Source organism: Ligilactobacillus sp. MP3 (assembly GCF_024436335.1).
Classification (GTDB): domain Bacteria; phylum Bacillota; class Bacilli; order Lactobacillales; family Lactobacillaceae; genus Ligilactobacillus; species Ligilactobacillus salivarius.
Genome location: NZ_JANFQI010000009.1, coordinates 1 through 57,671 on the forward strand (window position 1 = coordinate 1; position 57,671 = coordinate 57,671).

At 32.8% G+C, this 57,671-nt stretch carries 51 protein-coding genes, 4 pseudogenes and 1 CRISPR repeat array (1 of these 56 running past the window's edge); of the genes and pseudogenes, 43 read left to right on the plus strand and 12 right to left on the minus strand.

Translation table 11 applies throughout. The features are described 5' to 3' along the window. Positions 1 to 106: 106 nt before the first annotated feature. Together NOU10_RS07250 and NOU10_RS07255 are read right to left on the minus strand one after the other, a co-directional pair. Positions 107 to 1,099 (minus strand): LacI family DNA-binding transcriptional regulator, encoded by a 993-nt coding sequence (locus tag NOU10_RS07250; protein ID WP_003700709.1) that lies wholly within the window; start codon positions 1,097 to 1,099, stop codon positions 107 to 109. A gap of 18 nt (positions 1,100 to 1,117) precedes the next feature. After that, entirely contained in the window at positions 1,118 to 2,608 is a 1,491-nt protein-coding gene (locus NOU10_RS07255; protein ID WP_255906445.1) for a sucrose-6-phosphate hydrolase, read from the minus strand. 402 nt (positions 2,609 to 3,010) lie between these two features. Here NOU10_RS07255 and NOU10_RS07260 point away from each other — a divergent pair, with 402 nt between their 5' ends. From NOU10_RS07260 to NOU10_RS07285, 6 genes are all read left to right on the plus strand, one after another. Next, positions 3,011 to 4,945 carry a sucrose-specific PTS transporter subunit IIBC gene (locus tag NOU10_RS07260; protein ID WP_069468787.1) on the plus strand — a complete coding sequence of 645 codons (1,935 nt, stop codon included), beginning with the start codon at positions 3,011 to 3,013 and terminating at the stop codon, positions 4,943 to 4,945. 116 nt (positions 4,946 to 5,061) lie between these two features. After that, positions 5,062 to 6,807 carry an alpha amylase N-terminal ig-like domain-containing protein gene (locus tag NOU10_RS07265; RefSeq protein WP_255906446.1) on the plus strand — a complete coding sequence of 582 codons (1,746 nt, stop codon included), beginning with the start codon at positions 5,062 to 5,064 and terminating at the stop codon, positions 6,805 to 6,807. A gap of 151 nt (positions 6,808 to 6,958) precedes the next feature. Then, on the plus strand, positions 6,959 to 8,311 hold the full coding sequence (locus NOU10_RS07270; RefSeq protein ID WP_255906447.1) for a TrkH family potassium uptake protein: 1,353 nt from the start codon (positions 6,959 to 6,961) through the stop codon (positions 8,309 to 8,311). A gap of 15 nt (positions 8,312 to 8,326) precedes the next feature. Continuing rightward, on the plus strand, positions 8,327 to 8,965 hold the full coding sequence (locus NOU10_RS07275; RefSeq protein ID WP_255906448.1) for a TrkA family potassium uptake protein: 639 nt from the start codon (positions 8,327 to 8,329) through the stop codon (positions 8,963 to 8,965). Positions 8,966 to 9,041: 76 nt separating this feature from the next. Then, complete coding sequence (locus NOU10_RS07280) at positions 9,042 to 9,695, plus strand: matrixin family metalloprotease (protein ID WP_003709069.1); 654 nt, start codon at positions 9,042 to 9,044, stop codon at positions 9,693 to 9,695. 25 nt (positions 9,696 to 9,720) lie between these two features. Beyond that, the gene (locus NOU10_RS07285) at positions 9,721 to 10,737 is read left to right on the plus strand and encodes a glycosyltransferase (protein ID WP_255906450.1); all 1,017 of its coding nucleotides are present in this window, start codon (positions 9,721 to 9,723) and stop codon (positions 10,735 to 10,737) included. A gap of 77 nt (positions 10,738 to 10,814) precedes the next feature. Here the strand turns inward: NOU10_RS07285 and NOU10_RS07290 are convergent, their stop codons facing one another. After that, on the minus strand, positions 10,815 to 11,087 hold the full coding sequence (locus NOU10_RS07290) for a hypothetical protein (RefSeq protein WP_255906451.1): 273 nt from the start codon (positions 11,085 to 11,087) through the stop codon (positions 10,815 to 10,817). Positions 11,088 to 11,271: 184 nt separating this feature from the next. On the opposite strand from NOU10_RS07290, the gene NOU10_RS07295 reads away from it, so the two are divergent. The 5 genes from NOU10_RS07295 to NOU10_RS07315 all read left to right on the plus strand — a co-directional run bounded on the left by NOU10_RS07295 (position 11,272) and on the right by NOU10_RS07315 (position 17,043). Next, on the plus strand, positions 11,272 to 13,065 hold the full coding sequence (locus NOU10_RS07295; RefSeq protein WP_081533449.1) for a DUF2207 domain-containing protein: 1,794 nt from the start codon (positions 11,272 to 11,274) through the stop codon (positions 13,063 to 13,065). Between the two features lie 136 nt (positions 13,066 to 13,201). Beyond that, the gene (locus tag NOU10_RS07300; protein ID WP_003705057.1) at positions 13,202 to 13,738 is read left to right on the plus strand and encodes a biotin transporter BioY; all 537 of its coding nucleotides are present in this window, start codon (positions 13,202 to 13,204) and stop codon (positions 13,736 to 13,738) included. 253 nt (positions 13,739 to 13,991) lie between these two features. Next, a complete protein-coding gene (locus NOU10_RS07305; protein WP_255906452.1) occupies positions 13,992 to 15,248 on the plus strand; it encodes a D-alanyl-D-alanine carboxypeptidase family protein in 1,257 nt (418 codons plus the stop codon). A gap of 215 nt (positions 15,249 to 15,463) precedes the next feature. Beyond that, complete coding sequence (locus tag NOU10_RS07310) at positions 15,464 to 16,240, plus strand: DeoR/GlpR family DNA-binding transcription regulator (protein WP_255906453.1); 777 nt, start codon at positions 15,464 to 15,466, stop codon at positions 16,238 to 16,240. Beyond that, positions 16,237 to 17,043, plus strand: coding sequence for an HAD family hydrolase (locus tag NOU10_RS07315; RefSeq protein ID WP_255906454.1), 807 nt, complete (start codon positions 16,237 to 16,239; stop codon positions 17,041 to 17,043). The genes NOU10_RS07310 and NOU10_RS07315 overlap by 4 nt, the downstream gene beginning before the upstream one ends. Before the next feature lie 63 nt (positions 17,044 to 17,106). Here NOU10_RS07315 and NOU10_RS07320 read toward each other — a convergent pair whose 3' ends face one another. Further along, the gene (locus tag NOU10_RS07320; RefSeq protein WP_255906455.1) at positions 17,107 to 17,808 is read right to left on the minus strand and encodes a DUF4811 domain-containing protein; all 702 of its coding nucleotides are present in this window, start codon (positions 17,806 to 17,808) and stop codon (positions 17,107 to 17,109) included. Further along, positions 17,808 to 19,286, minus strand: coding sequence for an MDR family MFS transporter (locus NOU10_RS07325; protein ID WP_003700735.1), 1,479 nt, complete (start codon positions 19,284 to 19,286; stop codon positions 17,808 to 17,810). The genes NOU10_RS07320 and NOU10_RS07325 overlap by 1 nt, the downstream gene beginning before the upstream one ends. A gap of 155 nt (positions 19,287 to 19,441) precedes the next feature. Between NOU10_RS07325 and NOU10_RS07330 the strand changes: the two genes are divergently transcribed. Next, positions 19,442 to 19,882: a MerR family transcriptional regulator gene (locus tag NOU10_RS07330; RefSeq protein WP_255906456.1), complete on the plus strand. Its 441-nt coding sequence runs from the start codon at positions 19,442 to 19,444 to the stop codon at positions 19,880 to 19,882. After that, positions 19,882 to 20,262, plus strand: coding sequence for a VOC family protein (locus NOU10_RS07335; RefSeq protein ID WP_255906457.1), 381 nt, complete (start codon positions 19,882 to 19,884; stop codon positions 20,260 to 20,262). The genes NOU10_RS07330 and NOU10_RS07335 overlap by 1 nt, the downstream gene beginning before the upstream one ends. Before the next feature lie 141 nt (positions 20,263 to 20,403). Here the strand turns inward: NOU10_RS07335 and NOU10_RS07340 are convergent, their stop codons facing one another. Next, a complete protein-coding gene (locus NOU10_RS07340) occupies positions 20,404 to 20,709 on the minus strand; it encodes a hypothetical protein (protein ID WP_255906458.1) in 306 nt (101 codons plus the stop codon). A 37-nt stretch (positions 20,710 to 20,746) separates the two neighbouring features. On the opposite strand from NOU10_RS07340, the pseudogene NOU10_RS07345 reads away from it, so the two are divergent. The 3 pseudogenes from NOU10_RS07345 to NOU10_RS07355 form a co-directional block, all read left to right on the plus strand. Continuing rightward, positions 20,747 to 21,024: pseudogene (locus NOU10_RS07345) on the plus strand (PTS system mannose/fructose/sorbose family transporter subunit IID); the annotation flags it as partial. A gap of 20 nt (positions 21,025 to 21,044) precedes the next feature. Beyond that, positions 21,045 to 21,434 (plus strand): annotated as a pseudogene (locus NOU10_RS07350) (DUF956 family protein). Positions 21,435 to 21,475: 41 nt separating this feature from the next. After that, positions 21,476 to 21,583: pseudogene (locus tag NOU10_RS07355) on the plus strand (6-phospho-beta-glucosidase); the annotation flags it as partial. 101 nt (positions 21,584 to 21,684) lie between these two features. On the opposite strand, the gene NOU10_RS07360 reads toward NOU10_RS07355, so the two are convergent. After that, positions 21,685 to 23,241: a LysM peptidoglycan-binding domain-containing protein gene (locus tag NOU10_RS07360; RefSeq protein ID WP_305119820.1), complete on the minus strand. Its 1,557-nt coding sequence runs from the start codon at positions 23,239 to 23,241 to the stop codon at positions 21,685 to 21,687. 419 nt (positions 23,242 to 23,660) lie between these two features. Here NOU10_RS07360 and serC point away from each other — a divergent pair, with 419 nt between their 5' ends. The 4 genes from serC to NOU10_RS07380 all read left to right on the plus strand — a co-directional run bounded on the left by serC (position 23,661) and on the right by NOU10_RS07380 (position 27,135). Beyond that, positions 23,661 to 24,752 (plus strand): 3-phosphoserine/phosphohydroxythreonine transaminase, encoded by a 1,092-nt coding sequence (gene serC / locus NOU10_RS07365; RefSeq protein WP_003705035.1) that lies wholly within the window; start codon positions 23,661 to 23,663, stop codon positions 24,750 to 24,752. 7 nt (positions 24,753 to 24,759) lie between these two features. Next, a complete protein-coding gene (locus tag NOU10_RS07370; protein ID WP_255906460.1) occupies positions 24,760 to 25,944 on the plus strand; it encodes a phosphoglycerate dehydrogenase in 1,185 nt (394 codons plus the stop codon). Between the two features lies 1 nt (position 25,945). Next, entirely contained in the window at positions 25,946 to 26,542 is a 597-nt protein-coding gene (locus NOU10_RS07375) for a uracil-DNA glycosylase family protein (protein WP_255906461.1), read from the plus strand. 95 nt (positions 26,543 to 26,637) lie between these two features. Next, on the plus strand, positions 26,638 to 27,135 hold the full coding sequence (locus NOU10_RS07380; RefSeq protein ID WP_034997486.1) for a hypothetical protein: 498 nt from the start codon (positions 26,638 to 26,640) through the stop codon (positions 27,133 to 27,135). 1 nt (position 27,136) lies between these two features. Here the strand turns inward: NOU10_RS07380 and NOU10_RS09505 are convergent, their stop codons facing one another. Beyond that, positions 27,137 to 27,301, minus strand: coding sequence for a prepilin-type N-terminal cleavage/methylation domain-containing protein (locus tag NOU10_RS09505; protein WP_370687299.1), 165 nt, complete (start codon positions 27,299 to 27,301; stop codon positions 27,137 to 27,139). A gap of 7 nt (positions 27,302 to 27,308) precedes the next feature. On the opposite strand from NOU10_RS09505, the gene cas9 reads away from it, so the two are divergent. From cas9 to NOU10_RS07475, 19 genes are all read left to right on the plus strand, one after another. Then, the gene (cas9, locus tag NOU10_RS07385; RefSeq protein ID WP_255906462.1) at positions 27,309 to 31,346 is read left to right on the plus strand and encodes a type II CRISPR RNA-guided endonuclease Cas9; all 4,038 of its coding nucleotides are present in this window, start codon (positions 27,309 to 27,311) and stop codon (positions 31,344 to 31,346) included. Between the two features lie 194 nt (positions 31,347 to 31,540). Continuing rightward, positions 31,541 to 32,446 carry a type II CRISPR-associated endonuclease Cas1 gene (gene cas1 / locus NOU10_RS07390; protein WP_255906463.1) on the plus strand — a complete coding sequence of 302 codons (906 nt, stop codon included), beginning with the start codon at positions 31,541 to 31,543 and terminating at the stop codon, positions 32,444 to 32,446. Beyond that, positions 32,424 to 32,729: a CRISPR-associated endonuclease Cas2 gene (cas2, locus tag NOU10_RS07395; RefSeq protein ID WP_003709117.1), complete on the plus strand. Its 306-nt coding sequence runs from the start codon at positions 32,424 to 32,426 to the stop codon at positions 32,727 to 32,729. The genes cas1 and cas2 overlap by 23 nt, the downstream gene beginning before the upstream one ends. Then, positions 32,726 to 33,397, plus strand: a complete 672-nt coding sequence (csn2, locus tag NOU10_RS07400; RefSeq protein WP_255906464.1) for a type II-A CRISPR-associated protein Csn2 — start codon at positions 32,726 to 32,728, stop codon at positions 33,395 to 33,397. Before cas2 ends, csn2 begins: the two co-directional genes overlap by 4 nt. A gap of 31 nt (positions 33,398 to 33,428) precedes the next feature. Beyond that, positions 33,429 to 34,586: direct repeats of the CRISPR family, unit length 35 nt; unit sequence GTTTCAGAAGGATGTTAAATCAATTAGGTTAAGAC. Between the two features lie 170 nt (positions 34,587 to 34,756). Then, positions 34,757 to 35,077 carry a PadR family transcriptional regulator gene (locus tag NOU10_RS07405; RefSeq protein WP_034982287.1) on the plus strand — a complete coding sequence of 107 codons (321 nt, stop codon included), beginning with the start codon at positions 34,757 to 34,759 and terminating at the stop codon, positions 35,075 to 35,077. Between the two features lie 2 nt (positions 35,078 to 35,079). After that, on the plus strand, positions 35,080 to 35,685 hold the full coding sequence (locus tag NOU10_RS07410) for a DUF1700 domain-containing protein (protein ID WP_255906465.1): 606 nt from the start codon (positions 35,080 to 35,082) through the stop codon (positions 35,683 to 35,685). Positions 35,686 to 35,687: 2 nt separating this feature from the next. Next, complete coding sequence (locus NOU10_RS07415) at positions 35,688 to 36,653, plus strand: DUF4097 domain-containing protein (protein WP_095842427.1); 966 nt, start codon at positions 35,688 to 35,690, stop codon at positions 36,651 to 36,653. Between the two features lie 17 nt (positions 36,654 to 36,670). After that, on the plus strand, positions 36,671 to 36,901 hold the full coding sequence (locus tag NOU10_RS07420) for a PspC domain-containing protein (RefSeq protein ID WP_003704561.1): 231 nt from the start codon (positions 36,671 to 36,673) through the stop codon (positions 36,899 to 36,901). 339 nt (positions 36,902 to 37,240) lie between these two features. Next, positions 37,241 to 37,552 (plus strand): bacteriocin immunity protein, encoded by a 312-nt coding sequence (locus NOU10_RS07425; protein ID WP_003700769.1) that lies wholly within the window; start codon positions 37,241 to 37,243, stop codon positions 37,550 to 37,552. 401 nt (positions 37,553 to 37,953) lie between these two features. Beyond that, positions 37,954 to 39,468 carry a glycerol kinase GlpK gene (gene glpK, locus NOU10_RS07430; RefSeq protein WP_003700771.1) on the plus strand — a complete coding sequence of 505 codons (1,515 nt, stop codon included), beginning with the start codon at positions 37,954 to 37,956 and terminating at the stop codon, positions 39,466 to 39,468. 12 nt (positions 39,469 to 39,480) lie between these two features. Further along, positions 39,481 to 41,310, plus strand: a complete 1,830-nt coding sequence (glpO, locus tag NOU10_RS07435) for a type 1 glycerol-3-phosphate oxidase (RefSeq protein WP_255906466.1) — start codon at positions 39,481 to 39,483, stop codon at positions 41,308 to 41,310. 35 nt (positions 41,311 to 41,345) lie between these two features. After that, complete coding sequence (locus tag NOU10_RS07440) at positions 41,346 to 42,053, plus strand: MIP/aquaporin family protein (protein WP_255906467.1); 708 nt, start codon at positions 41,346 to 41,348, stop codon at positions 42,051 to 42,053. A gap of 120 nt (positions 42,054 to 42,173) precedes the next feature. Beyond that, positions 42,174 to 43,262: an ABC transporter ATP-binding protein gene (locus NOU10_RS07445; protein WP_003705023.1), complete on the plus strand. Its 1,089-nt coding sequence runs from the start codon at positions 42,174 to 42,176 to the stop codon at positions 43,260 to 43,262. Positions 43,263 to 43,277: 15 nt separating this feature from the next. Then, a complete protein-coding gene (locus NOU10_RS07450; protein ID WP_003700777.1) occupies positions 43,278 to 44,078 on the plus strand; it encodes an ABC transporter permease in 801 nt (266 codons plus the stop codon). After that, positions 44,079 to 44,915 carry an ABC transporter permease gene (locus tag NOU10_RS07455; RefSeq protein ID WP_003709132.1) on the plus strand — a complete coding sequence of 279 codons (837 nt, stop codon included), beginning with the start codon at positions 44,079 to 44,081 and terminating at the stop codon, positions 44,913 to 44,915. Further along, complete coding sequence (locus NOU10_RS07460; protein WP_255906468.1) at positions 44,915 to 46,000, plus strand: PotD/PotF family extracellular solute-binding protein; 1,086 nt, start codon at positions 44,915 to 44,917, stop codon at positions 45,998 to 46,000. The genes NOU10_RS07455 and NOU10_RS07460 overlap by 1 nt, the downstream gene beginning before the upstream one ends. 797 nt (positions 46,001 to 46,797) lie before the next feature. Then, positions 46,798 to 47,790 (plus strand): tryptophan ABC transporter substrate-binding protein, encoded by a 993-nt coding sequence (gene trpX, locus NOU10_RS07465; protein WP_255906470.1) that lies wholly within the window; start codon positions 46,798 to 46,800, stop codon positions 47,788 to 47,790. Beyond that, positions 47,787 to 48,683, plus strand: a complete 897-nt coding sequence (locus NOU10_RS07470) for an ABC transporter permease (protein WP_003700784.1) — start codon at positions 47,787 to 47,789, stop codon at positions 48,681 to 48,683. The genes trpX and NOU10_RS07470 overlap by 4 nt, the downstream gene beginning before the upstream one ends. Further along, the gene (locus NOU10_RS07475; protein ID WP_003700786.1) at positions 48,680 to 49,444 is read left to right on the plus strand and encodes an ABC transporter ATP-binding protein; all 765 of its coding nucleotides are present in this window, start codon (positions 48,680 to 48,682) and stop codon (positions 49,442 to 49,444) included. The genes NOU10_RS07470 and NOU10_RS07475 overlap by 4 nt, the downstream gene beginning before the upstream one ends. A 37-nt stretch (positions 49,445 to 49,481) precedes the next feature. Here the strand turns inward: NOU10_RS07475 and NOU10_RS07480 are convergent, their stop codons facing one another. Further along, complete coding sequence (locus NOU10_RS07480; RefSeq protein ID WP_255906471.1) at positions 49,482 to 50,111, minus strand: L,D-transpeptidase; 630 nt, start codon at positions 50,109 to 50,111, stop codon at positions 49,482 to 49,484. A gap of 178 nt (positions 50,112 to 50,289) precedes the next feature. Beyond that, on the minus strand, positions 50,290 to 50,763 hold the full coding sequence (greA, locus tag NOU10_RS07485; RefSeq protein WP_003705013.1) for a transcription elongation factor GreA: 474 nt from the start codon (positions 50,761 to 50,763) through the stop codon (positions 50,290 to 50,292). A gap of 439 nt (positions 50,764 to 51,202) precedes the next feature. Between greA and mnmE the strand changes: the two genes are divergently transcribed. After that, positions 51,203 to 52,597, plus strand: coding sequence for a tRNA uridine-5-carboxymethylaminomethyl(34) synthesis GTPase MnmE (mnmE, locus tag NOU10_RS07490; protein ID WP_003700790.1), 1,395 nt, complete (start codon positions 51,203 to 51,205; stop codon positions 52,595 to 52,597). Positions 52,598 to 52,621: 24 nt separating this feature from the next. Further along, a complete protein-coding gene (gene mnmG, locus NOU10_RS07495; protein WP_255906472.1) occupies positions 52,622 to 54,535 on the plus strand; it encodes a tRNA uridine-5-carboxymethylaminomethyl(34) synthesis enzyme MnmG in 1,914 nt (637 codons plus the stop codon). A 351-nt stretch (positions 54,536 to 54,886) separates the two neighbouring features. Here the strand turns inward: mnmG and NOU10_RS07500 are convergent, their stop codons facing one another. Then, on the minus strand, positions 54,887 to 55,558 hold the full coding sequence (locus tag NOU10_RS07500; RefSeq protein ID WP_044004400.1) for a histidine phosphatase family protein: 672 nt from the start codon (positions 55,556 to 55,558) through the stop codon (positions 54,887 to 54,889). Positions 55,559 to 55,613: 55 nt separating this feature from the next. Continuing rightward, positions 55,614 to 56,246, minus strand: coding sequence for a CPBP family intramembrane glutamic endopeptidase (locus tag NOU10_RS07505; RefSeq protein ID WP_255906473.1), 633 nt, complete (start codon positions 56,244 to 56,246; stop codon positions 55,614 to 55,616). Between the two features lie 501 nt (positions 56,247 to 56,747). Here NOU10_RS07505 and NOU10_RS07510 point away from each other — a divergent pair. Continuing rightward, a pseudogene (locus NOU10_RS07510) lies at positions 56,748 to 57,200 on the plus strand (CopY/TcrY family copper transport repressor); the annotation flags it as partial. A 306-nt stretch (positions 57,201 to 57,506) separates the two neighbouring features. Continuing rightward, positions 57,507 to 57,671, plus strand: the beginning of a protein-coding gene (locus NOU10_RS07520) for a heavy metal translocating P-type ATPase (protein WP_255906474.1). The gene runs 1,923 nt beyond the window's last position; the window shows 165 of its 2,088 coding nt (coding positions 1-165); its start codon is at positions 57,507 to 57,509; its stop codon lies beyond the right edge, outside the window.

Genomic DNA, 57,671 nt, shown 5'->3' on the forward strand with positions numbered 1-57,671 from the left:
AATGAGAGCTAGGAAGTAATTCCTAGCTTTTTTATTTATCTCATAGAATAATAGAATAGATATATGCATAGTAAAAAGTTCCTACCGGTTTTCGATAGGAACTTTTTTAATTGTCTGAAATTGTTTTAGACTTAATGAATCTAATAGGTAAAATATAACTTTTTTGTTTTAGATCTTCATCAGGATGAGCAATTCTACGTTCTAGAAGTTTAACCAATAAAGCAGCAATATCTTTAGTAGGTTGAACAACAGTTGATAATTCAGGATGATATTGTTGGATAAATTTAGTACCATCAAAACCAGTTATCTTTAATTGTTCAGGAATATTAATACCAAGTTCTTGTGCTGCTTGAATGACTAGCAATGCAGTAAGATCATCGGTACATACGATTCCATCTGCTTTGTGTTCAGAAAGTAGTTGCTTAATTGCCATAATTTTGAGCATAGGTGTTTCTGAAAAAGATACTGGATGAATATGTAAAGTTAATCCTAACTTTTTAATTGTGTCACGATAACCTGAAAGTCGATGGTCAGTTGGATTACCTTTTTGAACTGGATTACCTACAAAATATATATGTCGACAACCAGCATCGTACAACTCTTGAGTAGCAATAACTCCACCTTTATAGTTATCCGAACTAACAATAGGAACATTTTCAGATAAACTTCTATCAAAAGAAACGATTGGCAAACCAAATTCTTGATACTCATCGATACCTAAATTATGAGCACCGGCAATAATTCCATCAACTTGATTGGCTAAGAGCATTCTTAAATAAGAACGTTCTTTTTCTTTATTATAAGCAGCATTACATAAGATAACTTTATAACCATCTTCAAAAAGTTTATTTTCTATTTCTTCGACCAATTCACCAAAAAATGGATTGGAAACACCAGGAAATATTAAGCCAACTAGATTAGTCTTTTTACCGTGTAGCGAGCGGGCTAATGAGTTAGGTTGGTAATTTAACTCCTTCATTGCTTCATGTACTTTATTACGAGTTTTATCACTAATATAACCGTAATTATTAATAACACGTGAAACAGTTGTAGGAGAAACGCCAGCCTTTTTAGCAACATCGCTTAATTTAGCTCGCATATAACTTTCACTCCTTAACTAAATATTTTTCATATTCCAATAGGTACCAGTATATTGTAGCTTTTTATCACTAATAAACGCAATCTTATTATTACCATCAGGAGCAAAAAATCTTAAAGTTAAGGTATGTCTACCATTATTAACAAAGATTTCGCAAATAGAACCGTCAACGAATATATCTAAGCTAAGTTGTTTGTTAGCTGGCAAAGCAATAGTTCTAGTTGTACCGTAATCTTCTGCGAAAGGAATACCAGCCTTACTACGATCTACTGTAAGGAAAGCATCATCAGCAGTAGAGAATTTAATTTCAATTCCTTGGGATAGATCTTTATTAGCTGCTAGGAATAATTTACCATTTTGACCAGCTGTAAGATCAAGTTTTAATTCATAATGTTTTGAAGCTGTAGAGTGGACAATTTGTTGGCCATCAAATACTTCTTCACTTCTAACAAGAGTTCCTTCTTCTCTAAGTGATGCCATAGCTGGAACAGGACGTTGGTATAATTCACCATCAACTACAGATAATTCTTTAACCTGACTTAAGCAGTTAGCCCAGTTTTCACTATCAGTTGGATAAGAGATGTCAGGAAGTCCAATCCAAGAAATAGCATAAGCTTTACCATTAGGTGCATTGAATGCTTGTGTAGCATAAACATCAAAACCATCGTCAAGATTTAGAGGTGCTTTTTGATCAGTATTGAATTTAGCTTTGTCTAAACGAATATCTGAACCAACAATATACATATTAGGATAGATATTTTCATAATCAGCAACTTTCTTATCTAAACCTTGTGGGCAGAAAATAAGTACAGGTTGATCATCAACAAAGACTAAATTAGGGCATTCTACCATGTATCCCATTTCTTCTTCAGTAAAATCAAGATAACCTAGGTCTTGCCAGTTCTTTAAATCTTTTGAACGGAAGAGTGAGATTTTACCAGTCTTTGTTTCAGCATCTTGAGCACCTAAGATAACAAAGTATTCATCGCGATGTTTTAGTAATTGTGGATCACGAAAATGTTCTGTTATATGATCTACAGGTTCAATCATAGGTTTATCAAGTTTAGTAATATTGTTGTCCTTGTCCATGATCGCACCAATTTGATAAGGGTAACGAACCCATTCTTTACTACGATGATTACCAGTATACATTAAGAATAATTTATCATCGATAACACGTGCTGAACCAGAGTAAGCACCATGACTATCGTATTTAGTATCAGCATTGATTGCTAATCCGAGGTTCTTCCAGTGAACTAAGTCTGGAGAAGTTAAATGAACCCAAGATTTCAAACCATGAACTGCACCAAATGGATAAGATTGATAGAAAACATGGTACTCATCATTAAAGTAAGAAAAACCGTTAGGATCATTTAATAAGCCTGATTGAGGGCGAATATGATAAGACATTTGGTATTTTGAAGCTGTTGCTTGTGCCTGTAACTTCAGTAAAGTTTCCGCATCCCATTCAGAATATTTTTTATAACGTGATTCACGTGTCCATTCCATAATAATTCCTCCTATTATTGTAAACGTATTCTCATCTGTTATTATATTTAATATCGAAAAAACTGTCAATCGTATAACATAACTACAAGCATTATTATAGCATGTAAAAAAGTGATTAAATGAGGAATAAATCACTGAAATTGTCATGAAATATTGGATTTTTATCTGAAATAGAGATTTTTGAGCATTTTTAAGCCAAAATTGCTAAACGATATTCATAAAATTTAATTAAGTAGAGAAAATATAGATTTCATCAGCGTTTTAAAGGTATTTTTAAAAGAAATAAAATATTTTTTGTGATAAACGATTGACATATAATAAAAATGCGTTATCATAAATAGTGTAATAATTATTAAGCGTTTTCAAGAAAGCGTAAATTTAGATGAGAAGGAAGTGTAGATCATGGATCACAAAAAAGTTGCTAAAAATGTAGTTGACGCTGTTGGTAGAGATAATTTAATCGCTGCCGCTCACTGTGCTACGAGATTACGTTTGGTACTTAAAGACGATAAGAAAGTAAATCAAGCTGCTCTCGATGCTGATCCAGATGTAAAAGGAACATTTAAAACAAATGGACAATATCAAGTTATCATTGGACCGGGCGATGTAAATAACGTCTATGATGAATTGATTAAAGATACAGGTTTAAAGGAATTATCTACAGATGATTTAAAGAAGGTTGCTGAACAAGGTCAAAAATTTAACCCAGTAATGGCATTTATCAAGCTATTATCAGATATTTTTGTACCAATTATCCCTGCCTTAGTTGCTGGTGGTTTGTTGATGGCTTTGAACAACTTCTTGACTCAACCTGGATTATTCGGACCTAAGTCAATTGTTTCAACATCTCCAGTTATTAAGGGCTTATCAGACATGATTCAATTAATGTCTGCTGCTCCATTTATCTTCATGCCAATTCTAGTTGCAATCTCAGCTTCTAAGCGTTTTGGTGCTAACCGTTTCTTAGGTGCTGCTATTGGTATGATTATGACTTCTCCAGATTTAGGTAAGACTGCTAAATACTGGGACATCTTCGGAATGCATGTTGCTCAAACAAACTATGCTTATCAGGTTATTCCTGTAATCGCTGCCGTATGGGTACTTGCCTTTTTGGAAAAGAGATTCCACAAGTTGTTACCAGCAGCTGTTGACTTCACATTCACACCATTACTTTCAGTTATGATTACTGGTTTCTTAACATTTACAGTAATTGGACCAGTTCTAAAGACTGTATCTGATATGTTAACAAACGGTATTGTATGGTTATACGACACAACAAGCTTTGTTGGTATGGGTATTTTTGGTTTAACATACTCTGCAATTGTTATGACAGGTTTGCATCAAAGTTTCCCTGCAATCGAAACACAATTGGTTACAGCATTTGCTAACGGACATGGTGCCGGTGACTTTATCTTCGTTGTTGCATCAATGGCTAACGTTGCTCAAGGTGCTGCAACATTCGCAATTTACTTCTTAACAAAAGATAAGAAGATGAAGGGTCTATCCTCATCTGCTGGTGTATCTGCTTTACTAGGAATTACTGAACCAGCTTTATTCGGGGTAAACTTGAAGTATAAATTCCCATTCTTCTGTGCTTTAATTGGTTCTGGTGTGGCAGCTGCATTTGCAGGCTTAATGCACATTATCGCAGCTTCAATGGGTGCTGCTGGATTTATCGGATTCCTATCTATTTATCCAAAATCAATTCCAATGTACGTTGTTGCTGAATTAATCAGTTTCGCTGTAGCATTTATCTTGACATTTATCTACGGTAAAGGTCACATGAAAGAAGAACAAGTAGCTCCTGTTGTATCTGCATCTGAAGCTGCTGAAACAGAAGCAAAAGTTGAAGAACAAGTAGCTGCTGAAAGCAAATTAAACGATGAAGTTGTTGCAGCTCCAATTAGTGGTGAATCAAAGAAATTAACTGACGTAAATGATCCTGTTTTCTCTACTCTAGCAATGGGTAATGGTGCTGCAGTTGTTCCAACTGATGGTACAATCTATGCTCCAGTTGATGGTGAATTAACAGTTGCTTATGAAACTAAGCATGCTTATGGCTTGAAATCAGATAACGGCGCTGAAGTATTAATCCATGTCGGCATTGATACAGTTAACTTGAAAGGTCAACATTTCGAATCATTCGTAAAACAAGGCCAAAAAGTTAAGAAGGGCGACAAGTTAGGAACTGTTGATTTAGATGCAGTCAAAGCAGCTGGCTACGACACTACAGTAATGGTTGTTGTTACAAACACTATGAACTATGCTTCTGTTGATAGAATTGACAATACAAAAGTAAATCATGGTGACGATTTAGTAGCAGTAACTGCAAGATAAGAATAGATTGGAAAAGTATCTGACTTAATTAGGAGTCAGATACTTTTTTATTTTTTTGAAAATGTAAGCGATGTTGTATAATAGTGCTAAGAGAAATTGTAAAGGTGGGATGTTAGTTGAATAAAGCAGCGATATTACATATACCAGCAAGTGAGATGGCTTATTATGAAAATAAGGATGAATTACACCTTCAATTACAATCAGCCCACAATGATTTAGCGGATGTAACGGTTTTGGTAGGTGAAGTTAGCGGGAATAATAATGATAGCTGGAGATATGAAAGCTTTTTTATGCAGAAAACTTTCGCAACTAGATATCATGATTATTGGGAAGTCACATTAAAATTAAACAAAAATGAAGCACAATATGTATTTAAAGTTACAGACACTTACGGTAATGTGGGACTTTATGACGCCCAACGTTTATGTGAAGCTACGGAAGAAAATGCCAATTCACCACATGGATTTATTATTGAAAATAGAGATATGCGACAAGTAACGCAAATTCCAGATTGGGTTACAAAGACAGTCTGGTATCAAATCCAAATTGATAGATTTGCTAATGGCAACGATAATCTAGCTAAGTTATCCGAGAATGAAGACAATACAACTCAAATTTTAGGCGGAGATCTAACTGGTATTTTGAGTAAACTAGATTATTTACAAAATTTAGGCATTAATGGCATTGTGCTATCTTCTATTTTTGAAGGTGATGGACCATTTAAATTAACGACTAATGATTTTTATAGCATTGATAGCCAATTTGGCAATAAAGATCTCTTCAAGATGTTAGTCAGCAACTTACATCGCCGCAATATGAAAGTAGTACTAAAAATGAATTTAGCTTATTTAAGTGATAATTCTAGACAATGGCGTGAAATTCTAGAAGAGGGACAACATGCGAAATATGTAGATTGGTTTAATATTAAGGGATTTCCACCTAAATATAGCCAAGATCCACATAATAAAAATATTGTCAGAGCTAATTATAAACTCAGTGAGTTAAATCCACATTATCCAACATTGAATTTAAAAAATCCAGAAGTTCAAACATATCTAATTCAAGCAATAAAATATTGGGTAGAACATTTTGAGATTGATGGATTAATATTGGATCATGCTGATAAATTGAGTCGAGAATTTGTACATTTATTAAACCGAAATCTTAAGAAGATGAAACCTGATTTTTACCTAGTTGGGAAATCAGAATTGAGTACTATTAGTGTAGTTCAATTAGGTGATTTTGATGCGATGACAGATGATGCTTTGGGTAATTTATTATTGAATTTTGCTAGAGATAAGAAAATCGCCGCTAGTGAATTTAAGTATCAATTAAGTCGCCAAATGTTAGCTCAAAATACCAAGCTAAGTCGAGTGACTTTAAGAACATTGGATGATTTAACATCTTCGAGAATTTTAACGCGCTGTCGCGAAAATAAAGCTTTGATGCGCTCCTTGTTAACCTTTATGTATTTATTAAAAGGTAGTCCAGCAATTACTTATGGAACAGAACTAGGTCTTTCAGGGCATGATTTTCCAAGTAATCTAGCAGGAATGGATTGGAACCAAGAAGATCAAGACGATAAGATGATGCGTTTTATCAAAGTGTTGAATAATTTTAGGTTGCAAAACTATAAAATTCTAAGTGAAGGCAGTTTTGAGTGGGGCCAGATTAGTGATAGTTATGATTATGTAAGTTTTATCAGAAGAAAAGATAAAAGAAGATTATTTGCTTTATTTAATTTTGGCTACAATGGAATAAAATTTGTCTTACCTAAACATGCTAAATTAATTTTAGGTCAAAATATTGTAGATGAAAAATCCGAAATAGGTCAGTACGGATTTGTAATATTAGAAGCATAAAGTAAAAGCATATTTGGAAATCATTTCTAAGTATGCTTTTTTAGTAATTCGAGAAATTATGATATATTAATTGTAATGTTATGATTTTTATTTTATAGAGAATAAGGGAATTAATATGTACGGAAGAAGAAAAATGCGGACGAGGCGAGGGTTGTCTCGAATTCAAATTATTACTTTGAGTTTTCTACTAGCGATAATGATTGGTAGCTTGATTTTAATGTTGCCTATTATGAGTGCGAATGGAGAAAGTACAGATTTTGTTGATGCACTATTTACTGCAACAACAAGTGTCTGTATTACTGGATTAGTAACAGTTACGACAGCAACTCATTGGTCGAGCCTAGGACATATCGTAATTTTATTGCTAATCCAGCTTGGAGGTTTAGGAACGATAACGCTGATGTCGTTAGCCTTTTTTGCAACTGGTAAGCGAATATCACTACAAAATAGACTATTAATGGCTGATGCTTTTAATCTAGATAATAATAAAGGAATTGTAAACTTTGTAATTCGAGTCATTAAAGAGTCATTGATGATAGAAGGATTAGGAGCAATAGCTTATTCTATATATTTCATACCACACTTTGGTTTTCTTACAGGAAGTTGGTATTCAATTTTTCATTCAGTATCTGCTTTTTGTAATGCCGGAATTGACTTATTGGCAGATAATAGTTTAATTGCTTATGCAGGTAATTGGTGGCTGAATATCGTAACAATGCTACTTATTGTTTGTGGGGGTCTAGGTTTTACAGTATGGAATGAATTAATAAAAGGTTTTGTTAATCAGTACCGTTACTACAAAAATGGTAGGGGAAAAAGATTAAAAAATACACTGTCACAACATACTAAGATGGTTTTGACAACAACATTTGCCTTGATATTTGGTGGAGCAATTCTATATTATCTTTTTGAAAGAAGTAATCCTAACACATTAGGTAGTGTTAAAAATAGTCAGGCGATGTTAGAGGCACTATTCCAATCTGTGACTACTAGAACAGCTGGTTTTGTAACTATTCCTCAAGCAAACTTAACCATTCCATCAGTAATGTTGACAGTTTTCTTAATGTTTATTGGTGGATCACCAACTGGTACAGCTGGTGGAATTAAGACAACCACATTAGCAGTGATACTAGCTGAAGTTAGAGCAACGATAAAAGGTGAGCCAGAAGCAATTTGTTTCAAACGGCAAGTTCCACGTCAAACAACCAGAAAGGCGATTGCGATTACACTGATTAGTGTTGCAGCAAGTGTTTTAGCGGTGTTACTGATGTACTTTATCCAAGCTGGAGATATGACAGATAATGTCTTTGAAGTTTATAGTGCTTTGGGAACAGTGGGTATAAGTCGTGATTTGACTCCACATTTAACGACAGCAGCAAAATATTTGATTATTGCTTGCATGTATTTAGGTAGAGTAGGTCCAATTTCTATTTTATTAGCATTAATGAGAAGAAAACATCATGCAAATCTAAAATATGCCCCGGGAAATATTAGAGTAGGTTAGAAGGAAGGTAGAAAGATGGATAAGTCATATGCAGTTTTTGGTTTAGGAGAGTTTGGGCGAAGTGTTTCCTATGAATTAATGGAAATAGGAGCCGATGTGTTAGCTATAGATAAGAATGAAAATAAGATTACAGCGATTGCTGATGACGTAACAATGGCCATTTCCATTGACGCATTAAATGAAATGGCATACGAGAAACTGGGATTGAATAATATGGATGGTGTGGTTGTTTCAATGTCAGGTAATCTCAGTGCTTCGATCATGGCAATTATAGCGGCTAAAGATGCAGGAGTGCCTTTAGTAATAGCTAAAGCATCGGATGATACACAGAGAACGATTTTTAAAAAAGTTGGAGCTGATCGAGTGGTCATTCCTGAACGCGATGGTGCGATGCGAACAGCTCATAATTTAGTTGCAAAAAATTTCTTAGATTACATAGAACTTTCAGATAAAATTTCAATAATAGAAATAAATGTTAAAGATGAATGGTTACATAAACCATTGGCAGAATTAGATTTACGTTCAAAATATGGTCTCAATGTAATTGCGATTAGACGAAATAATGATTTGCAGACAGATATTGGCCCTAATTTGACTTTTGACAAGGGAGATACAATTCTGGTTGTAACAGATAAACACGATTTAGGATTATAAAAAAGTCTTAAGATGCACAATTTATAACTAAGTGTATGTTAAAATAGCAGGTAAATTAAGCTAAGGATGGGATAGTGTGAAGACTATTTTTCGACTAATAGTAAGGCTGGGAATTATAGCAGTAATTCTAGTAGGAATACAAAAAGTCTTAACAACACCACGATATTTACAGGCGATAATGCCATATGTAAATCAAGTAGAAGAATTATTAGGGAAAAAGACCAATTATACACTTGAAAGTGGAGAACAGAAGAATAAAGTACAAACGGATAATGTTAAATATGACAATAACCGTTGGCCTAACAATACAGCCACAGTCTATATAGACATTGATGATAGTACTTTATACAATGCCTTTGTGTCAGCAATAAAACAGTGGAATAATACTGGTGCGTTTACGTTTAAGATTGTGAATGATAAGAAAGACGCAGACATAGTAGGCAAGTTAATGGAAAATGATGATGGAACTGCAGGAACGACAGATACTACAACTGACGAGCAAACTAAGCGTATTATTAAGGCTACAGTTTATTTAAATCGATATTATCTAGAAAGTGCCACATATGGTTACAGTGAACAACGAATTATTAATACTGCTGAACATGAGTTGGGACATGCGATAGGACTAGATCATACCAATGAAGTATCAGTTATGCAGCCAGCAGGATCTTATTATACGATTCAGCCTCGCGATGTAGATGTCGTTAAGAAACTGTATCAGGAAAATTAGAATTAAATTTAGGGGAGAAGATTGGGTGGAAGATTATCTAATTACAATTGTAATACCAATGTATAATGTCGAGAATAGTATTGAAAGGCTTATTATTAGTATTTCGAAGGCATTCAAAAATCAAGAAAGTTTAGTAGAAGTGTTAGCTATAGATGATGGATCTACGGATAAAACTGTGAAAATTTTTGAAGAGCTCCAAAAAAAGAATCAGGCATTAGCATTAAAATTAATAAGAAACTCACATGGTGGAGTAAGTAAAGCTAGAAATACAGGGATTAAATATAGTACAGGACAGTATGTAACCTTTGTTGATAGTGATGATGAGCTTGCCTTAGTAGATATAGTTGATTTGAAAGAAAAACTAGCCCAAAAAGCTGAGATAATAATTTTTGATACGGATAGAAATGAGGCTATAGATCTAAATAAGGATGGTAACAGAGCAGAAGTTTTGGCAGAAATTTCGATGTTAGGTAGACATGTGATTAGCACAGGAATACAGGACAAAATATATTTACGATCGTTTCTGATTGAAAATAAGATATCTTTTAATGATAGATTACGAGTAGGAGAAGATACACTATTTGTTTTTGATGCAGTATCATTGGCAAATAAAGTAGTAGAAACAAAGGGTAAATTTTATGTAGTTCATGATTCTAGCTCAGTACATTTATTCAATGAATATAATGTAACTAATGAATTACTTTTCCGTAAGTATTTGTTAGAAATATTATCTAGACTTAAATCTAATTCAATAGTCGAAAAAATTAAAATACGTTTTGGTATAACTGGAATAATCTTTCTGATTGAATGTTATTTTGCACCTTTAGTGAGAACTGGACGCTTGACCTATACAGAAGCTAAGGCAAGGTTAGAAGATATTGTATGTGAAGGACAGTATGAAGGTTTTAACAGAGATGTCTTTGACAAAGCATTATCTAAGCGTGGAAAAATCTTTAGAAAATTAATTAATAAGGGAATGTTTAAAACGGCAATTTTCTTGTTAAATACTGAAGATAGGATAAAAGGAATTAATCGAATATAAAAGTAAAAATTGCTAGAGATCATTATTAAAACGATCTTTAGCAATCTTTTTATTATTGAGAAATTATTTAATTTTCTTTACAAAAATTGATATTCTTCTAGAGAATCAAACCAGTCATAACGTAGTAATTGTTTTAACTTCTTATTTACTGGAATCCAAATACCACTACGTAAAATATCAATCATAGTTTTTAAGAAAAGTTTATCTTTGATAGTACTTTTTGGTCTATCAACCGTAATAATCTCATTGTCTTCGGTTTTTAGAGTAATTGTTTTATTATTAACTTTTACAACTTGTGCAGGAACAATATCATTTTCATTAATTTTAACTTCTATATTTTTTTCATTCATTTTAATCAGCTCATTTCTAAAAGAAACACTTATCTGTATCAACGATTCCTATATTAACAGAGTGTTATAAAGTAAATGTAAACGATAACTAAAGATTTGTTAAAATAATTGACGATATTTTGAAATTTTAGTAGATAAATCTTATTTGGTATAATTAAGGTGTGAAATAGAAAGAGGTGGGATGATGAAAAGGAACATAGTACTTATTCTTTGTTGCATATTCCTCTCGCTAATAGGAATAAAGAATATTCAAGCTGATGTAAATTATGATGTAAAAGACTATACAGTTAATGTTAATGTTCAAAAAAATGGATCATTAATAATTAAAAGACATATTCGCTATGATTTTCCGGATGAAGCACATGGCGTATACTATCGTCAAAATTTGGAAAGTAATCAGCAAATAAGTCAAACTCAAGTATGGATTAATGGACAAGAAGCCCAACAAAATGATAGTGCGGAGAATAATACATATAAACTAACGCATGATGATAAAGGATATTTATTTAAGGTCTATCATAACGCTGATAATCAAGAAGTGAATTTCACATATCAATATGTATTAAATAATGCTGTTATTAACTGGAAAGACACAGCTGAATTGAATTTTAAAGTAATTGGTGATGGTTGGGAAACTGAGTTAAATAATATAAAGGTAACAATTAAATTACCAGGACAAAACGTTTCTGTTTTGCAAGCTTGGAGTCATGGACCATTAACAGGAACAACGAAAGTAAATAAAAAATTAGGAGAAGTAACACTTAGCTTGGATGAATTACAGGCCAAAACTTTTGTAGAAAGTCATATTTTGTTTCCAGTAGCTCTCACTCCGGAGAATACTAATGTACGAAATGAAAAGCATAAGGCTGAGGTTCAGAAACAAGAAAAACAACTAGCCTTAGAAGCTAATCGAAAACGTAAAGTGCAGGAAAGAAAAGATAGACTTTGGGCTGGAGCGATGTTTGTAGTAATCTGTGTGGGATCATTTGGAAGTATCTTATATAATTTGATGCCACTAAAAGAGGAGACTTACCGTCCATTATCAATCAAGAATGCCCCTCATGTGTTCGAGCTACCAAATTATGAAGCTGCGGTAGCGCAAAGTTTATTTAGAGATACAGATCCTGATAACAAGGCGTTAAGTGCTTATTTGCTAGAGCTATCAGTAAAAAGAGTAATAAAAATTGAACCAATCCCAAATAAAAAGAAAGACTATCTTTTAACCCTACTGGATGAAACAGCATTATCCAATAATGAAATATTAAAATTGTTGTTTAACAAAATAGGTGATACCAAGCAGGTAAGTATGAAACAAATAAAGAAATACGGTAAGAAAAAGCATGAACATATGAATGTTGTAAATGCGTATAAGGCTTGGCAGAAATCAGTTAGAACTAAGGCTAGCAAACTAGGATGGGTTTCGGATAATGCAAAATCGGCTATGATTAGAAGAGCAATCATTTCTGGTATTTTGCTGTTAATATTAATCGTGGGACTCATTGTCACTGATAATTCAGCCGCTCTATGGGTCATGGGGGTAAGCTTAGTGTTACTAGTGGCCTCAATTCTATACTTTATAATGAAAGGTTCAATTTATACCAAAACAGGTGCAGCTGGAATGACAGAGCTGCGAGGTTTTTATCGTATGATGGACGATATTGGTAGATTTAATCTTAAAGAAGTTGGTGACATTGTTTTATGGGAAGGACTGTTACCATATGCAGTTGCTTTAGGATTATCTAAAAAAGTATCTAAAGCCTTAATTGACAACTTTACAAGTGAAGAACTGCAAAATAGTAATTTTATTTACTACTATCCATTCATCTATCATAATGGAATTGCTAATTTTAGTAATGATTTTAATAGTAGCTTTACCAGAGGAATGGGAAATTATTCCTCACCATCAGGCGGATCCGGTGGCTTTTCTGGCGGTAGTTCTGGTGGATTTGGTGGTGGCTCTGGTGGTGGAGCATTTTAGAATGAATCTCAGTAGGAAACTACTGGGATTTTTATTTTTGCGTTTATTGTTAACTTTATTATAAAAATAGGTTAACAATTATTGGGGTATGGGGTATAATATCTATATGTTTTGAATTAGAAAGTGAGGAAGAAAATTGAAAACAAAAAATGTAGCATTAATTGCGATGATGACAGCAATTATTATTGTATTAGGATTTGTACCACCAATTCCTTTGGGATTTATTCCTGTTCCAATAGTTTTACAAAATATGGGAATAATGTTAGCTGGAGCTATTTTAGGCTCTAAGCGTGGATTTTTATCAGTTATTATTTTCTTACTATTAGTAGCAGCTGGATTTCCACTAATGACAGGTGGTGGAGGAGGAGTTGCAGTCTTTGTTGGAGCAACCGCTGGCTATATTTATGCTTACCCATTTGCAGCAGCATTAATAGGCTATGGGTTAAAGAAATTTTCGTATTCAAATTTCTGGCTAGAACTTTTAGTGGTTTGGGTAGCAGGTGTTCTCTTTATAGACGTTTTAGGAGCAGTAGGGTTAACAGTTATAGCTCACATGCCATTTATGAAAGCATTGATAGCTAACTTAGTATTTATTCCTGGTGATACAATTAAAGCTTTGGTTGTAGTGCTAATTTATAGAAGATTGAAAAAAATGAATGTTATTGAAAGCTAGAAAAAAACTAGATTTTCAGATTAAAAATATCAATATCCAAAAAGACGCTAGAAATTAATTTCTAACGTTTTTTAAGTTTGAGACTTTTTCAAAGAATTCTTTTGTAAGTTAGACTTTGAATTAAAAATGTGGGACTATTATGCATAAACAGGATGAAAATTCAATCTGAAATAAACTTATTGTATTCTGAAATAAACTTATTGTATAATGATACTATTATTTCGATGAATGTAAGTATAGAAAGGAAAAAATAGTGTTTAAGAAATTAAAAAAATTAGGAATAAGTATCTTAACTTCTTTGATAATAGTAACAGGTGTAGGACAATTAAGTTTAATCAAGGCTGATCAAACTTTGCCACAACTAGATTTAGAGGCTAAATCTGCAATTGCGATAGATGCAAAAACGGGACAAATTATCTATGCCAAAGATGATAAACAAACATATCCAGTTGCTTCAATGTCCAAACTTTTGACAGCTTATATATTATTACAAGCAATTCATGAAGGAAAAATTACTTGGGAAACTAAAGTAACTCCTACTGTAACTGAAGTAGATATCAGTAATAATACAGAGTTAACAAATGTTCCTTTAAAAGAAGGGCATAGCTATACTATAAAACAGTTATATCAAGCTATGTTGGTGGGCTCAGCGAATGCAGCAACTATGTTGATTGGCAATGCTATTTCAGGAACGCAGACTAAGTTTATAGATAAGATGAGAGAAACTGCCAAAAGTTTGGGAATTACAGATGCTAAAATATATAGTGCTAATGGATTGACAGCTAAATATTTAGGCGATGAAAGATATCCTAATACAGATGAAAATGCAGAAAACGAATTTTCAGTACGAGACATGGCGATTATTTCGCAAAAGTTGATTAAAGAGTATCCAGAGATTTTAGAAACGACAAAATTAACCAAGATCGACTTTAACGATAATGGAGAAATTACAACTGTTAATAATAAGAATGAATTGCTACAAGATGATTCAAATTTAGAAGTTGATGGTCTTAAAACGGGAACATCAGATGCAGCAGGTTATTGTTTTGCATCAACAACTAACAAAGATGGTCACCGCATTATAACAGTAATTGCTGGAGCAAAAGACAATGATGCTAGATTTGATCAAACCAAGAATTTGTTAAATTATATTTACAATAATTATGATTACTTGGCTATAAGTACAAATCAAGCGTTAAGACAGAATGTTAAAGTCAAGTATGGAAAACAAAGCAGTATATCAACAATAATCGGAAATGATTTAAGTTTATGGGTGCCTAAGAACACTAGAGCAAAGGCGCTACAAATTAAATTAACACCAAAATCTTCTACAATAGAAGCACCAATCAAGCAAGGTGAAGTAGTTGGAGAGTATCAAATATCTGTTGCTGGTAATTTAGGATTTATAGATGGTTCAAATAATTTAAAAACTAAAGCATTATCTGATAATAATGTAGAAGGAATTAATATTTTCATAAAATGGTGGCAGATGCTAACCGAGGTAATATAAGGAAGAAGGCGAAGTTCAATAAATGAGCTTCGTCTTTTTTCAGCATTTAGTATGAAATGCTGAATTGATAAGATGACTTTATCAGTATTTATAAATAAACTATTCAGCATTTAAGATTTAATATGCTGATATATGCTGAATTTAAAATATAATTTGCTGATTAAATGCGTTTAAAATCAGTAAAGCATGTTAGAATTATCTAAGAGGTGATGAAAATGCTTTCTCAAGAACAAAGGTTAGAAGAAATTAAAGAGATGTTAGCAAAAAAACATAAATTAACAACGCACGAATTAGCGGATCATTTTGGGATTGCATTTGATACGGCTAGAAGAGATGTATTGAGATTAACATCTACAGGTCAAGCAGCTAGAATTCATGGTGGATTAATGGAAATAAAATTTAATAACGTACCAGGATTTGTAACGCGTTCCCATATCCAGTCCCCAATTAAAGCTAAAATGGCACGACTAGCTAGAGAAGAATTTAATCCAAGTGGCTTGTATTTTGTAGGTGCCTCCACAACATTAATGCAGATGTGTGAATTGTTAGGACAAGTTAATACTACAATTATGACTAATTCGATTGATAACGCTGTGAGGTTAATGCTGAATAAGTTGCCAGAAGTAGAATTATTAGGTGGAAAAATCGATAAGGGAAATCGTTATACATATTCAATGGAAACATTGTCTCAATTAGATAATATTACTTTTGATGCTGCATTTATAGGAACTTCTAAGATTCAATCAGATGGAGTCATGGTAGTAGATTCGTATGATGCGGCAATTGCTAAAAAAGTTGTTGAAAGATCGAGGAAGGTTATTTTAGTTGCTCAAAAGTATAAATTTGTAACTAATAATTCTTCACCATATAAGTCCGCTAATTTAAAGGATATTGATGTATTAATTACAGATGTGCCATTAGAAGAAAAATATCGTAAGTATTTTAAACCAGATATAAAGATAAAGTACGTGAAAGAAGATGAGATCAAATGATAAAACATATATTTACAGACATGGATAAAACATTATTGAATGATAAAGGGCAAATTAATCCAAAAACAGTAGACTATCTACGAAAAATTGACTTGCCACTAACTTTAGTAACTGCACGTGCACCTAAAGAAATGCAATTTGCAATTGATGATTTAAGGCTAAAAGGAGAACAAATAGCATTTAATGGTGGATTGATATTTTTACCACGTAAAGATGGAAATGAAGTAATTTCTTCTAATCCATTGCAAGCAGAATCTGCTAGACGAGTAATTGAAAAAATTCAAGATAAATACGAAGGCGTGTCAGTAAGTTGGTATACAAAAGATGAATGGTATGCTCAACAAGAAGATGATGGTACAAGATATGAGACAAGTATCACTAATATCAAACCAACATTGAAGAAATATGATGAAATTGACTACACTGAACCTATTTATAAAATTATGATTGTTGGAACTAATATGAAAAATTTTGATAAGGTTGTAAACATAATCAGAGATATAAACTTAGAGGGTGTTAGTGCAAATCATTCTAATTATAATTATTTTGAAATTACTAACAAAGTTGCTGTCAAAAGTTTTGGAATAGAATATATTAAACAAAGAGATAGCTTAGAGAAAGAAGAGTTATTAGCATTTGGTGATGGAGAAAATGACCTTAAGATGTTTGAAACAGTTGGTACTTCGGTAGCGATGGGAAATGCTAATGATAAAGTTAAGTCAATTGCGACATATACAACTCTATCAAATGAAGAAGATGGAATTGTGCATGGTTTAGAAAATATCGTTAATCATTTACTATAAAATAAAACCCACGATAAATCTAAGTAGAAATTAGACTTATCGTGGGTTATTTTATATGATTGATTATTTTTCTTTTACAGATTGAATTAATTTTTGCATTGCAGCTTGAGTAGCTTCATTTTGAGCTTGTTGGATTAATTCTTTTTGTTGTTCTGTTGACATTTGAGGATTGGCTTGCATTGCAGCAGCAACTTTAGCCTTAACTGTAGTTTCTACTTGAGATTTCAATGCAGCCTGATTCTTTTTCACTAACTTATCTAATTCTTTAGCTTGTTTAGCTGTTAATACATTCCAATCACGATTGATGTTGAAAGTGTAGTAGCGATGTTTCAATTCGTTATTATTGTGAAGGATACCGAAGAAGAATTTGGATAATCCATCTTTATAAACATAGCGTTTTTCAGTAACTGTTACATTCGGTTTATCGCTTGTAATAACGTACTTAGCACTAGAATCCTTTGTTTTCATAGGCTTTGTCTCTTGTTTGGACGAAGTTTTGTAAAGATAAACTTTTTCAGAACCATTTCCAAGTGGTTGGTATAAAAGTACGTTCATCTTATCTGAAGCTGAAACTAATTGATAACGAGTAGTAGTAGTTTTTACTTTCATACCGTAGTGGTAAGTATCATTAGCAACAATTGAGACACCACTCAAAGTAGCAATTACTAAGAAAAAGAAGGCAATAATTCCATGATATTTATTAAATGGAATTACAGAACAAATAAAGAAGAATACTAAAGCAATAATTAGTAAGATAACGCTCATTATTTTTTACCTCCTAACATAGCAGCTTCACGAGCACGATTTCCTTTTTTGAGGAAGAATGCTAAAGCTAAGGCAACAATTGCAAAGATTGCGGCTACTAAAAATGCAGCTGTATAACCACTTAAAACAGCATCAATAGCCTTGTCACGATAAGCTAAAGGTGTTGCGTGAAGTAAGGACTTAGCAGGCATATTATCCTTAGTAGTTGTACTTAATACAGATACTAAAATAGCAGTACCGATTGAACTAACAACTTGACGGAAAGTATTGTTTACAGCAGTACCGTCAGAAATTTGCTTGAAAGGTAAGACGTTCATACCAGAAGTTGTAACAGGCATCATAACCATTGCAATTCCGAACATACGCACAGCATAGAAAACAGTGATATATAAAATAGAAGTGTGACTAGTTAGGAAAAGGAATGGTAATGTTCCTAGAGACAACATTGTCAAACCAGTGATTGCCATATATCTAGCACCGTAGCGGTCAAATAAACGACCAGTAATTGGAGACATAATGGCCATTGCCATCGCACCTGGAAGTAAAATTAAACCAGAGTGGAAAGCTGATTCTCCGCGAATATTTTGAATGTATAATGGTAAAATCATTTCAATTCCCATCATCGCAAGGTTGGATACACTTGATAAGATGGCAGCAAGACTAAATTCTCCATATTTGAAAACAGAGATATCAAGGAATGGTACTTCCATCTTAAGCTGACGCCAACCAAATAAAATAACGAAGATAATACCAACAAAAATAAATGCTAGTACAAGTGGATCAGTCCAACCGTCGTTACCAGCTTTGGAGAATCCATAAAGCATAGAACCAAAACCGATAATGGATGTAATAGCAGAAATAACATCGATATCTTGATCACGGTTAGGGATAACATTTTTCATTAAGAAGATTGAAAGAATGATAACACCTAAAACAATTGGAAGCATCATACCAAATAAATCACGCCATGAGAAGTTATCAACGATCCATCCGGAAAGAGTAGGCCCAATCGCAGGAGCTACACCGATCGCAATCCCTACAGTACCCATTGCGGCACCACGTTTTTCAGGCGGGAAGATGGATAACATGATTGTTTGAAGAAGAGGCATAGATACCCCAACACCCAAACCTTGGATTAAACGTCCAGCTAACAATGTAGCAAAGTTAGGGGCGATAAATGATAATAAAGTACCAACAAAGAATGTTGACATAGCACCAATGTACATTGTACGAGTATTAAATTTGTTAATCATCCATGCGGAGATAGGAATCATAACCCCGTTAACTAACATAAAACCAGTTGTTAACCATTCAACCGTTGCGGTGCTGATGTCAAATGATTTCATAATTGCTGGAAATGCAGTTGCGAGTAAAGTAGCATTTAAAATAGTACAAAAAGAACCAATCATTAAAACGAGAACTAGTAAAGATCGGTTATATGGTTTTCCGTAAATATCAGTAGCTTGTGTTTCAGCCAATTTTTGTTTCCTCCTTAAATAATATATTTTCATAGCTTACAATTTAACTTTGAAAATATTACACCCTAATTTTATTTTTGTCAAGAAAGTTGACAAATGAGTTAAAAAAGTTACAATTGATGTATAATATATGGACAAAAGAAAGGAGCAAAGTTGTGTTTTTTCAAAATACAGATGGTAAAAAGGCGATGGATGATATCCAAATTGGAATAGGGGATATGAGCAAATCTACCGGTGTTTCTTCTCGACAATTAAGATATTGGGAGGAAAAAGGATATATAAAATCAATCAATGATGGTGATGGAAATAAAAGAAAGTTCACAATTAATGAATATTGTCATATAAGATTGATAAAACATTTTTTAGATGAAGGATATACTTTAAATGCTTCAATTGAAAAAGCAGAGGAGCGCAGACAACAGTTATTAGTTTTACGAAGATTTGGTGTTGAAATTATTAAAGATGTTGAGATAACAGATAAAGATAAGCATTATGGCAAAATTGATTTGGGAAAAGTATGCAACGATGAAAATAAGCATGCATATGGAATAGTAAATGAAGATGGGTGTTCAATAGAAATAGAAGGTGAAGAATAATGGATTTTAGCAAGGTTCACCATATTGCGATTATTGGAACAAATTTCGAAGAAATGAAAGAGTTTTATGTAGACAAACTAGGCTTTACTTTGTTAGATAAGCATGTTAGGCCAGAAAAAGATGATATATTATTTAATGTTGGATTCGGAGAAATGGTATTAGAAATCTTTATCAAAGAAGGAGCTCCAGTTCGACCAACCTATCCAGAAGCTAAAGGATTACGTCATCTAGCTTTTAGAGTTGATAGTGTAGAAGAAACTGTTAAAGAATTAACTGCCAAAGGGGTAGAATGTGAACAAATTCGTAATGATACCTTTAACGGTAAGGCGATGACATTTTTTAATGATCCAGCAGGCACACCATTGGAAATCCACGAATAAAAAAGTTAAAGCTAAAAATAAAATATCCTAAAAATTAAAAAGAATGATATAGAGATAGGACCAATTTTCTAATTTATACAAACAATCGTTTACATTGTATAAATTAGAAAATTGGTCCTATCTTAAAAAAGAGAATTTTGACTACTTAGCTAATTCTTCTTGAATTTGATTTTGAATATTTGATAATTGCACTTCAACGTTACCATTTTCAAGGGCATTATTAATTAAATAATCAGCTGTCTGCATGACATTATTATAATTTTTGAATTCAGGATATTTTTGTGACTTTGCCATAATACTTGCAAATTTTTCCTCGGTTAAAGCATTGTCAGCATTATTTTCCTTTTGTAAATTCTCAGTAATGTCTTTACTTTTCATGACACTTGATGCTCCTTGAGAGTAAGTGAAGAGCTTTTGTTGAACATCTACATTAGCATGATCAGCCATTCTTAGCTCTTCTTCAATATTGCGTTTTTCATTTGTTGTTAAACAACAAAAGGGTGCTTATATTGACTGGGAAAAAATCCAGCAGGAGCAAAAGGATTGCAAGAAGCATTTACACAATATGCTGCTGGTCGTTCATTAAGTGAAACAAAAGTTACAACTTTACAAGATAACTTAGATCAATTAGTTCCAGGTTTGGCAGCTTTAGGTTTAACATTCTTATGTATGTATCTTTTGAAGCGTAAAGTTTCCCCAATCGTTATTATTCTTGGAATCTTCGTATTAGCTATTGCATTCCATGTAATTGGTTTACTATAAAAAGAAAGGTTGAGATTTAAATGGTTAAGTCACTAAACACAAAAATGGATATGTCTTGCAAAGGTACATGGTATCGTAATGGTCCTTTTTACGGAAATATTATGGTTGGTGACAACGCCTTTGAATTTTACAACGAAACAAAGTTACAAGATTATATCCAAATTCCATGAGATGAAATAACTTATATAGTAGCAGATGTTTATTTTGGTGGAAAATATATTCCACGTTTTGAAATTAGGACAAAAAGCAATGGTACTTTTAGATTCTCTGCTAGAAATAGTCGCCAAACTTTAAGAGCTATTAAAGCTAGAATTCCACGTGAAAGTTTGAGAAAAGCACCAAGTATGGGATTTATTCTCAAACATAGATTTAAGAATTTGGGTAAAATGATCTTGAAGAAGAAAGCTTAATAATAAGACAAAGACTGGTAAAATTATCAGTCTTTGTTTTTTATGTAGATTGTGATGACGAAGGAAATGGAAGTTTAGAACGTTTAAAGAAAGACTCATTCTATTGGTACAAAAAAGTTATTGAATCAAATGGTACAGATTTAGATTAAAAAATAGAAATGGACTGATATGTATATAGTGCATATCAGCCCATTTTTTTACTATATAAAAAGACTTAGGATCTAGACTCCTAAGTCTTGTGGTAAGTATTCTATTGAAGCACACGAACTGCGAAAGATGGTTGGAAGTATTGAGTGCTACCAACTTTTACACTTTCACCAGGTTCTGGAGCATGGATAAAGCTACCACCACCAGTTGCGATTGCAACGTGGTAGGAAGAACCTTTAGCACCCCAGAAGTATAGATCTCCTGGTTGAGCAGCAGATACAGGGATAACTGTACCAGTATTTTCTTGAGCTGTTGTTACACGAGGTAAGTTAACACCATAGTGTGCGTATACGTATTGTACTAAGCCAGAGCAGTCAAAACCAGATGGTGTAGATCCACCCCAAACGTAAGGAACACCAATGAATGATTGTGCGTAACTAATGATTGAACTAGCTGAAGCAGAACCAGTATTAGTTGTTGTAGTTACGTTAGAAGTATTAACTGCTGTAGCGTTGTTGTTTGTAGCTGCAGTATTAGTTGTAGTTGCTTGTTGAGTATTGTTTGTTTGAGCAACAGAACTGGAGCTAGCAGCAGAACTACTTGATGCTGCTGGAGTAGTTACGGTTTGTTGTTGACTGCTGCTTGTTTGGGCAACAGAATTATTTGCAACAGATTGTTGTGAACTACTTTGAGCAACTGAATTAGTAGCTGCAGTATTGTTTGTAGCAACACTATTAGAAGAAGAAGAACTTTCTTCTTGGCTAGGTGTCTTTGTAGGGTTAACAATTGTTAATGTTTGTCCTGGTAATAATGTGGCACCAAGATTATTATTTGAACGAAGAGAATCAATTGAAACTCCAAAACTTTGAGCAATAGAGTACAACGAGTCACCAGCTTTAGCTGTGTATTGTACTTTTTGTGCATTGTCATCTTTTACTTCAGAACTACTTTGAGTAGTTACCTGTGAAGAACTTTGTTGAACTGCAGAACTAGAGCTAGCAGCAGGTTGTTGAGCAACAGAACTGCTTGAACTTGTAGTAGTAGCTTGTGAAGCAGCTGGAGTAGTTACAGAAGAACTAGTAGCTGTTGTTGTAGCAGAGCTACTTTGAGCTGTTGAAACGGCTTGTGAACTGCTGGAAGCAGAAGTAGCTTGTGCTTGACTACTTTGATTATCAGTTGCTGGAGTAGTAACAGCTGCTTTATCTTGTGCTTGTTGTTGAGTACTTGATGTGCTTGTAGCAGCAGCTGAAGTTAACTTAATAACTTGTCCAGGATGGATAATGTCACTAGCATTCAAGTTGTTCAAAGATAACAACTCATCAAGAGAAATGTGATTATTTTGGGCAATTCTCCATAATGTATCACCACTCTTGATGGTATAAGTAGATTTATTATCATTTTTATTTACAGTTTGAGAGCCATCCTTTGAAGGAATTTGTAAAGTTTGACCTGTAATAATTAAATGATTGCTGTTAATACGGTTTAACTTTTCAATAGATTGAATAGAAACACCATACTTCTTGGATAAGGCCCAAACTGTTTCATTTTGCTTAACTTTATGTGTAGTAGTTGAATCGGCATTAGCGGCAGTACTTGATGCCAGAAGTACTCCTGCAGCACCGACTGTACCTACTAATAACTTCTGTGCTGTTTTTTTCAAGTAAGTCACTCCTTAATGTAATCCCTGAAGATTATAGTAAATTATTTTAACATCTACATTGTACCCCTTTTTTATTGCAAGTAACTATATAAATATATTACATTTATGTAAAATCTCGTAATAATTGTGTGCCAAATAAATAATAAGAATATAGCTAGATAGGACAATGAACCCTAATTCTAAATAACTCATTTTTGAAGTTTTAAATTACATAAATGTTACATAAAAGTTAAATTATGATAGTGAGGAGTTAAGTATTACAGGAAGTAGCGAATATTATTAAGAAAATAATTGACAATTATTTGAAATTACGATAATTTTTAAAGTAGTAATATTAGATTATTATTAGAAATATTTTTATATTATATAATAATGAATATCATATTGTTACTGAATTTTTATTTTGGAAGGTGAAGGAAATGACGAAAGTATACAACTTTTCAGCTGGTCCAGCTGTGTTACCAAAAGAAGTTATAAAAAAGGCACAAGATGAACTAACTTCTTTTAAAGGTAGTCAAATGAGTGTAATGGAGATAAGTCATCGATCTTCACTTTACACAGAAATGTTTCAAAAAGCAGAAGAAGATTTGAGATATTTAATGGAAATTCCAGATGATTATGATATTTTATTTCAACAAGGTGGAGCAACTTTACAATTTACGGCAGTTCCACTAAATTTAGCTAATAATTATCGAAGAATCGGATATATAGATACAGGACATTGGTCTCAAAGAGCGTATCAAGAAGCAGAATTATTACATAAATTTGATGTAGATGTTGTTGCAAGTTCTAAAGATAGTAACTACACTGAGTTAGTGCATCAAGTTGAATTGGAGAACAAAAATTATGATTATGTTCATTTAACTACTAATAATACAATTGAAGGAACAATGTATCGAAAATTACCTTCTGGACTTGCCGGACAAACTGTTGTAGCAGACATGTCGTCTAATATTTTAGGACAAAAATATAATGTAGATGATTTTGGATTAATTTACGCTGGTGCTCAAAAGAATATTGGTATTGCAGGACTAACAGTGGTGATTGTAAAACGTGATTTAATTGGGAAAGTAAACAATTTACCTTCAATGTTAGATTACAAGAAGCAAGCTGATAAGCAATCAGCTTTGAATACACCACCAGTTTTTGCGATTTATATGGCAGGATTGGTATTTGAATGGTTAAAAGAACAGGGTGGAGTAGCAGCGATGCAAGCTCTAAATGAAGAAAAATCACAATTACTATATGAATATTTAGATAATTCTACGTTATTTAGTTCTCCAGTAAAAAGAGAAGATCGTTCATTAACAAATATTCCTTTTGTGACTGGCAATAAGCAGTTAGATGAAAAATTTATAGCAGAAGCCACATCAGCAGGACTATTGAATTTAAAAGGACACCGTTTAGTAGGTGGAATGAGAGCTAGTTTATACAATGCTTTTGAACTAGAAGGTGTAAAAGTATTGGTAGATTTTATGAAGGAATTTGAGTTAAAAAATAAAGGGGAATAATATAATTATGAAAGATATAAAAACTTATAACGTAATTGCACAAGAAGGACTAGATGAATTACCAGCAGATATGTACACGGTGAATAAAAGTACTAAACCTGATGCTTTGTTGATTAGAAGCCAAGATATGCATAAAACACCTTTTGGAACTAGTGTTTTAGCGATTGCTCGAGCTGGAGCAGGAGTAAATAATATTCCTTTAGAGAAAGCAACTTCACAAGGAACTGTAGTTTTTAATACTCCAGGTTCAAACGCAAATGCGGTTAAGGAACTTATTATAACAATGCTATTACTATCTGTTAGACCAGTTTTTGCATCTGTAAAATGGGCCCAAAAATTAGCTGGGGCAGATGTTTCTTTACAAACAGAAAAAGGTAAAAATCATTTTGCTGGAACTGAGTTATATGGAAAGAAAATAGGGATAATCGGTTTAGGTAATATTGGTTCACGTGTGGCTAAGGCATGTATGGATTTGGGGATGAAAGTAATTGGATATGACCCATATATTTCTGTTGAAAAAGCATGGCAACTTTCCAATGATATTCCTAGAGCTGAAAGTTTGGAAGAATTGCTAGAACAAAGTGATTTTATTACTATTCATATTCCTTACACTGATAAAAATAGAAATATCATTGGTGAAGATGAGATTAATGTGATGAAAGATACGGCAGTATTACTCAATTATTCACGCTGGGGAATTGTGGATGAAGATGCAGTAATCAAGGCACTTAATGCTAAAAAATTACGTTTATTTATCACAGACTTCAGTTCTGAGAAAATTTTAAATCACAAACAAATAATTGTAACTCCTCATTTAGGTGGAACAACAGAAGAAGCAGAAGTTAATGGAGCTAAGATGGCTGCTAATACTTTGAGAAAGTATCTTGAAACTGGAGATATTGTTAATTCCGTTAACTTGCCAAATGTAGAAATGGCATTCGATGCTCCATTGCGTCTAACTCTTATTCACCAAAATGTTCCTAATATGGTGGGTAGAATTACTACTATTTTGGCTAAAGAAGAAATAAATATTGATAACATGATTAACCGTTCACGTGGTAAAATTGCTTATACAATGATTGATGCTGCGGATATTTCAGAAGAAAAGCTCAAAGAACTAAAGAAAGAGTTACTAGAAATTCCTGAAGTTATCCGAGTTCGAGCATTGCATAATCCAAAAGTTGTGAAATGAGATGATTAAAATGTCTGATGAATTTCAAAGGATTTTTGAAGAGATAAAGCTAGATCCTCAAAATCAAGAATACACTGAAAAGGGGATTGAACCTTTATATTATGCTAACCCTAAGGCCAAAATATTAATAGTGGGTCAAGCACCTGGACAAAAAGCTCAAGATACGCATATGGTCTGGAATGATTTGAGTGGAGATAGGTTGAGGACATGGTTAGATGTGTCTCGCGATGAATTTTATAATTCAGGTTTGTTTGCGATTATGCCAATGGATTTTTATTTTCCAGGAAAAGGTAAGGGTGGAGATTTGCCACCACGAAAGAATTTTGCAGCAAAGTGGCATCCAAAGTTAAGAAAGTTAATGCCAAATATTGAATTAACTATTTTGGTAGGTAGCTACGCTGTTAAGAAATATTTGAATCTAAAAAGTAGTGCTAAATTGACTGATATTGTAAAAGATTATCAAACGTATCTGCCAGAGTACTTTCCTTTGGTACATCCTTCACCTAGGAATTTAATTTGGTTAAAGAAAAATCCATGGTTTGAGGAACGAGTAGTAAAAGACTTACAGAAATTAGTATCTGAAATTAAAAATAAATAATAGTCTGACAAAAATGTCAGGCTATTTTTTTGGTCAAATTTGGTGTTATACTTAGATTGAAAGAGTTTGATAGAAGGTTGGAAGGAAGTAATACTATGCTAAAAAATCTAAATTTAACTTTTGGACCTGAAAAACAACTACAAGAAATTATTGAAAACAATAAAGATCGTCAAATGGTACTATTAGAATCTGTAACTGATTCAGAAAAGTTTGCGTTATTAGATGTTTCAAACAAAGAAAGTATTTTTCATAGTCAATTAGAGTATCAAATTTATCACACAATTAATCTTAAAGAATGGGATGGATATTTTGAATTTAGATATATAACTTTAGATACGGAGCAACAAAAAATTTTCAATGCTCATTTAGATAAGTGGGATGATTCATTCAATCGTCCGGTTGGTTTAAAATCTACACTTGTTGGTCATGATGAGAGAAAAGACTATGAATTCTTGATGATTAATATCTGGGAAGATCAAGAAGATTATGTCGAATGGGAAAATGAAAGTGACAATGAGTTCAGAGAATTCGGCCATGGCGGAAATGCTAAAGCATTAGTTGCACAATATAAATTGGTAAAAAATAAAGAATAGTTTAAAGGGTATGTGGATATGATCTGCATGCCTTTTTGTTTTGGATAAACAAAACAATAGCCATTTCAATCAGAGTAAATCCATACCTAAAATTATTTACTATATATTTGAAAAATTTGATAAAAACTATTGTATAATTGTAGTGTAATTTTTCAGAGGGAGGCATGGAGGATATGGAAAGATATCACATCGGATTAGATATAGGGACTTCATCTATAGGATGGGCAGTAATAGGCGATGATTTCAAAATTAAGAGAAAAAAAGGAAAGAATTTAATAGGAACTCGTTTGTTTAAGGAAGGAAATACCGCCGCAGAACGTCGAGGTTTCAGAACTCAAAGAAGACGACTTAATAGAAGAAAATGGCGATTGAAACTATTAGAAGAAATTTTTGATCCGTACATGGCAGAAGTAGATGAGTATTTTTTTGCTAGATTAAAGTCTTCAAATCTTTCTCCAAAAGACAGTAATAAGAAGTATTTAGGTTCATTATTATTCCCAGATGTATCTGATTCAAATTTCTATGATAAGTATCCAACAATTTATCATTTGCGAAGAGATTTAATGAAAAAAGATGAGAAGTTTGATTTAAGAGAAATCTATTTAGCAATTCACCATATTGTCAAGTATCGTGGCAATTTCTTAGAAAATGTTCCTGCAAAAAACTATAAAAATAGTGGAACATCGATTGGATTCCTTCTAGAAGAGGTTAACAGTTTATATAAGGATATTATTGGTGATGAAAGTGTTGCTATTCTTAACAGTGGAAAGTTTGAAGATGTAGAAAAAATAATCTTAGATGAAGAGACTAGAAATCTTGATAAACAAAAGAGTGTAGGGAAACTATTAGTAGAAGATAAGAAGAAAAAGAATATAGTTACTGCATTTTCTAAGGCTATTTTTGGATATAAATTTAATATTGAAGATTTATTATTGATTAAAGATTCAACATTGATAGAGAGTGATAAAAATAAAAAAATAACGTTTAATGATGAAAATATTGATGACATTTTTAATGAATTATCACATTCCCTAGATGATAACCAAATGGATTTACTAACTAAGACTAGAGAAATCTACTTTAAGTTCAAATTAAATATGATTGTTCCGACTGGATATACATTATCTGAATCCATGATAGAAAAGTATGAGATGCACAAAGTTCATTTAAAAATGTACAAGGAATTTATCAATACTCTAAATACAAAAGATAGAAAGACCTTAAAGAATGCTTACAGTAATTATATTAATAATGAAAAAGCTAAAGCTGCTAATGCACAGGAAAATTTCTATAAAACTGTAAAGAAGATTATTAAAGACAATAATTCAGACACAGCTAAGAAAATTATAGTTTTAATTGATGAAGGTAATTTTATGCCTAAGCAAAGAACCGGTGAAAATGGTGTGATTCCTCATCAATTACATCAAATAGAGTTAGATAGAATTATTGAAAATCAAGCTAAGTATTATCCATGGTTAGCAGAAGAAAATCCTGTAGAAAAGAATAGAAGGTTTGCTAAATATAAATTAGATGAACTAGTTACTTTTAGGGTGCCATACTATGTTGGACCACTGGTAGATAAGACAGAGTCTAATAAAAACGAAAAAGAAACAAAATTTGCGTGGATGGTTCGAAAAGCAAAAGGAACAATAACTCCATGGAATTTTGAAAATTTAGTTGATAGAACAGAATCTGCTAATCGTTTTATTAAACGCATGACTTCCAAAGATACATATATAATTGGTGAAGATGTATTGCCTGCTTCTAGTTTGTTATACGAGAAATTTAAAGTACTTAATGAATTGAACAATATCAAAGTAAATGAAAAAAAATTAGATATTGAACAAAAGCAGAATGTTTATCTTAAACTATTTAAGACTGAAAAAAGTGTGACGAAGAAAAATTTAGCTACTTCTTTAAATTGTGATGCAGAAAGTATTACTGGACTAACCGACAACAAAAAGTTTAATTCTTCACTGTCAAGTTATATTGATTTAAAAGCAATATTAGGAAATGTAGTAGATGATTACAGTAAAAATGAAGATTTAGAAAAAATTATTGAATATTCAACTATTTTTGAAGATGGTAATATCTACAAAGAGAAATTAAGTGAAATATCATGGTTGACTGACGAGCAGATTAAGAAATTATCAAATATTCATTTCAAAGGATGGGGAAGATTATCAAAGAAATTACTAACACAGATCACTAATGAGAATGGTGAAAGGATTATTGATGCATTATGGAATACATCTAATAATTTTATGCAAATTGTAAATGATGAAAGTATTCAAGCAAAATTAGCTGAAATTAACGGTGAGTATGCGAATAAATATAACTTAGAAGATATATTAGATGAGGCATATACATCTCCACAGAACAAAAAAGCCATTAGACAAGTAATGAAAGTTGTCGAAGATATTGAAAAGGTGATGCAGTGTGAGCCAACATCTATAGCTATTGAATTTACCCGGGAAAAACGAAAGAGTAAATTAACGAATACTCGTTATAAGAAAATATCTGAAATTTATGAGAAAATTGCAGACAAACTAATATCTGAATATGAATTAGAAAAGTTACAATCAGAATTAGATAGTAACGCCAATAATATAAGAGATAGGTACTATCTATACTTTATGCAGTTAGGTAGGGATATGTATACTGGTGAAAAAATAAATATTGATGAATTACATCAAAAGTATGATATTGATCATATTCTTCCACAATCATTTATAAAAGATGATTCTCTTAATAATAGAGTGTTAACTCGTAAAGATGTAAATAATAAAGAAAAGTCAGATAAGACAGCTGCAGATTTGTATGCAGCGAAGATGGGGAACTTTTGGCGTAAACTTTATGAACAAGACTTAATAACTAAGCAAAAATATAACAACTTATTAACTAAGACAGATAGTATAAACAAGTATGTTAAACAAGGTTTTATTAAGCGTCAATTAGTAGAAACAAGCCAAGTAGTAAAATTAGTTGCTAACACATTGAAAAAACAATATAGTGATACAAAAATCATTGAAGTAAGAGCAAGACTGAATAGTGATTTAAGAAAAGAATATGAGTTGATAAAAAATCGAGAAGTTAACGATTACCATCATGCAATAGATGGGTATTTAACAACCTTTATTGGACAATATCTGTATAAAACCTATCCTAAATTACGCAGTTATTTTGTATATGATGATTTTAAAAAACTAGATAGTAATTACTTGAAACATATAAATAAATTTAACTTTTTATGGAAATTGGAAGATGAGGAAGCAGAAGATGTACATGATAAGGTAAATAATGAATTTGTTTTAAATGTGCCAGAGATGAAAGCCTATATACAAAAAATTAATGATTACAAATATATGTTAGTTTCGAAAGAAGTAACTACTAAAAACGGTGCGTTTTACGATCAAACTAAATATAATGCTAAGACGGTTAACTTGATTCCAATAAAGAAAGATAAACCAACAAATATTTATGGAGGTTATAAAGGAAAGATAAGTGGTTATATGATGCTTGTTAAGATTCAAAAGAAGAAGGGAGTAATATATAAATTTGTAGGTGTACCTAGACTTTGGACTGATGAATTAGATAGATTAAATGATACTGATGAAAAGAAAATATTATTGAAAAAAATAGCAAAAGCAAGTTTATCTAAAGCGGAACAAAATTTTGAAGTTATTTTAGACAAAGTTTACTATGGACAACTGATCATAGATGGAGGTCAAAAATATACCTTAGGAAGTTCCGAATATAAGTATAATGCGATGCAACTGCATTTGTCAGAACGTGCGTTAAAGATTCTAGCTAAGGAAAAAGATAAAGAAGCAAAAGTAACAGACAAAGAATTAGTAGATGTATATGAAGAAATATTATCAGTTGTTAACAAGTATTTTGAATTATATGATATTAATAAATTTAGACAAAGGTTAAATGAAGGATTGGAAATGTTTAAGAAATTACCTATCCACAATGTATATGAAGGCAATAAACTAAAGCAAGTTGGAAAATTTGAAGTGTTGAACAGAATTTTAATTGGGTTACACGCTAATGCAATGATAACAGACTTAAAGGTTTTAGGAATAAAAACCAAGCTAGGTCAAATGCAAGTAATAGGTGGTATAAAATTATCGCCAGAAGCTAAATTAATATATCAATCACCAACAGGAATTTTTTCAAGAGTTGTTAGAGTGAAAGATTTAGAGTAATTCTTTTTAGAAATAAAAAATAAAAAGGAGTCAAATGACTCCTTTTTATGTATTGTCCATAATTATATGGATCAAAAAGAAAAACTCAGCTATAAAAGCTTTGTTTGATTTCAACTCAGAATGTTAAATCAATGAGGTTAAAACCTACGAGTATATTATAAAACAATTGATAGTAGAAAGGCAAGTGAAGATTTATGGGATTCAGAAATGTAATTATCACCCAACATTCTAAGTTATCGTATTCTAATAATGCGATGATAGTCCAAAATAAGGATGGGATTAATCAAATACCGCTAGTAGATATGGATATATTACTTATTTCAACTACTCAAGCAGTTATTACTAGTGCGTTAGTAAGTAAGTTAGCAGAATCTGGAATCAAAGTAATTTTCACAGATAACAAAAACGAACCTGTGACTGAAACAGTAAATTATTATCCTAATAATAGATCGTTAGGTACATATTTACAGCAATACGAATGGAATGACCATGTAAAGGAAATTTTGTGGACAAAAATTGTTAGAAGTAAAATTATTAATCGAATAAAGGTTCTTAAAAATTATCAAATAGATTGTCAGGATTTGAAAAATGAATTAGATAAGTTAGAAATAAACGATATGACCAATCGGGAAGCTGTAGTAGCAAGAAAATATTTTGAAAAGCTATTTGGCAAAAAATACAGTAGAAAAGATTTCACACCTATGAATGCAGCATTAAACTATGGATATTCAATTTTATTGTCAGCTGTAAATAAAGAAATTGTTTCTGCAGGATATGTAACATATTTAGGGATCCATCATCAAAGTCAAGAAAATATGTTTAATTTTGGATCAGATTTAATGGAACCGTTTAGACCGGTTGTAGACTATTGGTTAGCAGATAAGAATTTCTTAGATTTTACACCAGACATTAAATATGGATTGGTTGATTTATTGAATTTAGAAATTAAATACAATAAAAAACAAATGCTGTTAAAAAATGCAATTGCTAGGTATATAAGAGATGTAATTGAATACTTAAATCAAGAAACTGTTGAATTTGATATGGAGGTAGAATTTACGAATGAGGTACCGAATAATGCGATTAATGATAATGTTTGATTTACCAGTAGAAACAAGTGAGGAAAGAAAAGAATATAGAAAGTTTAGAAAGAATTTAATAAATGAAGGATTTATTATGATTCAATATTCTGTTTATGTAAGAGTTTGTGTAAATAAGAAATCAGCAGAATTTACAGAAAAACGCATAGAATCGTTCTTACCCTCTAAAGGTGTGGTTCAATCTTTAATACTGACTGAAAAACAATATAATGACATGCATTTTTTATTAGGTAAAAAGATAAAAGAAGTTAGAAATAGTGCAGAGAGGACAATTATTTTATGAAGTTATATTATACTGGTCATAAAAATATTGACATAAATACTGGGAAAATTACAGTGTTGGGAACGAATAACGTGAATGTATATAAAGAATTTATTGACACTTTTTTAAATGGGTGCGGAAGTAATATTCAATTAAGTGACGATAAATATAATCGAAAAGATATAAGTACGAGTATTGATTGGGATGGAGACGTAATGTTAACAGACCGAATTGGTAAAAAATATATGAACGTATTGATTAAGAAGATTATCGAAAATCTTACAGACGATGAAAGACAGGCAATACTAAAATCAGTAAATAGTTTGTATGATCGGATTCGAGAAGTTTTGTATAAAATTGATATACCCTTACAAGTAGATTATGACAATGATTTGACAAGACTATTCAAGTACTGTCAGGTACATACAGAGGCATTGCTATGGAAAAATGCATATGATAGAATATCTTCAGATGTTAAATTACATGTGGAATTAAATAGAAAAAGAATTATAGGTCTAACCAACGTCGCGCATTATCTTACAGAAGGAGAATTTCAAGAACTTGTAAGTCTTGTTAAGACGACTAATTCATCAATGTTTATAATTGAATTCACAGAAAAGAATGGTCAGAGATTCTTTGAAAACTGTGATAATTACTATATTGATGAGGATTATATTGATTGGTACTAACGAATCGTTAAATTTTGATTATAAAATAACGGTTTCAGAAGGATGTTAAATCAATTAGGTTAAGACCCTGCAGCTTGTATTTTAATTTTTAAAACTTGTTTCAGAAGGATGTTAAATCAATTAGGTTAAGACCAAGAAGATGGTGGATTTCAACCAACGAAGAGTTTCAGAAGGATGTTAAATCAATTAGGTTAAGACCGATGAAGCAAAAGAACATGAAACTGATGAAGTTTCAGAAGGATGTTAAATCAATTAGGTTAAGACCAACAAGCAAGGAGGAGTTAGCTAATGTCATGTTTCAGAAGGATGTTAAATCAATTAGGTTAAGACCAATTAGGGTTTATAAAACTTACTTAATCTTGTTTCAGAAGGATGTTAAATCAATTAGGTTAAGACCTCTTTATCTAGAAATGTATTATCTTCTAAAGTTTCAGAAGGATGTTAAATCAATTAGGTTAAGACCTGTTTATAGATGATAAAAAAATTGTCCCACGTTTCAGAAGGATGTTAAATTAATTAGGTTAAGACCTACTTTAGGCTGGCAGGAGTTGATGACTAGGTTTCAGAAGGATGTTAAATCAATTAGGTTAAGACCCTGCAGCACTGTATAGATCTTTACACTAAGGTTTCAGAAGGATGTTAAATCAATTAGGTTAAGACCGATACTTCTTAATAACTAGACTAGCAAACTGTTTCAGAAGGATGTTAAATCAATTAGGTTAAGACCAATTCGTATTGCATCAGTTCCACCTACCTTGTTTCAGAAGGATGTTAAATCAATTAGGTTAAGACCAGGGCTTTGTTTTCAATGGCTTTGATACACGTTTCAGAAGGATGTTAAATCAATTAGGTTAAGACCATGTTTGTTTCTACTAAGTACTACAAAGCAGTTTCAGAAGGATGTTAAATCAATTAGGTTAAGACCGCTGAATTGATGCAATTGGTTGATAGCAAAGTTTCAGAAGGATGTTAAATCAATTAGGTTAAGACCATTTATATGGTTTATCTAATAAAAAAGATAGTTTCAGAAGGATGTTAAATCAATTAGGTTAAGACCATAATGTACTTAATTTTTATCAATTAATTTGTTTCAGAAGGATGTTAAATCAATTAGGTTAAGACTGATCTACGTTACATTTTCTTAATGTTCATAGTTTCATAAGAATGTTAAATTAATAGGGTCGAGGCCTAAAATACAAAAAATATTTCATAATATTTATAAATCTATCAGAAATTTTCTGGTAGATTTTTTTTAGTGTAAAAATTTTTGAGTTTACGACATATTATGGTTGTTAATACAATATTATATGGTGTATAATATAGTTGAAGATAAGATATAGAAGAAAGTGAGGGATGATGATGAAAATTCAAGTTAGTTCTGATTTACTAGATGGTTTAGTATTAGCACTTTTAGATAAGCAAGATTATTATGGATACTCATTGACACAGGATATGCAAAGAGCAATTTCAATTTCAGAATCAACACTCTACCCAGTATTACGCAGGTTAAAGAATAATGGTTTATTAGAAACATATGATCAATCATATCAAGGGAGAAATCGTAGATATTATCGCATAACAAATAGTGGGGAAGAACATTTAGGAAGAGTTAAAAAAATGTGGAGTGACTATAAAGTTAGTTTGGATTCAATTTTCGAAAAAAATAGAGAGGGGGAATAATAATGAACTCAGAAATAACAAAGTATCTACAAGAATTAAAAAAATATTTAAGACATTTAGATGATAGTGAGATCAAAGATATTGAGGATTTCTACACAGAATATTTAGAAGATGCAGGGGTACAAACACGTGCAGAAATTGAAGAAAAAGTTGGAACACCTAGACAATTAAGTCTACGAATACTAGCAGATTATTCATTGAAGGATGATGGTAAGGAAAGTGGTGGCATTTTACCTAAGACAAATATCAAGACTGCTTGGCTAATCATTTTGGCATTACTTGCGACACCAGCAACTTTAATTATAGGGGTAGCCTTACTAGGAGTTTTAGTAGCAGCAATTGGTGTAGCTTTTGCAGTAGCAGTAACAATTATTGCCTTAGCTGGAGCAGCTATCTTTATAACCTTAACTAGTTTATATGTAGGAATATTCCTATTGTTTACAAAATTAGGAGTGGGACTATTTTATCTTGGAATAGGAATTATTGGTATCGGAGCATTAATGGTTATTCTACCAATAATTTACTTGATAATAATAACAGTTGTAAAAATGGTAGCGAACTTCATTCGATATATTTACAGACGTTTCAACAAAAAGGGGGTTAGATAGCTATGAAAAAGACAATAATAAGTGGTTTTATAATTTCCATTATTGGCGCTATTTTATTAGCAATTGGCTTTGGGCTTAAAGGAAATAAAAGTATTGTTTTTGAAGATTTAAAACCTGTTATTGCAGATAGTACTAAAGTTACTCAAGCTCATACCTATAAAGACATTAACAAACTTGATATAGATGTTAAAGATGTTAATGTGGAATTTAGAGAAGGAAAGAACTATTCTGTAAGATACGAAGGTGCAAAATCTAGCTCCCCAACGGTAAAGAAGTCTGGTAATCAACTACAAATTAAAGGACGCTTAAGTAGTCATAGCATAAGATTTAATGGAATGAGCATGTATGATGATTATTATCGAAATTCTGATCGAAATAAGATGATAATTACTTTACCAAAGGATAGTAAATTAGATGAACTAAATCTTAAATTATCTGATTCTCTATTATCACAGGTTAATATGACAGGAATTGAAGCAGATCAAGTTAAGGCATCTATTCATGATACTAAACTAGATTTAAGAGATGCTAATTTTGGAAATGTAGAATTATCTGCAGGTGATTCAGATATTAGTATGACCAATACGGTGTTAAGTAATGGTAAGTTAGACTTAAATGACACAGATGTACGCTTAAATGGTGGATCATTGATGCAAGTTGCAATGAATATTACTGACGGAGATGTGGATTACAATAATTTGTCTATTCAAGGTGGTAACTTACGTAATAATGATGGTGACATTAAGATGAGTAATACACAAATTCAAGGTGGATACAAGATAGATGATACTGACGGAGACATACTAGTTTCTCGTGTAACAGTTGATGGCTATCGAGTTCAAAGTAATGATGGCGACGTAAGATTATTTGAACAAACAACAAGTAATGGTAATGTTTTAGAGAAGAATTCTAACTCAGATAATGTATTAGATATTATAAGTAATGATGGCGATATTACTGTAAATTAATTAAGGAGGAGACAAATATGAAAAAATTGACTAAATCAAATGATAAAGTTTTGACTGGTGTATTAGGTGGTTTTGCAGAATATTTTGGAGCAGATAAGGCTCTAGTTAGAATTATTGGTGCTGCATTGATGATGGTAACTGGATTCTTCCCAGGAGTATTCCTTTATATTATTGCAGCAGTAATAATGCCAGAAAAAACAGACAAAGATAATGACGACGTAATTGAAGGCGAATTTCACGAGAAATAATGAGTATTAAAAAGTATGTTTAGGAAACTGAGCATACTTTTTTATTAGCAGGTATTTCGGATTTTAAATAAAGTAATTACTGAGTGATAGCAAAAGAGCAACACCTTAGTCAGTATTATAATCATGATATACTTTCAAATGCTGATATGTTTAGAAAGCATGAGGCTAAAAGGGTTAAATATTACTTTGACGTATGATACAGTAGACTTGTAGGAAGAAAGATAATGATTTCTCGAGAAAAAAAGATAGAAAAGTGCACAAAACTATCAGTAATTATCATTGTCCTACTTGAAAATAGTAGTGAAGTTAGAGCTAGATTTAAGTACGGAGTGATAAAATATGGAAAAAGTACAAGAATTACAAAGATTAGTTGTAGAGTTATATGACAGTTTTGAAAATGATAATCGCAAAGGTGTAGAAGAAATTCGTCAAGTTCTAGCAAATGTAAATGAAAAGTATAAAACGAGTAGTCATCCATTGGCTTGGACAGGAAGATTGGTACTTTATCTACAAGTGAATGCTGTGAAAAAAGACTTATATTTGACACCAGAACAAAAGGATATTATCAAGGAATTGGCTAGAATTGGTAAAAGAACAAATTTGAATTATGTTTATCTTAGTCCAGTGGATGATGCTAAACAATTTGTTTAGTTAAATAATTAATAATAGTTTGAAGTCAGCGAATCAAATTTTTGATTAAATTTGGTTCGCTGATTTTTTTATGGATTAAATATACGAAATTATATTTTGTAACACAAATGTAATATTCTTAACTTAATTTTCTCAACATGTGCAACAGTATCTTGAAAGTATTGGTAGAATTGGTTTTTCACGACATGCACATATTGAGTAAAAATGATTAGATTATGAAAAAATATCTTATTCACAATCAAACTTATTGTTAAATAAGCGTTTTCATAAACGACATAAAGATCTTTGTGAATTTTGGGATAATTATTTTATATGTTGAAAAACAATATTTTGCATGATATTATTATCTCGTAAATTAAAGAAAACGTTTTCTTAAAAGAGGTACATAAGGAGGTCCAATGATGTCAGATAAATATATTATGGCTATCGACGAAGGTACTACAAGTACACGTGCGATTATCTTCGATAAAAAAGGAAATAAAGTTGCTGAAGGACAAAAAGAATTTCGTCAATATTTCCCTCAACCAGGTTGGGTAGAACATGACGCTAATGAAATTTGGAACGCAGTATTATCAACAATAGCTAATTCTTTTATTAGCTCAGGGATACAACCAAAACAAATTGCAGGTATTGGTATTACTAACCAACGTGAAACAACTATTATTTGGGACAAAGAAACAGGATTACCAATTTATAACGCTATTGTTTGGCAATCAAGACAAACAAGTGACATTGCACAAAAATTAATTGATGAAGGTTATTCTGATACTATTCATGAAAAGACAGGTTTAATCATTGATGCCTACTTCTCAGCAACAAAGATTCGTTGGATCTTAGATCATGTAGAAGGTGCTCAAGAACGTGCTGAAAAAGGCGAGTTATTATTCGGTACGATTGATACATGGCTTACATGGAAATTAACAGGTGGTAAAGTTCACGTAACAGATTATTCTAATGCTAGTCGTACAATGTTGTTCAACATTCATGATTTGAAATGGGATAAAGAAATTTTAGAATTATTGAATATTCCTGAAGCTCTATTACCAGAAGTTAAAGGAAATTCTGAAATCTATGGTCAAACTGCAGCATACCACTTCTTTGGTAGTCAAGTTCCTATTTCTGGTATGGCTGGTGACCAACAATCTGCTTTATTCGGTCAATTAGCTTTAGAAGATGGAACAGTTAAGAATACTTATGGTACAGGTTCATTTATCGTAATGAATACAGGTAATAAACCAGTTCTTTCTAAGAATAACTTGTTAACAACTATTGGATATTCTATCGATGGCAAGATTAATTTTGCTTTAGAAGGTTCAGTATTTGTATCTGGTTCAGCACTTCAATGGTTAAGAGATAGTATGGAAATTATTGAATCAGCTCCTGAATCAGAAAGAGCAGCTAATGAATCAACTAACCATAATGAAGTTTACGTTGTTCCAGCCTTTACAGGTTTAGGTGCTCCTTACTGGGATAGTGATGCTCGTGGGGCAGTGTTCGGATTAACACGTGGTACAACTAAGAATGACTTTATTAAAGCTACTTTACAATCACTTGCTTACCAAACAAGAGATGTATTAGATACGATGGAAAAAGATACAGGTATTAAGATTCCAGTCCTTCGTGTTGACGGTGGAGCTGCTATGAATAACTACTTGTTACAATTCCAATCTGATTTGCTTAATAAGTCAGTTGAAAGAGCTGGAAACTTAGAAACAACAGCTCTAGGTGTAGCTTTCTTAGCTGGATTGGCAGTTGGTTTCTGGAAAGACACAGATGAATTGAAAGAATTATTTACAGTTGGTCGTAGATTTGAACCAGAAATGTCCGATGATGCTAGAGAATATCTATATGCTGGATGGAAGAACGCAGTAGAAGCAACACGTATATTCAAACATAAAATAAACGAAAATCTTTAGGAGGAAGATACAATGACATTTTCAATTAAAACACGTAAAAACACAGTTGATAAATTAAAGAATGAAGAATTAGATTTGTTAGTAATTGGTGGGGGAATTACAGGTGCAGGTGTTGCCCTCCAAGCTACAGCTTCCGGTTTGAAGACTGGTTTAGTTGAAATGCAAGACTTTGCTGAAGGAACAAGTTCTCGTTCTACAAAATTAGTTCATGGTGGTATCAGATACCTAAAGACATTTGATGTAGGTGTTGTTGCAGATACTGTACAAGAACGTGCAGTTGTTCAAGGAATTGCTCCACATATTCCAAGACCTTTCCCAATGTTATTACCTATTTATGACGATCCAAGTTCAACATTCGACATGTTCAGTGTTAAGATTGCGATGGACTTATATGACCGTTTAGCTGGAGTAACAGGCACACAATATGCTAACTACACAATTTCTCGTGAAGAAGTATTGCAACGCGAACCAAACTTGAAGAGCGATAAGTTATTAGGTGCAGGTGTTTACCTTGATTATGTAAATAACGATGCTCGTTTAGTTATTGAAAATATTAAAGAAGCTGACGAATTAGGTGGCTTAATGGCTAGTCACGTTAAGGTTGTAGGTGTCCTTCATGATGATAATGGGCGTATTAATGGTGTAAAAGCTAAAGACTTATTAACAGATGAAGAATTTGAAATCAAAGCTAAGATGGTAATTAATACTACAGGTCCATGGGTAACTAAGACATTAGGCTTAGATGATAAGAATGGTGAAGGCGAAGTAATTCGTCCAACTAAGGGTGTGCATTTAGTTGTAGATAGCTCACGTCTAAGAGTTCCTCAACCAACATATTTTGATTCTGGAATTGGTGACGGTCGTATGATTTTCGTTGTTCCACGTGAAAACAAAACATACTTTGGTACAACAGACACAGACTACACTGGTGATTACAAGCATCCAAGAGTTGAGCAAGCTGATGTAGATTACTTATTAAAAGCTATCAACAACAGATACCCAGAAGCTGAAATTACAATTAATGATATCGAAGCAAGCTGGGCAGGTTTAAGACCACTTCTATCTGGTAATGGAAGTTCTGACTATAACGGTGGTGGATCTAACACTGGTAAAGTATCAGATGAAAGTTTCGAAAACTTAATTAAGACAGCTGTGGCATACAGCAAAGATGAAGCAAGTCGTAGCGAAGTTGAAAAATCAATCAGCAGCTTGAAGACAGCTTCAGCAGAAAAGACTCTAAGCCCATCACAAGTATCTCGTGGTTCTTCACTTAAAGTAGGTGATGATGGTTTAATCACACTTTCTGGTGGTAAGATTACTGACTATCGTAAGATGGCAGCTGGAGCAATGGAATTAATCCGTAAGTTATTCAAAGAATTATTTAATAAAGATGTACGTGAAGTTGATTCTAAGAAATTACAAGTTTCAGGTGGACATTTCGATCCTACAAATGTTGATGAAACAATGAAATTCTATCAAAAGATTGCGATGGACAAAGGTATGCCAGCTGCAGATGCTGCTGACTTGGCAAATCGCTTTGGTTCAAACACAAGTCGTGTAATTTCTTACGCAGACGATGTAGAAGCAGCTCCAGGTTTAACTTTAGCTGACACATTGAGCTTACATTACTCTGTAAATGAAGAAATGACCTTGAATTTAGTAGACTTCTTATTACGTCGTACAAACTATGTTCTCTTCCATAAAGATGAATTAATGATGAAGAAAGATGCCTTTGTTGATGAAATGGCACGCATCATGGAATGGAATGAAGAAGAAAAAGCAGCTGCAGCTAAGCAATTAGATGAAACTATTGCAGAATCAAGCTTAGCATACTTGAAGTAAACAGCTGATAAAACTAAATTATAGAGGTGATTTGTGTGAACGGGTTTTTAGGAGAATTTTTAGGGACAATGGTTCTAATCGTACTAGGTGTGGGCACGGGTGCTGGTGTTAACCTCAAAACATCATATGCACGTAATTCAGGTTGGCTATTCATCACAATTGCTTGGGGTATGGCTGTAACATTTGGTGTTTATGTAGCTGGTAGCTTTGGTTCTCAAGGACATTTAAATCCTGCAGTTACAATCCCATTCGCAATCTTTGGATTCTTCCCATGGGATCAAGTATTGCCATACTTATTAGGTCAATTCTTAGGAGCTTTTGTTGGTGCTGTTTTAGTCATCATCCAATACGGAGCACAATTTAAGAACGCAAAAGACGCTGATGACGGTAATGTAGTAGGAATTTTTGCAACAGGTCCTGCTATTAACAATGGCTTATACAATTTCTTAAGTGAAACAATCGCAACTTTTGTATTCATCCTAACATTATTAAACTTAGGAGACTTTACAAAAGGATTGAAGCCATTGATTGTTGGTTTACTAATCATGGTAGTTGGTCAAGCTTTAGGTGGAACAACAGGATTTGCCTTGAATCCAGCTCGTGACTGGGCTCCAAGATTTGCTTACTCAGTATTACCAGTACCTAATAAAGGTGATTCAAACTGGGGTTATGCTTGGGTTCCAATGTTCGGACCACTAGCAGGTGGATTACTTGCAGCAGGTGCTCAATATTTCTTAATGTAGAATAAGTAAATATATATTTTAGAAGAGAAGTGTAAAGGGCTTGCACTTCTCTTTTTTTGTATATAAAAGTGTGCTACAATTTATCTTTTGAAGACAATAAAAGATAACGAGGTGAAAAAGTTGAAGCAGCCATTAATTTCATTTAAACATGTTGTTAAAAGTTATGATGACGATGTTCAAGTACTGAAAGATGTAAGTTTTGATATAGAAGAGGGTAAATTCTATACGCTGTTGGGTCCCTCAGGGTGTGGTAAAACTACGATTTTAAATATTATTGCAGGTTTGTCTGATGCTACCTCAGGAGACGTTTATTTTGATGGTAAACGAATAAATGATGTACCAGCTAACAAGAGACAAGTTAATACAGTATTCCAAGACTATGCATTATTTCAACACTTGAATGTGTACGATAATATTGCATTCGGATTGAAAATAAAGAAAGTTCCAGCTGATAAAATTAAGGAAAAGGTTACTGAGGCCTTGCGCATGGTACGTTTAGATGGTTATGAAGATCGAGCTATATCTGAAATGTCAGGTGGGCAAAGACAACGTGTTGCAATTGCAAGAGCGATCGTATTGGATCCTAAGGTTCTCTTGTTAGATGAGCCGCTTTCAGCTTTGGATCAAAAGTTAAGAGCAGAAATGCAATATGAATTACGTTCATTACAAAAGAAACTAGGAATAACATTTATTTTTATTACTCATGATCAAGAAGAAGCTTTGGCGATGAGTGATGAAATCTTTGTTTTAAATAATGGTAATATTGTTCAAAGTGGAACGCCAGTAGACATTTATGATGAACCAATTAATCATTATGTGGCAGATTTTATTGGAGAATCTAACATTGTAAATGGAATAATGATTAAAGATGAGTTGGTAGAGTTTGCTGGTCAACAATTTCCTTGTGTTGACGGAGGAATGAAGCCTAACGAACCAGTTGAAGTTGTGATCAGACCTGAAGATTTAGTTTTGACAAGCCCAGAAAAGGGACAATTGAAGGTTAAAGTAGATACACAATTATTCAGAGGGGTTCATTATGAAATTCGTTGTACAGATGCCTTAGGTAATAAATGGTTAGTACATTCTACCAAGCGAGCTGTACCAGGTGAAAATATTGGACTTTCATTTGGACCTGAAGATATCCATGTTATGAGATTCAATGAATCAGAAGAAGATTTTGATGCTCGTTTGGATAGCTATAATGATTAATAGGGGGAATAGTAAATGAAAAAGATAAATCCTTTATTAACAATCCCTTATTATCTATGGATAGGTTTATTTGTAATTGCTCCAGTGTTGTTAATTGTCTATTATTCTTTCATAGATATCCATGGGAACTTCACTTTAAGTAACTATGGAAATTATTTCGGTTCAGGCAAGTATTTAATGATGACTTTTAACTCATTCCTATATGCTTTTATTATTACCTTTTTTACGGTTTTAGTAAGTTATCCCATGGCATATTTTTTGACGAAGTTAAAGCATAAAGAACTTTGGCTATTGTTAGTCATCTTACCAACCTGGGTTAATTTGTTGTTAAAAGCTTATGCCTTTATTGGTATTTTTGGAATTGACGGAAGTGTAAATCATTTCCTTAGTTTTTTTGGAATAGGACCTAAACAGATATTATTTACTGATTTTAGTTTTATTGTTGTTGCGACCTATATTCAAATACCTTTCATGATAATGCCAATATTTAATGCCCTTGAAGAAATTAATCCGTCAGTTTTACGTGCTAGTCGAGATTTAGGTGCTAATGAATGGCAAACCTTCTTTAAAGTTGTAATGCCATTATCTATGAATGGGGTAAAAAGTGGAATTCAGGCAGTATTTATTCCATCGCTCTCACTATTTATGTTGACACGTTTGATAGGAGGAAATAGGGTAATCACTCTAGGTACTGCTATCGAAGAACATTTCTTGGTAACACAAAATTGGGGAATGGGTTCAACAATTGGTGTTGTTTTGATTGTTATAATGTTCATTGTTATGGTAATTACCGGCGAGAAAAGGGGGCATAAATAGATGAAGAAAATTAATTGGAAAAATGTGTATCTATGGGTAATGTTTATCTTCTTATATGCACCAATCTTTTACTTAATATTTTATGCCTTTAATAGCGGTGAAACGATGAATAGATTTGAAGGTTTTAGTTGGGTTCATTTTCAAGAATTATTTGCTGATACGCGATTATTGATAATCTTGTTAGAAACTTTTATTTTAGCTTTCTTATCTGCATTGATTGCGACTATGATAGGAACTTTTGGTGCAATTTCAATTTATCGTTACCAAAAACGCAGAACAAGACTGGCTTTATTATCATTAAATAATATTTTGATTGTATCGCCAGATGTTATTATAGGTGCTAGTTTCTTAATTCTATTTACACTATTAGGTTCCTGGATACATAGTTTATCATTAGGATTTGCTAGTGTACTGTTATCCCACATAGCTTTTAGTATTCCAATTGTAGTTTTGATGGTATTACCCAAATTACAAGAAATGCAAGATTCTTTGACGATGGCAGCTTATGATCTAGGTGCAAACCACTGGCAAGTTTTAACAAATGTTGTACTTCCTTACCTAACACCAGGAATAATTGCAGGATACTTTATGGCATTCACATATTCATTGGATGATTTTGCAGTTACATTCTTTGTTACAGGAAATGGCTTTACAACTCTGTCAGTTGAAATTTACTCACGTGCTAGACGAGGAGTCAGTTTAGAGATTAATGCTTTGAGTGCGTTAGTATTTTTGTTCTCTTTAGTTTTAGTGATAGGTTATTATTTTATCAGTCGTGATAATAGCGCCAACCATCGCCGCCAAGGTAAGCAAGTTAGAAAAGAGGTGCTACACTAATGAAAAAATTACTAGCACTAATATCAGGAATTATTGTAATTATTGTATGTTTGTCCTTAGGTGTTATGAGACTTAATCGTACAGAAAACACACAAACGAATAGCAGTAGTAAAAAAGTATTAAATATTTACAATTGGGGAGATTATATTGATCCACAACTTATAAAGAAGTTTGAAAAACAAACAGGGTATAAAGTTAATTACGAAACTTTTGACTCTAATGAAGCAATGTTTACCAAAATTAAACAAGGTGGAACACCATATGATATTGCTGTTCCAAGTGATTATATGATTCAAAAAATGGCAAAAGAAAAATTGTTGATGCCTCTAGATAAGCAAAAAATAAAGGGGATGAATAACATTGATTCTCAATTTTTGAATTTAAGTTTTGATAAACATAATAAATACTCTGTACCTTATTTTTGGGGAACATTAGGGATTGTTTACAATGATAAATACATAAAACCAGGTGAAATAACTAATTGGAATGACTTGTGGAATTCTAAGTACCGTAAACAAATCTTATTTATCGATGGTGCTAGAGAATTTATAGGAATTGGTCTTAATAGTTTAGGATATTCCTTGAATTCTAAGAATGATTCTCAGATTAATCAGGCATATGATAAGTTAAAGAATCTAACACCTAATGCTAAAGCTTTTGTAGCAGATGAAATTAAAACGTATATGCAAAACGATGAAGCGCCTTTGGCAGTAACATATTCGGGGGAAGCATCAGAAATGTTAGATAATAATTCTCATCTTCACTATGTAATCCCAGATGATGGAACTAACTTGTGGTTTGATAATATTGTTATTCCTAAGACAGCTAAGAATGTTAAAGGTGCGTATGAATTCATTAACTTCATGTTAGAACCAAAGAATGCTGCACAAAATGCAGAATATATTGGTTATGCTACGCCAAATGATAAAGCAGCTAAATTACTTCCTAAGTCTATAACTTCTGATAAGCAATTCTATCCTACTAAGAATCAAATGAGGAAAATGGAAGTGTATGCAGACTTAGGACAAACATATCTAGAAAAATATAATGACGATTTTTTAGAATTAAAAATGTATCGACAATAAAAATAAGCAGTACTGGTATTTTCACCAGTACTGCTTTTTAAAAACACAACAAAACAACCCTTAGCTTCTTCATTTAACTTTAATATCACTTGGAATCTAATGTTCCCTGTCTTCAATGAAGCTAAGAGTTGTTAATCTTATAATAAGGAGTTCTACTCAATTGTTCCCACACCTTTAAAAATATTTTCTATCTGTTGGTTCATAACCTAACAAGATCTCCTAATTAATCCAATTAGTAACGCAATTCAAAATCAAGATTTTCTGACATATTAAAATGTCTAAACTCAAGTTGTTGGTTCTATCACCCTCTAAGGACTTATTGCAACAACGACTATTCAGTTGTATGATTCGTACTAATTGTGGGAATCCTTTGACTCCTTACACTTATTTTATAACATATATTATCTTAGTTTGCAAGCGTTTTCTATATTAAAATAAAATTAACTTATTTTTAAGAAATGTGTTGACAACAATAAGTAGCCTTTTGTATAATCAATTACAACAAATGACGGAAAGGAAGAAGTATTATGAATAACTCTAAGATTAATGAATTGAATATTCGTTGGCAAAGCCAGTATTAGGGTTGTTTCTGTGAGTGCAGATACGACCTTGTCAGATTGTCGTATCTGTGCTGGCTATATATTATATTTCTTCAATTGCCCGCACGGATTAAGTACTTCGTGTGGGTTTTGTTTTTTTAGGCATCTCCTGCAAAATGTGGGAGGTGCCTTTTTTGTTGGTACGACAATTTGAACAGATAATTGAAGATAAATTTCAAAGAAAGGATTTTAAGAAAAATGAAAAGATTAATAGCAACAATTATTGCATTAGCAATATTTTTAGGAGTAGCTTTTAACGTAGAAAAAAAGCAAGAAGAAAGCAAAAATAAAATGCCTACAATCGCTATTTTACAAACATTAAGTCATCCAGCTTTAGATCAAATCCATCAAGGAATAGTGGATGGATTGAAAGAAGAAGGTTTTGTAAATGGTAAGACTATGAAGATTGATTACCAAAATGCTCAAGGTGATCAAAGTAACTTAAAGACAATGAGTGATAGATTTGTACAGGAAAAAGCATCAGTACTTATTGGAATTGCTACACCTGCAGTTCAATCACTGGCAAATGAAAATAGTAAGATTCCTATTACAATGGGAGCTGTAAGTGATCCAGTTGGAACTGGTTTGGTAAAAACTTTAGAAAAGCCAGGTGGTACAGTTTCTGGGGTAATGCACAAAGAACCTGTCGCTGCTCAAGTGAAGTTGATTAGAGAATTCATGCCAGACTTGAAAAACATTGGAGTAATTTACACATCCAGCGATGATTCATCAACTGCCGAATATAAGGAATTTAAGAAGTTAGCTGAAAAAGTAGGAATTACAGTTAAAACTTATACAATAACTTCTACTAATGATATTGATCAAGTATCTGTAACTATGGCAAGTGAAGTACAAGCTGTTTATGTACCTTCTGATAACACCGTTGCTTCTGGTTTCTCTACTTTAGTAAAGAATACTAATGCGAAGAATATTCCAATTTTCCCAGGTGTTGACTCAATGATTAAAGGTGGCGGTGTAGCAACTGTTAGTGTTAGTCAATATGAATTAGGAAAATTAACAGGTAAGATGGCAGCTCAAGAACTTAGAGGTAAGAATCCAGCAACAATGCCAGTCGAAACAGTGAAAAAAGGTTCTACAATTATTAATCAAAAACAAGCAGATAAGCTTGGTTTGAAAGTACCAGCAAGTGCTATAAAGCAAGCAAATGAGAAAGGGGAAATTATAAAATGAGTTTGGTAACATCAGCAATAGGTCAAGGCTTATTATGGGGAATATTAGCGTTAGGTTTATTCTTAACATTTAGAATTTTAAATTTCCCTGATATGACAGTTGAAGGGACATTCCCATTTGGTGCAGCTGTATGTGTATCAGCTTTGGTTCATGGAGTTAATCCAATTGTCGCAACTGCATTATCTTTTGGTGCAGGATTATTAACAGGATTAATGACAGGTTTACTTTATACAAAAGGTAGAATTCCTATTTTACTAGCAGGTATTTTAGTAATGACAGGTATTTACTCTATTAACTTACGCATACTTGGAAGAGCCAATGTTGGTTTGATGCATCAAAAGACATTATTCTCACCAGAATTTTTAAAGAATTTACCAGACGGTTTTGACAGTGTCTGTGTGGGAATTATTTTTACAATAGTTATCGTAATTTTATTGGCAGTTTTTCTAAATACAGATATTGGACAAGCATTTATCGCTACTGGTGATAATGAAAAAATGGCACGTTCATTAGGAATCCATACTGACAATACAAAAATATTAGGGCTCATGATTTCTAACGGTTTAATTGGTTTAGCAGGTGGATTGATTTCACAAAATAACGGTTATGCTGACGTAAACATGGGTGTGGGAACAATCGTTATTGGTTTAGCTGCTATTATTATTGGTGAAGTAGCATATGGAGAATTGAGTTTGACTGCACGTTTGGTGGCCGTAGTAGTCGGAAGTATTTTATATCGTTTCGTGCTATTAATTGTCTTGAAACTAGGCTTCAGCACTAATGACTACAAATTACTTTCAGCAATAATTTTGGCATTCTGCTTAATGCTACCACTATTACAAAAGAAATTTCACGTTAATAAAGTTTTGAAGAAAGGGGTTGAACGTCCATGAGCCAAGTAGCGCTAGAATTAAAGAACATTAATACTACTGTGAATATTGGAACACCTGAAGAAAAAAGAATTTTAAAGGATTTGAACTTAACTTTAGAGAAAGGTGATTTCGTAACATTACTAGGAACAAATGGTGCTGGTAAGTCAACTTTATTGAATGTAATCAATGGATCATTGAATACTACTTCTGGTCAAGTAGTTCTAAATAATCATGATTTGACTAAGTTATCAGAAGTTAAACGCGCTAAATATATCGCTCAGGTATTTCAAGATCCTAAGATGGGAACAGCTCCAAGAATGACGGTTGCTGAAAATTTATTATTAGCTACTAAACGTGGCCAAAAAAGAGGGTTAAGACTTAGAGGTCTGAAGAAACATTTAGCAGAGTTCAAGGAAGAAACGGCACAACTACCCAATGGTTTGTCAGATAGACTGAATACTTTTGCTGGTAGCCTTTCTGGTGGTCAAAGACAGACGTTAAGCTTCTTAATGGCAACAATTCAAAAGCCAGAATTGTTATTATTGGATGAACATACTGCAGCTTTAGATCCTAATACGAGTCACCAATTGTTAGAATTAACAAATGAAGTTGTAGAAAAAGAAAATTTAACATGTATCATGATTACTCACCAAATGAAAGATGCACTAAAGTATGGTAATCGAACTGTGATTTTAAATGATGGTAAGGTTGTGCTAGATGCTAAGGGTGCAGAAAGAGAAAAGTTAACTGAAGAAGATGTATTAAAATATTTCGCAAACTAAGTAAAAAGCTACTGGTTTTTGGACCGGTAGCTTTTTATTATTCAACAACAACTTTTGTTCCTGTTTTAATATTTTCATAAAACCATTTAGCATCTGCGACAGATAAACGTACACAACCATGAGAATTACTTGATTTTCCCAATTGTTCAGCTTCGGAAACGACATAATTACCGTTAGCATCAACTGGAACTGTATGGAAAAGATAAATTCCGTGATCTTTAAAAGATACCCAGTAGTTTGCACCTTCACCAGACTGAGCATTGTAGAAATGATCGCCACGCTCAGCTTGAATTTCGAAAGTTCCCTTAGGTGTTTCTTGACCCTTGGAGCCAGTAGAACATAACATGGTATATAAAACTTTATTACCATTCATAAGGTAGACGCGATGCTTGCTAGTTGAAACTTTAACCCACATATTGGCATAGGCATTAACATCTGGATATGGTTTTTTCTCAGATGGACTTTGCCAATCTACTTTAGATGCTTGGTGAGTAACAACAGTTTCAACACTGGAACTACTCGAATTAACATTTTGACTAGCTGTATTTTTAGCATAATTAAAAAGTAACTTGTAACCACCAACGGCAATTACGACAAGTATCAGTAGAAATTTGAAAAAATTCTGTTGATGTTTTCTTTTGCTAAATTTTTCAGATCTAGAAGGCAAAACTAGCACCCCTTTCTCTCTATACTAATTTAACGTATAGCAGATTAATAGTCAAAAATAAGCAGATAAAGTTGACAAAACTTAATAATTTTGTAAGAGTATTGTATTTTCAAAAAATACATGTTATACTGTAGTTTCTATATTATACGGTTTAGCTAGGAAAAGGTCCTAGCTTTTTTCATATCGAAATAGAGATGATTTTGACAGTGTAAGAGCCAGCTGGAGCAATAACAGTAGCTGTGTGACCAACTTTTTTGTGCATAATAGCCTTACCTATAGGAGAAACAAAAGAAATTTTGTTATCATCAACATTAACTTCTTGCTTTCCAACGATCTGATATGTTTCTAGGTCGTTTTCATCATCATCGAATTGGATAGTTACAGTGGTTCCAATATCTACACTATCAGCATTTTTAGGAGTTATGATTTCTGCATATTGAAGTTGTTTATTTAAGTAGCGTAATCGACTTTCTAAATGACGTAAGTCACGTTTAGCGGCACTATATTCAGCATTCTCTGATAAATCACCTAAAGCTCTAGCTTCTTGAAGTTGTTTGATTTTAGCCGGACGATCGAGTTTTAATTGTTCAATTTCATTTTCGATTTGTTTATAACCGTTTGGTGTCATTTTCTGGAAATATATTTTGGGCATATTGTCACCTCTTTGTAAGTTATAGAGATAATTATAATAAGAAAAATTTCAAATTCCAATAGTAAATAATTGACATAAGGAAGTAGTCATTGTATAGTGGTTACTTATAAAATGTTAGTAAGAGAGAAGTGAGTGAAATAATTACTGCAGATATTTTAGGATTAACAGCTTTAATTGGTATTTTATTATTAGTTCAAAGTAGTTTAACAAAACGTAAAAAGTAAAGATATTAATAATCTATATATGTTGGGCAATAGATAGTCAATATTGACATTTTTTATACAAGAATATATATTATAAGTAATCATTCTTATCTGAACTTAGATGAAGTAGTCAAAGTGCTTTGTCCACGTTCCCTATTTTAATTTATGGGGCGTGGTGTAGGCACTTTTTTATTTGTTTAAATTTATGTATTGTAAAGAAGTAAGGAGGTAAGGGCATGGCTACAATGGTACCAACAGAATTTGATACAATCGCTGCAATTTCAACTCCACCTGGAGAAGGGGCGATTTCAATTGTTCGTTTAAGTGGAGAAGATGCTGTTAAGATTGCAAATAAGGTGTTTAAAGGAAAAAATTTAGAAAAAGTTCCAACACATACCATTAATTACGGACATATTGTTAATCCTAAAACTAATGAAGAACTTGATGAAGTAATGGTGTCAGTAATGTTAGCACCTAGAACATTTACTCGTGAAGATGTTATTGAAATAAATTGTCACGGAGGGATTGTTCCAACTAACCAAATTCTACAATTACTATTATCAAATGGAGCAAGATTAGCAGAACCTGGTGAATTCACAAAGCGTGCTTTCTTACATGGAAGAATTGACTTAACTCAAGCAGAATCTGTAATGGACTTAATCAGAGCTAAGACTGATCGTTCAATGAAAGTGGCTTTAAATCAATTAGATGGTAATTTATCACATTTAATTAGAAACTTACGTCAAGATATCTTAGATGTTTTGGCTCAAGTTGAAGTTAATATTGACTATCCAGAATACGACGATGTGGAAACACTAACCACTAAGATGTTACGTGAAAAAGCAATTGAAGTTAAGAAGAGTATTCAACAATTGTTAACAACTGCTAAGCAAGGAAAAGTTTTACGTGAAGGCTTGGCAACTGCAATTGTAGGACGACCAAATGTTGGGAAATCTAGTCTATTGAATCATTTACTTCATGAAGACAAAGCAATCGTAACAGATATTGCTGGAACAACGCGCGATGTAATTGAGGAATATGTTAATGTAAGAGGCGTTCCTTTGAAATTGATCGATACAGCCGGAATCCGAGAAACTGAAGATAAGGTTGAAAGGATAGGGGTTGAACGTTCTAGAAAAGCGATTGAACAAGCCGATTTAGTTATGTTAGTTTTAAATGCTAGCGAAGAGTTAACTGATGAAGATAAAGAATTAATTCAGGCTACGAGTGGTAAAAAGAGAATTGTTATCTTAAATAAGACAGATTTACCACAAAAGCTTAATATGGATGAAGTGCGTGAATTAGTGCCAGAAGATGAACTTATTACGACATCTGTTTTAAAGAAAACAGGGGTAGATAAGTTAGAAGAAAAGATTGCAGAACTGTTCTTCGGTGGAATAGAAAATTCACAATCTACAATTATGGTAACAAATGCTCGTCATATTGCTTTATTAAATCAAGCAGAAGATTCTTTAGATGCAGTTTTACAAGGATTAGATTCTGGAATGCCAGTCGATCTATGTCAAATTGATATGACAAATGCCTGGGATGAATTAGGTGAAATTACGGGTGATTCTTATCAAGATGAACTATTAACACAATTATTTAGTCAATTCTGTCTAGGAAAATAAGAGAAAAGAACAAAGAGGGAAATCATGGAATTCGGAAAAAGATATAAAGCTAAAGACTATGATGTAATTGTTGTTGGGGCAGGACATGCTGGATGCGAGGCAGCCTTGGCTTCAGCTAGAATGGGTAATGAAACTTTACTAATTACAATTAACCTTGAAATGGTTGCATTTATGCCATGTAATCCATCTATTGGTGGACCAGCTAAAGGAATTGTAGTTAGAGAAATTGATGCCATGGGTGGCGAAATGGGACGTAATATTGATAAGACCTATGTTCAAATGAGAATGTTGAATACAGGTAAAGGTCCTGCTGTACGTGCTTTAAGAGCCCAAGCTGACAAGCGTCAATATTCTATTGAAATGAAACATACAATTGAACAAACACCACATTTAACTTTGCGTCAAGGAATTGTTGATGACTTGATTATTGAAGATGGTGAAGTTAAAGGTGTAGTAACCAATACTGGTGCTTGTTACGGTGCAAAATCAGTAGTTTTGACAACTGGTACAGCTGCTCGTGGAAAGATTATCATTGGTGAATTAATGTATTCTTCTGGTCCAAACAATACTCAACCAGCTTTAGAATTATCCAAGAACTTAGCTAAATTAGGATTTGAATTAAAGAGATTTAAGACAGGTACTCCACCTCGTGTCGATGGAAATACTATTGATTACGACAAGACTGAAGAACAACCAGGTGACGTGGAGCCTAACCACTTTAGTTATGAATCTAAGGATGAAGATTACTTAAAAGTTAAGGATCAATTATCATGTTGGTTAACATATACTAACGAATATACACATAAAATTATTCAAGATAATTTAGACAGAGCACCAATGTTTACTGGTGTTATTGAAGGGGTTGGACCTCGTTACTGTCCATCAATCGAAGACAAGATTGTACGTTTTTCTGACAAACCTCGTCATCAATTGTTCTTGGAACCTGAAGGACGTAATACCGATGAATACTATGTTCAAGGTTTATCAACATCTTTACCAGAAGAAGTTCAACAAGAAATGGTACATTCTATTGATGGCTTAGAACATGCTGAAATGATGCGTCCAGGTTATGCAATTGAATATGATGTTGTTTCACCATATCAACTAAGACCAACATTGGAAACTAAGTTGATCAAGGGACTATACACAGCTGGACAAACTAACGGTACTTCTGGTTATGAAGAAGCTGCAGGTCAAGGCTTTATTGCTGGTGTAAATGCTGGTCGTCGTGCTAAGGGACTAGAAGAAATCACTTTGAAACGTAGCGATGCTTACATCGGTGTTATGATTGATGATTTGGTAACAAAAGGAACAAACGAACCTTATCGTCTTCTAACTTCACGTGCAGAATATCGTTTAATTTTGCGTCATGATAATGCAGATTTACGTTTAACAGAATTAGGTCATGAAATTGGTTTGATTTCGGATGAACGCTATGCTGCTTTTGAAGAAAAGAAAGCACAAATTGAAGCTGAAAAGCAAAGACTATCAAAGATTAGAATTAAGCCAAATGCTGAAGTTAATGCCTTTGTGGAAGCTCATGGTGATCGTGAATTAAAAGATGGTGTGCTAGCAACTGAATTTTTAAGAAGACCTTATGTAACTTATCAAGATCTATTGAAATTCATCCCAGCACCTGCTGAACCATTAGATAGACGTGTAATTGAACAAATTGAAATACAATTCAAATATGAAGGATATATCAAAAAAGAATATGCTAAGGTTGAAAAATTAAAGCGTATGGAAGCTAAAAAGATTCCAGCAAGAATTGATTATTCTCGTATTGAAGGTATTGCTACTGAAGCTCAACAAAAATTAGCTAAGATCCAACCTGAAACATTAGCACAAGCTGGACGAATTTCAGGAGTAAATCCAGCCGATCTATCCATTTTAGCTGTTTATATTGAACAAGGAAAGATTGCTAAAATTAAAGATTAAAGAGATCTTTATCTATTCTTATATATTTTGATAAAATATTTTGATAAAATTCATAATTTATTCACAATTAGAAGATATTATATAGAACATAAGCTAATGATAAATTAACCCCATTTATTATTAGACTTTTTCATTTTTTCTCATACCTTATAGTTTTCTCCCCTAATTAAATAAAACTATAAGGTGATATAACATATAACTCCTTTTTCTCCATGGTTTTTCTGTTGTTGACCATGGAGTTTTTTATATATAAGAATTTGTTTTTTATTGAAAATGAGCTAGATAAATTTACCTAAAAATAACAAAAAAGTTCTATACCAATACGTCGGTATAAAACTTTTTTTATTGATATTAGTAAGTTTCACTATCTAAATGATGATTGTAATACTCAACCTTAATATCATCTTTTGAAACAATTAATTTAGTAACTGAACCATTTCTAGGTCCAAGTTCAGCTGCTCCCAATTCTGGGGCAAAACGATCTACAATACTTCTAATTGTAATACTGTGACTAACAAGAAGAATGTTTTCACCATCTTGGCGATGACGACGAAGATGATCAAAGCCAGCATTGATTCTAGCCCAGTATTGTTCATCTGTTTCTGCATCTTTGAATGGGTCAATTTCATTTAAAAAGTCGCGAGTTTTACCTAAACTATAGTTTGCAATAAGTTCGTTATATGAACGATAGCCACCATGTTGAGCACCTAACATTGTCCAAACTTGTGAAGAGTCATTGCCTTCAAAATAACCAAAGCTTTGTTCACGGAAATTGCGAATTTCTTTAGGTGTAATATCATTGGATGCAATGTTTTCTTCAAGAATATAACGACATGTTCTCATAGCACGAGTTGTATCTGAATGATATGCATGATCAAAATTGATATGAGCTAGATGACGTCCAGCACTATGAGCATCTTCCATTCCCTTAGGAGTTAGTGGGGAATCGCACCAACCTTGGAGACGGTTATACTTATTTAAAAATGTTTGTCCATGACGAACCATGTAAATTGTAAATGCCATTGAATACAAAACCTTTCTCTAAATTTAATCTATTATAAATTTTAACATAGAAAAACTAGTTTAGGTCCAATTTATTATCTGAATATTTTTGACCTAGGTAAACAGTTAAAAATGATAATAAGATTAATACGATGATGCAAGTAAGACTAGCTTCAATACCGAAAGCATCACCATTTAACCAAGGATGGTGAGGTACAGAAGTAGACTTAAATAATAGTTCTGTCCCACTAATTCCAGAAACTGGAGTACCAAAGAATGGGCCTTCAGCAAAATTCCAAGCACCATGGAGAGCACCACATAGCCAAAGATCACCTGTATAAAAACGAAGCAAGGCTGTTAGAATACCGAATGCAAGCAGACCGACGAACCCTTCGAGCGAAACACCAGAATTTCCTAAGTGACCACTTGCAAAGAAGAGGGCACTAAGAGCAATTGCCCAAAATACACCTAATTTTTCAGTAATCCTTCCTTGAACATAACCACGACAAACAATTTCTTCGGTAGTTCCTTGGATGAGAAATCCAATAAGCATTAATACAAATAAAACAATATTTTTACTTGACCATACAATCTTAGTAGTAAAACCTCCACCAAAAACAGCAATGGCGAAAATTATAGCAAAAGCTAGAAAACCTATGAGGTATCCTATGCCAAATTTTTGAGCAATTTTATCTTTCTTAAATGGCATAACAATATCAAGTGCATCTAAATTATTTTTAGCACGATAATAAATAAAGAGATAGATAGGAACAATAATCTCACCTATTAAAGTGATAGTTAGAAATACAGGAGTATCAGTGGAAGTACCAGGATTTGATTAAAAACGATGTACTTACAGCCTAAGTACTTGAAGAAAGTAGGAGAAATTGTAAGTCTTGTTGGAGATAATATTGTTAATTTTGAACTAGTAGAAGAGCAAGAATAGCAATCAGGGCGATGCAAAAAAAGCATTGCTCTTTTTTGTTGGTTTAAAAAATACGGTGTAAGTTAGACGTTGCCACCAGTTTTGAGATAATAAGAATGTAAAGTTGATATGAATAAAAGAAAGGTTGATTAACATGAGTTTAAGAGACAAACAAATAGAACAAGCAAGTAAGATTTTAAAAAAGACTTGACAAGAATGGTTTACAATAGTAAACTTATCTCAACATTTACGTTTACACATGTAGACAATAAGGAGGGGAAGAGAATGAGTACAATAGTAGTTAAACCTTGTATCACAGATGCTGAATGGGAAGTTATGCGTGTAGTCTGGGCGAATGGTCGAGTGACTAGTAAAGAAATCATCTCCATATTGAAAGAAAAAATGGACTGGAAACAAGCCACTATCAAAACGCTCCTAGGTCGACTGGTTGAAAAAGGCGTACTAAATACAGAGCAAGAAGGTAGAAAATTTATTTATACTACCAATATTGAAGAGAAAGAAGCCGTAGGAAATTATACAGACGATATTTTCAACCGTATTTGTCGAAAGAATGTCGGGAATGTAGTAGGGAGTATCATTGAAGATCATGTCTTAAGCTTCGATGATATCCAGCGACTAGAAGAAATATTAGAGATGAAAAAAGCTTTCGCAGTAGAAGAAGTGGATTGTCAGTGTACGGAAGGGCAATGCGATTGCCATTTACATCATCATGGAGAATACGTAGCGAAAAAATTGGAGAATAAATCGTTTGTCATAGAAGGGGGTGAATCTGTAGAGGTTGATTTAGCGACTAAAAAAGCAGTACTTGAAAGTCAAACAAAGATTGATACCTAAACGCTCAATGCTGCTTTAGCAGAAACTAACTATTCAGTATTAAGTGCATAAAGTACGAATACCATTTATTCATAGATAGTAGATAGAGACAAAGTATAGAACCCTTTTCATGAGAATTATATGCAGTGTTAGATGAGAAAGTTCTAAAACTTTAAAATCAGTCTCTAATATAATAAGGAGGAATTAAAAATGAGGAATAACAAACAACATTCGTCACATAGTCATCGTAATCACGGCGACATGGATCACTCAAAACACGACCATAATGAAATGGAACATAGTCAGATGGATCACGGCAAGATGAACCATAGTGCGATGGATCATGGTGCAATGGGAGGGCATGCCCACCATCAT

Coding starts and splice junctions, on each gene's coding strand:
- NOU10_RS07250 (WP_003700709.1), bottom strand. CDS start 1,099: ATGCGAGCTAAATTAAGCGATGTTGCTAAAAAGGCTGGCGTTTCTCCT.
- NOU10_RS07255 (WP_255906445.1), bottom strand. CDS start 2,608: ATGGAATGGACACGTGAATCACGTTATAAAAAATATTCTGAATGGGAT.
- NOU10_RS07260 (WP_069468787.1), top strand. CDS start 3,011: ATGGATCACAAAAAAGTTGCTAAAAATGTAGTTGACGCTGTTGGTAGA.
- NOU10_RS07275 (WP_255906448.1), top strand. CDS start 8,327: ATGGATAAGTCATATGCAGTTTTTGGTTTAGGAGAGTTTGGGCGAAGT.
- NOU10_RS07290 (WP_255906451.1), bottom strand. CDS start 11,087: ATGAATGAAAAAAATATAGAAGTTAAAATTAATGAAAATGATATTGTT.
- NOU10_RS07295 (WP_081533449.1), top strand. CDS start 11,272: ATGAAAAGGAACATAGTACTTATTCTTTGTTGCATATTCCTCTCGCTA.
- NOU10_RS07310 (WP_255906453.1), top strand. CDS start 15,464: ATGCTTTCTCAAGAACAAAGGTTAGAAGAAATTAAAGAGATGTTAGCA.
- NOU10_RS07315 (WP_255906454.1), top strand. CDS start 16,237: ATGATAAAACATATATTTACAGACATGGATAAAACATTATTGAATGAT.
- NOU10_RS07320 (WP_255906455.1), bottom strand. CDS start 17,808: ATGAGCGTTATCTTACTAATTATTGCTTTAGTATTCTTCTTTATTTGT.
- NOU10_RS07335 (WP_255906457.1), top strand. CDS start 19,882: ATGGATTTTAGCAAGGTTCACCATATTGCGATTATTGGAACAAATTTC.
- NOU10_RS07340 (WP_255906458.1), bottom strand. CDS start 20,709: ATGGCTGATCATGCTAATGTAGATGTTCAACAAAAGCTCTTCACTTAC.
- serC (WP_003705035.1), top strand. CDS start 23,661: ATGACGAAAGTATACAACTTTTCAGCTGGTCCAGCTGTGTTACCAAAA.
- NOU10_RS07370 (WP_255906460.1), top strand. CDS start 24,760: ATGAAAGATATAAAAACTTATAACGTAATTGCACAAGAAGGACTAGAT.
- NOU10_RS07375 (WP_255906461.1), top strand. CDS start 25,946: ATGATTAAAATGTCTGATGAATTTCAAAGGATTTTTGAAGAGATAAAG.
- NOU10_RS07380 (WP_034997486.1), top strand. CDS start 26,638: ATGCTAAAAAATCTAAATTTAACTTTTGGACCTGAAAAACAACTACAA.
- NOU10_RS09505 (WP_370687299.1), bottom strand. CDS start 27,301: ATGCCTCCCTCTGAAAAATTACACTACAATTATACAATAGTTTTTATC.
- cas9 (WP_255906462.1), top strand. CDS start 27,309: ATGGAAAGATATCACATCGGATTAGATATAGGGACTTCATCTATAGGA.
- cas1 (WP_255906463.1), top strand. CDS start 31,541: ATGGGATTCAGAAATGTAATTATCACCCAACATTCTAAGTTATCGTAT.
- cas2 (WP_003709117.1), top strand. CDS start 32,424: ATGCGATTAATGATAATGTTTGATTTACCAGTAGAAACAAGTGAGGAA.
- csn2 (WP_255906464.1), top strand. CDS start 32,726: ATGAAGTTATATTATACTGGTCATAAAAATATTGACATAAATACTGGG.
- NOU10_RS07405 (WP_034982287.1), top strand. CDS start 34,757: ATGAAAATTCAAGTTAGTTCTGATTTACTAGATGGTTTAGTATTAGCA.
- NOU10_RS07410 (WP_255906465.1), top strand. CDS start 35,080: ATGAACTCAGAAATAACAAAGTATCTACAAGAATTAAAAAAATATTTA.
- NOU10_RS07415 (WP_095842427.1), top strand. CDS start 35,688: ATGAAAAAGACAATAATAAGTGGTTTTATAATTTCCATTATTGGCGCT.
- NOU10_RS07420 (WP_003704561.1), top strand. CDS start 36,671: ATGAAAAAATTGACTAAATCAAATGATAAAGTTTTGACTGGTGTATTA.
- NOU10_RS07425 (WP_003700769.1), top strand. CDS start 37,241: ATGGAAAAAGTACAAGAATTACAAAGATTAGTTGTAGAGTTATATGAC.
- glpK (WP_003700771.1), top strand. CDS start 37,954: ATGTCAGATAAATATATTATGGCTATCGACGAAGGTACTACAAGTACA.
- glpO (WP_255906466.1), top strand. CDS start 39,481: ATGACATTTTCAATTAAAACACGTAAAAACACAGTTGATAAATTAAAG.
- NOU10_RS07450 (WP_003700777.1), top strand. CDS start 43,278: ATGAAAAAGATAAATCCTTTATTAACAATCCCTTATTATCTATGGATA.
- NOU10_RS07455 (WP_003709132.1), top strand. CDS start 44,079: ATGAAGAAAATTAATTGGAAAAATGTGTATCTATGGGTAATGTTTATC.
- NOU10_RS07460 (WP_255906468.1), top strand. CDS start 44,915: ATGAAAAAATTACTAGCACTAATATCAGGAATTATTGTAATTATTGTA.
- trpX (WP_255906470.1), top strand. CDS start 46,798: ATGAAAAGATTAATAGCAACAATTATTGCATTAGCAATATTTTTAGGA.
- NOU10_RS07470 (WP_003700784.1), top strand. CDS start 47,787: ATGAGTTTGGTAACATCAGCAATAGGTCAAGGCTTATTATGGGGAATA.
- NOU10_RS07475 (WP_003700786.1), top strand. CDS start 48,680: ATGAGCCAAGTAGCGCTAGAATTAAAGAACATTAATACTACTGTGAAT.
- greA (WP_003705013.1), bottom strand. CDS start 50,763: ATGCCCAAAATATATTTCCAGAAAATGACACCAAACGGTTATAAACAA.
- mnmE (WP_003700790.1), top strand. CDS start 51,203: ATGGCTACAATGGTACCAACAGAATTTGATACAATCGCTGCAATTTCA.
- mnmG (WP_255906472.1), top strand. CDS start 52,622: ATGGAATTCGGAAAAAGATATAAAGCTAAAGACTATGATGTAATTGTT.
- NOU10_RS07500 (WP_044004400.1), bottom strand. CDS start 55,558: ATGGCATTTACAATTTACATGGTTCGTCATGGACAAACATTTTTAAAT.
- NOU10_RS07505 (WP_255906473.1), bottom strand. CDS start 56,246: ATGCCATTTAAGAAAGATAAAATTGCTCAAAAATTTGGCATAGGATAC.